This is a genomic window from Micromonospora sp. MGP-C2, from assembly GCF_057766525.1.
The window spans coordinates 3,862,247-3,918,006 of record NZ_JBYMEN010000002.1; the positions used below are offsets into that span (position 1 = coordinate 3,862,247).

Genomic DNA, 55,760 nt, shown 5'->3' on the forward strand with positions numbered 1-55,760 from the left:
CTGGAGCCCGCGCGGGTCCCACACGGGGGCCGCCCAGGTACGTCGCACCACCGCCGTGCCTGCGGCCGGCTTCGGACCGTCGGCCTTCCAGAGCACCCCGCCGGTCCGCGCGTCGAGGGCGACGAGTTGGCCGTCGGACCAGCGGCTGACCACCGTGCTGCCGCTGGCGACGATCCCGGTCAGCTCGGCGGGCCAGCGCCGGTACGACCAGTACGGGCTGGTCCGGTACCGCCCGTCGACCGGCCGGTCGGCGTAGACCTGACGGTGTGCGGCGTACACCCGCAGTCGCCCGTCCACGATCAACGGGGCGACCGGCAACCGACCGATCACTCCGGCAGCCGGTCGGGCCGGGGGCGGGTAGTCACCCCGCGCCAGCGTGCTCACCTCCGCCGGTGCGAGCACCCGGTGGACGATGACCGCGACAGCTGCGATCGCGAGCAGCGCCGCGACCGCCATCACGAGCCGTCGTCGACCCCTCGGGAACCCCATGCCGCACCTCCGACCGGCACCCTACCCAGCGGAACCGGCCGCACCCCGCTCAGGTCACGGCGACGACGGTCGCGCGGAGGGCGGATCTGACGGGTCGGCGCTCAGGCGGCTTCGACCGAGCCGAGGACGCCGGCCGCGACGGTCAGGTCGGCGAGATCACGCCGCAACGCCACCTCGACCGCCCGCGCGGCGAGACCGCCGAGCAGCAGCGCCACCACCCGACCGTACGGGTCGGTCGGCGCCGCCTCCTGGCTGACGGTGATCGCCGTGCAACCCCGGCGGCGACGACGGACCGGACGCAGGCTCCAGGTGATGCGGTAATCCACGCCGGCGCCCGAGGAACAGAGCACCAGCCGATGGGGAGCGACTGCCTCCACCACCAGGAACTCCTCGCTCAGCGTGCCGCCGCCCGGCTGGGCGCGCTCCTCACGCCAGGCGGTGCCCGGGCCGAACGGCCCCGGGGTGAGGATCTCGATCGGGCCGGCGGCGGTCAGCCGGGCCGCACGGCCGGGCAGGTCGGTCAGCAGACGCCAGACATCGACAGCGTGCGCCTCGATGAACCCGGTAACCGCGACCGTCGACATGCCACCCTCCCGTGTCCCCGACGGTACGCGGCGTGAGGGCCGGACGGGGCCCCCGGGACGGAATTTCCACCACCCGGAGGCCACGCTGTCCGTTTGGACCGTTGCTCGGCACCGGACGTCGTCGACCGGTGCCGATGCTCCGGTCAGTGCTCGAATCGACCGGCCCGGATCGCTCCGATGAAGGCTGTCCACCCCGGCGGGCTGACCGCGAGCGTGGGGCCGGCCTGGTCCTTGGAGTCGCGGACCGCGACCAGACCGTGGACGTCAACCAGGTTGTCGGCGACCTCCACGCAGAGCCCCTGGTCGTTCGAACGGCTGCTGGTACGCCAGATCGCGCCCGTAAGATCGTGCATCGTCGTTACCTCCGTGTGCAATGGAAGCCCCACCGCTGAGAGCCGGGCGGAGCCCGGCCCGGATCGCGCGGCGAGGCAACGGGATCCGGACGATCAACGGGTCAACCGGGGCCGGTTATCGCACGGGCTGTGCGATGACCGGTCCCGTGCACGAGACGGATGGAATGCGACCGTTCAGTTGGCCGGACGAATGGTGCCGCTGACCTCGCCGAGGGCGATGGTGGTGCCGTCCGGGCCGGGCGCGGTGGCGGTGATGGTCACCGTGTCGCCGTCGGCGAGGAAGGTGCGGCTCTCGTCGCCCACCTTCACCGGCTCCGCCCCACCCCAGGTCAGTTCCAGGAACGAGCCGACCTGCGATCGGTCCGGGCCGGAGACGGTGCCCGAGGCGTACAGGTCGCCGGTGCGCAGTGACGCGCCGTTGACGGTGAGGTGCGCCAACTGCTGAGCCGGCGTCCAGTACATGGTGGCGAACGGCGGCTCGCTGACCTGCTCGCCGTTCCACTCGACCGCCAGTCGGAGGTCCAGGCCCAGGTGCGGCACGTCACGCAGGTAGTCGACCACCGGCGGGTCCTGGTCGGGGGCGGGCACGAACGCGTCGCCGAGCGCGTCCAGCGGCGTCACCCAGGCCGAGACCGAGGTGGCGAACGACTTGCCGAGGAACGGCCCGAGCGGCTGGTACTCCCAGGCCTGGATGTCCCGGGCCGACCAGTCGTTGACCAGCACCACCCCGAAGACGTGGTCGGCGAAGTCGTCGACCGATACCCGACGCCCCAACGGGCTGGGCACGCCCACCACGAAGCCGACCTCGGCCTCGATGTCGAGGCGTACGGACGGGCCCGTGACCGGGCCCTCGGCGGAGGCGCGCTGCCCGGTCGGTCGGATCACCGGCGTGCCGGAGACGACCACGGTGCCGGCCCGCCCGTGGTAGCCGATCGGCAGGTGCTTCCAGTTCGGCAGCAGCGGCGGCTGGCCGGGGCGGAAGATCTGCCCGACGTTCGACGCGTGGTGCTCGGACGAGTAGAAGTCGACGTAGTCGGCCACCTCGATCGGGAGCAGCATCTCCACGTCGTCGAGGGGCACCAGCAGCGGCTCCACCGCGGGTCGGTGCGCCGGGTCGGTCAGCAGCTCGGTGATGCGCTGCCGCACCGCCGTCCACTGCGGACGGCCCAGCGCCATGAACTCGTTGAGGGTGGGCCGGCACAGCGCACCGGCGGCCAGCACCAGGTCGGCTGCCTCCGCGGCGGCCAGGTCGAACACCCAGGACCCGATCCGTACGCCGATGCGCGGCTGACCCTCGTCGGACCGGAACACCCCGTACGGCAGGTTCGTCACCCCGTACGGCGATCCGTCAGCGCCGATCACCCAGGTCATGCGTCGTAGCCCCCGTTCACCAGCCCCAGCCGGATCAGATCGGTCAGTGGTTCCAGGATGCTGCACGAGCCGAAGCCCACCCACAGTGGGCGCGGTAGGTCTAGTCGTGTCGTCGCCCGCTCCACCAGTGGGCGCGGGTCGACCACGGTCAGCAACTCGGCGACCGCCTCCACACCGTCGCCCTCGGCGGCGGCCAGGGTGGCGGCCAGCACGTTGGCGTAGCCGTGGTGGGTGAACCCGGTCTCCGAATCCAGGTGCCGGACCGCCTGGTGCAGCCCGGCGGTGAGCTTGAAGGGCAGGCCCCGGTCGCGGCAGGCGCAGATCACGGCGGCCAGCTCGGCTGGCGTGGGAAAGAGTTCGGCGGCCAGGCCACCGGTGCGGAACTTGGCCGCGACGGGCACCCCGTCGTTCCGGGCCGCGGCGAGTGCGTCCAGCGCGCCCATCAGCCCGAAGGTCAGCGGCAGCTCGGCGTAGACGGCCTCGACGTCCGGCAGCGCACCGGTCAGGCGCAGCAGCTCGGCGATGCCGGGCAGCGGGTCCTCGCCGCGCTTGGCGACAGCCACCTCGACCTGGCGGGTGGTGACGCCGTCCGGGGCGAGAAACGAGAGCGCGTACGGCAGGTTCCCGATCCCGGTGTCACCGATCAGCCCGATCACCAGGCCCTCACCCGGGTCGACCAGGCCAGTCAGCCCGCCCGCCGAGACTGTCGAGGCGGGGATCAGCAGCGGGCCGACCAGGTCGGCGTACCAGGCTGCGCGGTGCCGGCGGTGGGCGGTCAGCGCGTCGGGCAGCGTGGCGCTGCCCGGGGGGAAGACGGCGGCGTCGTCCACCAGGCCTTCGAGGAGTGCGGGCACCTGCGTTGACACGGAACAAGAATGTACGGGACGCTACGAGGAACGGACAACAGCGTCCGATTATCGGACGCGGTTGATCGGTGAACGGAACATATCGGGAGGCGAGATGCCGTATTACCGCAGCGTCGGCGATGTGCCGCGCAAGCGCCACACCCAGTTCCGCCAGCCCGACGGCACCCTCTACGCCGAGGAGCTGATGGGCCAGGAGGGCTTCTCCTCCGACTCGTCCCTGCTCTACCACCGGCACGCGCCCACCGCGATCCTGGCCGCCGACGAGTTCGCCCCGCCCGCCTTCACCAGGGCACCGAACCTGCCGCTCAAGCCCCGCCACCTGCGCACCCACAAACTGGACACCGGCGGCTCCGACCCCGTCCTCGGCCGGCAGTACCTGCTCGCCAACGACGACGTACGGATCGGCTACGTGCTCGCCGACCGGCCCTCACCGCTGTTCCGCGACGCCACCGGTGACCACTGCCTCTACGTGGAGTCGGGCACCCTGCGGGTCGAGTCCCCGTTCGGGGTGCTGGACGCCGTGGCCGGTGACTACGTCATCATCCCCACCTCGACCATCCACCGGCTGGTGCCCACCGGTGACCAGCCCGTCCGCCTGCTCACCGTCGAGGCGTCCGGGCACATCGGCCCGCCCAAGCGCTACCTCTCCGTCCGCGGCCAGTTCCTGGAGCACTCGCCGTACTGCGAGCGCGACGTCCGCGGCCCCGACTCGCCGCTGCTCGTCGATGGTGAGGAGGTCGAGGTGCTGGTCCGCCACCGCCGTGGTTGGACCCGCTACGTCTACGCGAACCACCCGTTCGACGTGGTCGGCTGGGATGGGCACCTCTACCCGTGGGCGTTCTCCATCCACGACTTCGAGCCGATCACCGGGCGCATCCACCAGCCCCCGCCGGTGCACCAGACCTTCCAGGGCCCCAACTTCGTCATCTGCTCGTTCGTGCCCCGCAAGGTCGACTACCACCCGGACGCGATCCCGGTGCCGTACAACCACCACAACGTCGACTCTGACGAGATGCTCTTCTACACGGGCGGCAACTACGAGGCCCGGCGCGGTTCCGGCATCGAGCAGGGCTCCATCTCCCTACACCCGTCCGGGTTCACCCACGGCCCCCAGCCGGGTGCCGCCGAGCGTTCCATCGGTGCGGACTACTTCGACGAGCTGGCCGTCATGGTCGACACGTTCCGCCCCCTGGATCTCTGCGACGCCGCCACCGGCTGCGAGGACGAGGGATACGCCTGGACCTGGGCGCGGCGCGGCTAGCGGATCGCGGTACGGGTGAATACGGCGAACTCGGCGATCGCCGTGGCGGCGATGGCCAGCACCAGCGGCCATGGCGAGCCGATCACCGCGTACACCAGCAGCAGCACCGGCGCGGCGGCCGCGGCGTAGACCGCCAGGGCCATCGCGCGGTCCGAGCGCAGCATGGCGGGCAGGACGGTCCGGGCCAGCCCGGGCAACCGGGCGGCGAGCTGCCAGACGACGATCCCGCCGGTGAGCGCGGCGAGCACCGCCAGCATGCGGGAGAATCCGTCGCTCGCCGACGCCGCGACCGCGACCAGCACCGCCGCCACCAGCGACCACCCTGCCCCGTAGAGCACCAGGCGGTGCAGGCCGGACGCGAGGGTTCGCGGCGAGTCGACTCGGCTCGGGCTGATCGACACCGCGTCCGCCACGTGCGCCAACGCCTCCGACCAGCGGCGCTGCTCCAGACGCATGACACCGACCTCGTGCCCGGCCTCGGCGAGGCGCGGGTCGAGCCGCAACGCCTCCCGGTAGGCCCGCTCGGCCAGGTCGAACAGGTCCAGCCGGGCGGCGACCAGGCTGAGCACCAGATGGGCCTGCGGCTCCTCCGGGGCAAGCTCGACCCCGCGCCAGGCCGAGTTCAGCGCCGGCTGGCCGTTGCGGGCACCGGCCAGGATCGCCGCCGCGCTGCGCTGGGCGTACGCGTCGGCCGGGCCGAGGGCGAGGATCCGGTCTGCGGTGGCAGCCGACTCGGCGTAGCGCTCCAGATCGGCCAGGGCCATGCCCCGGGCGACCAGCGGCGGGAGGGCCTCCGGTGCGGCGGCCACGGCCGTGTCCGCGGCGGTGAGCGCCTCGGCCGGACGGTCGGCGGCCAGGTGCACCCTGGCCAGCATGGTGAGGGCATCCACGTCGTCCGGCTGGAGGGCCAGCCCGTAGGTCAGTTCGCCGGCCGCCTCGTCGTGGCGGCCGAGCTCGGCGAGGAGTTGGGCGCGCTGGACGTAGCCGTCGGCGGCGGACTGGTCGGGAGCGGGGTCGCTGGACATCGCGGCGAGCTTAGGCGGCCGGCGCGTCGTACACCAGAGCCACCGCGATGCCGGTGAGCCCTTCCTCGCGGCCGGTGAAACCGAGCCCGTCGGTGGTCGCGGCGGACAGCGTGACCGGGGCGCCGACGGCGGAGGAGAGCACCTCCTGCGCCTCCGCACGACGCTTGCCGATCTTGGGGCGGTTGCCGATGACCTGCACGGACACGTTGCCGATCTCCAGGCCGGCGGCCCGCACCCGGCGGGCCGTTTCGGTCAGCAGCGCCACACCGGACGCGCCGGCCCACTCCGGTTGACCCACCCCGAAGACGGCGCCGAGATCACCGAGGCCGGCGGCGGAGAGCAGCGCGTTGCAGGCGGCGTGCGCGACCACGTCGGCGTCCGAGTGCCCGGCGAGACCGTCCTGGTCGGGCCAGAGCAGCCCGGCCACCCAGCAGGGCCGGCCCGGCTCGAACGCGTGCACGTCGATGCCGATGGCCACCCGGGGAACGATCATGATCAGAGCGTACGCGTCAACCGCCGGCGGCAAGCAGATGCTCTGCCAGAGCCAGGTCGAACGGTCGGGTGATTTTCACTGCGTACTCCGAGCCCGGCACGCAGGTCACCGTCACGCCCTGCTTCTCGACGAGACCGGCGTCGTCGGTGAGGGAGTCACCGGCTGCGGCGTGCGCGGCGCTGAGCACCGCCCGGCGGAAACCCTGCGGGGTCTGCACCGCACGCAGGGCGGAACGGTCGACGGTGCCGAGCACCACCTCGCCGGCGCCGACCTCCTTGATCGTGTCGACGACCGGCAGGACCGGGATCACCGCGTCACGCCCGCCACGGACTGCCGCGGCGACGGATTCGACCAGCTCGGGCGGCGTGAGCGCGCGGGCGGCGTCGTGCACCAGGATGATCGTCGGGCCAGCGGGCACCGCGGCCAGCGCGGCGGCCACCGACGCCTGTCGCTCCGCGCCGCCGGCCACCACGATCACCGGCGCGACCGGGGCCAGCAGCTCACGGACGGCCGCCACCTCGGCGACCGGCGCGGCCACCACGATCGTGTGCACCGACGGTGCGGCGGCCAGCCGTCGCACGGCGTGCACGAGGAGCGGCTCGCCGCCGAGCAGGCGCAGCGCCTTGGGTCGGCCGGGGCCGAGACGTACGCCCGCACCCGCCGCAGGCACGAGGACCGCGACGTCACCGCGCGGATTGAGCTGCGCGGTCACGTCACGGTCCTCGGTGGTTGCTTTGCTACGAAGTGGGTACGACGATGCTGTGCGGACTAGGCCTCGGTGAGGACCTTGTCGAGCAGCGTCTCCGCCTCGTCCTTGGTGCTCTTCTCAGCCAGCGCGACCTCACCGACGAGAATGTCGCGGGCCTTGGCCAGCATCCGCTTCTCACCAGCGGAAAGGCCCCGCTCCCGCTCCCGGCGCCACAGGTCGCGAACGACCTCGGCGACCTTCAGCGGGTTGCCGGAGGCCAGCTTTTCCAGGTTGGCCTTGTAACGCCGCGACCAGTTGGTCGGCTCCTCGGTGTGCGGAGCCCGGAGAACGTCGAAGACCTTGCCCAGGCCTTCTTCGCCGACCACCTCGCGCACACCCACGATCTCGGCATTCTCGGCGGGCACCCGGACCGTCAGGTCACCCTGCGCGACCCTCAGGACGAGGTATTTCTTAGGCTCGCCCTTGATGATCCGAGTCTCGATTGCCTCGATGAGTGCGGCCCCGTGGTGGGGGTAAACAACGGTCTCGCCGACACTGAAAACCATAGGTTCGAAACCCCTTTCGCTGTGTCTAGGGTAACACGGTCAGGCACTGATGTCTCTCCGATGTCCTGACCATTGGCGCAGCTCAGGGGCCCTGTGAGAGGTCTTGCTTCAGCTTGACAGGCGGTCAAACCAATGGTTCGAACACGCTCCGTAACGAACGAATGACTGCCCGGTACGGGTGAACGGAACGTCGAGATCAAGGGCTACGCGCTCCTCCCATGGTAGCCCGGCCAGCGGGACTGCGCCCAGGTGTAGCGGGAGGAGCCCCTGGTGCGCGACCCTGGAGACCGAGCCGCACTCCGCTCTCGAGACGCTTCCAGGAGGTCCGATGGGCAAGCCGGACGCAGAGGGCCACGGGCCGACCGACGGCCTGCCCGGCCTGCCGCCCGAGTGGGGCCGTGTCGTGGTTCCCGACGACGCCTCCGCGCTCGCCGCCGAGGCCGCCCAGATCCGCCGTGAGCTCCGTAGGGCCACCGGCCTGCCCCGCAGCCGCGCTCTGGGCCTACCGCTGCTGGTCCTGCTGGTGGCCGTCCTCACCACGCTGACCGGCCTGGTCGCGGTCACCTGGCCACGCGCCAGCCGCAGCGACCGGCCGACCCCGGCGCCCTACTCGCCACCCGCGACCCTCGCCGGGCGGGCACTGCCCGCACTGGACCTGGTCGACGCGGGCCAGGCGCCGGTGCCACTGCGCGGCCTGCTGCCCGCCATGATCATCCTGCTGGACGGCTGCCCCTGCCCGGACCGCGTCGCCGACGCCCTGACAGCTGCGCCCGCCGGGGTCTCCGTGGTGACCGTCAGCGGCGGCCGGACGGCGCCAGCTCCACCGACCAACCGGCCGCAGGTCCGGGCGCTGGCCGACCCAGCCGGAGGGCTGCGCTCGTTCCTGGGCCAACCGGCCCGCCCCGGCGTCGCCACCGCCCTGCTGGTCGACCGCGCCGGCACGGTGACCCTGGTGCTGCCCGACCTGGGGCCGGTAGACACCTACCGAGGTGAGCTGACCGCCCTCGGCGCCTGAGCGCGGCTCACCGCCTGAGCGGCCTGGTCGCGGCTCGGCGCCTGAGCGGCCTGGTCGCGGCTCGGCGCCTGAGCGGCCTGGTCGCGGCTCGGCGCCTGGGCGGCCTGGTCGCGGCTCGGCGCCTGAGCGGCCTGGTCGCGGCTCAGCACATGAGGGCCGGCGCGACGCGTCCGGACGCAGCCTGGCGGCCTAGCCGGGCAGGAGGACGAGCTGCGCCTGCACGTCGATCTCCCGCTCACCCGTCGCCGACAGCGACACCCGGAACGGCCTGCCGTGCGCCAGCACCTCGGCGCTGGCGACCGTGCCGTCGCAGTCGATCTGGGACGGCCCGGCAAGCCCTGCCCCGGAGACGCTCACCAGCATGGCGCCCGGCCTGGTGCACCGGTATTGCAGGAGGTGACGCCCACTGTCGCCCGGTGCCTGCCGGACCACGCTCTGCCCCGGAGCGAGTGCCGCCCGCTCCCGCCACACGGTGTCGCGGAACGAGGGCAGATCGCCCTCGAAGAAGAACCCAGCGAGATTACCGTCGATGTCGACGATCTTGCCGGTCTCCGGGTCGATCTCCGTCCGTACGCCGTCCGGAATGCTGACGACCTCACCGCTCTCGTCCACCCGCATCGTCAGCCGTTCACCGGGCACCCCGGTGACCAGGGCGCGTTCCAGCGCCGTGCTCACACTCGGCCCGGTGGACGGCGCGGTCTTCGAAGGAGCAGCCGACCTGGCCGTCGAGGCGGGCGCGGCGGCCTGCCACCACCAGCCACCAACGGCCAGCACGGCCACCGCGGCACCCACCAGGACGGCCGAGTGCAGTCGGTCGTCCGCCGTCGTATCCATCCAGCGAGCGTACCGGCCGGAGGATGAGGTATCAGTCCTGTCGATCGAGCAGAGCGGCGTACAGGGTGAGGCCGGGACCGAACGCCAACATGACGACACGTCGAGCCGCAGGAGTCGCACGGCCCAGCCGGTCCAGGATCAGCAGCACGGTCGGGGACGAGCAGTTGCCGTGCTCGTCGAGAGTCGCCCGGGACGCCGCCAGACCCTGCGGCGGCAACGCCAACTCACGCTCCACCACGTTGAGGATCCGCGGCCCGCCCGGATGCACCGCCCAGCCGTCCACCTCGGAACTGGTGAGACCGTGCCGGGCCAGCAGATCGTCGACCAGCGCACGGACGTGCCTCGACAGCACCTGCGGCACCTTCGGTGACAGCCCCATCCGGAAACCGGCGTCGGTGACGTCCCACGTCATGTGGTCCGCTGTCGAGGTGTCGGTGACGGACGTGACCTCGCGCAACGCGTACCCCGGGCCGCTCGGCGTGACCACGGCGGCGACCGCCGCATCCGAGAAGAGCGCGTGGGAGACGATCTGCTGGGTGTCCACCCTGGCACTCGACGGTTGGATGTGCAGGCTGGTCAGCTCCGCGCAGAGCAGCAGCGCCGGTCGTCCTCGCGCGGTGACGAAGTCACTCGCCGCACCGAGGCCCGGCATCGCCGCGTAACAGCCCATGTGGCCGATGAACATCCGCTGGGTGTCCGCAGCCATGCCGAGGTCCCGGGCGAGCAGGATGTCCAGCCCCGGGGTGGCGTAGCCCGTGCACGAGCAGACGATGAACAGCCCGATGTCGCCGGCGTCCAACCCGGCTGCGGTCAACGCGCGGCCCACCGCCTCCTTGCCCAACGGCAGCGCCTCGACCTGATAGCGACGCATCCGGCGCTCGGTCGGCCAGTCCGACACGTCCTCCAACAGCGGGTTGACCGCAGCCTGACGCCGGGTCACCCCGGAGTGCGCGAAGATCCGCTGGGCCAACGACCTGGTGGTGCCGGTGAAGTGCCGGGAGAAGTAGCCCTCCCACAACTCGTCCTGCGAAGCGGACGGCGGCTGTGCAATCCCGAGCCCCGCGATCACTGGTACGGACACGATCCCCACCTCTCGTCAAATGCTGTCCTCCCCCTGGCCGTCCCACCAGCCGCCTCGGCTGGCCGATCTTGCGTGCGAGCCCCGCAGGGCCGGCTCACCAACGCGGTGCCGATCCGTCGCGGTCCGGGTCGCCGCCCAGGGCGGCGATGCCCAGCCAGTCGGCGCAGACATCCGAGGTGGCCGGGTGCAGCGAGCCGCAGCGGGCATCCCGGTAGAGCCGCTCCAACGGATGACCACGTCGGGTCGCCGAGGTGCCCGCCGCCTCCAACACCGACGCCGCCACCTCGGCGGCCGTGGTGCCGGCGAGCAGCTTCGCCCGCCACACCCAACGGTTGGTCTCCTCGTCGCCCGGCGCCTCGTCCACCCGACGGGCCGCCTCGGCGACCACCAGCTGGGCGGCCGCCGTGGCTGCGTCCGCCCGGCCCAGTCGGGCCCGCACCGCCGGCAGACCGGCCAGGTTGCGGGCGTTGAGGTGCTCGGCCGCCGCGTCGATCGCCGCCCGGGCCACCCCCACGTACACCGCCGCGTAGCTGGCCACCAGCCAGTGCGGCATCAGTTGGGCGACCACCAGCGCCAGCCCCTCCACACCGCCGAGCAGCCGGTCCGCCGGAACCGTCACGTCCAGGTGCAGGTCGTGTGAGGAGGTGGCGCGCATGCCAAGCGCATCCCAGGTCGGCTCCACTGTCAACCCGTCACCGGTCGGCACCAGGAACTGCGAGACCACCGACTGGTCGGCCGCGCTGCGCGCCGCCACCAGGTAACCGTCGGCATGCCCGGCGCCGGAGCAGAAGGTCTTGCTGCCCTTGAGATGCCAACCCTCGTCGGTCGTCTCGTACGCCGTGGTCAGCTGGGACAGCCGGGCACCGGCGCCACGCTCGCTCATCGCGACCGCGTACCAGGAGCCCTGAGCCGCAGCGGTGAGCAGCCGGTCCCGGGCGACCAGCGCCTCGTCCGGCACACCCAACGCCTCGGCCAACTCCTCGGTGACCGCGCCCAGGGCACCGGTCACCGAGGCGTGCATGTTGAACACCAGGGCCGTCGCGCCGTTGCCTCGGGCAAGCTCAGTGGCCACCGCGGCGTACTCGGCGAAGCTGGCCTCCATGCCGCCCAGTGCCCGGGGCACCATCAACCCGAAAAGGCCAGCCTCCCGCAGGTCACGGAAGTCCTCGACGGGGAAGGAACCGTCCCGGTCGTGGTCCGCCGCACGCGCGGCGAACCGCGGCGCCAACCGGCGGGCCGCCTCAAGCGCCTGCACCGTCATATCGTCTCCTCCTCGGCGTCCCATACCCCCGCCAGGCCCGGACTATCCTTTGCGGACCCCCCGGCCCTGATAGAGCACGGCGGTGGACCGGGTCGGCACGATGCGTGGCGCGCGGCCCGTGGACGTCGCACCGGACGTCCGGGACGCGCGGGCCCGGCGCAGCAACCAGGCAAGCATGCCCCCGACCTGCGGACGGATGCCTCGCAGCCGCAGGTCGACACCGTGCCGGGCACACTCGGCCACCAGTGCCCGGGCGTCCACGAACAACCGTGGATCGTGGATGCCGCGTGGCACGGTCGGCAGCCGCTCGGCGATCCGTACCGCGACGAGCCGGGCCAGCGCCGTGTCGTTCAGGGTGTCCAACACCAGCAGACCGCCCGGACGCAGCAGACGGCACGCCTCGGCCACCGCACGCGGCCAGGCCGGCACATGCTCCAGCAGCTCACCTGCGGAGACCACGTCGGCACAACCGCTCGGCAGCGGGACGGCGGTGACGTCGCCCTGGACCACGCGCACCCCGTGCTCGGCCGCCTGGACCAGCGCCGAGCGGGTCAGATCCACCCCGACGTGGCGGTAACCCTTGCCGGCCAGGTGCGGCGCGAGCAGACCGGCGCCGCAACCCAGATCGACCAGCAGCGCGCCCGGACGGGTGGCCGGCGGCACCAGCGCCGCGCGTGCCTCCGCCAGCCAGTGCAGCATCGCGAACGCGCCATCGGGCCGCCACCACTCACCGGCCAGGTCGTCGTACTGGCGCGGATCGTTACGCGGCAGCACCCGGGGGCCGGTGGACGCCGCGGACGCAGCCACGTCTCGCATGGCACCGAGCGTGGCACGACTGCTCGGTAACGACCAGACTTCCCTTATGTCGTCGAGGGTGTTAGGGCTGGTCAGAGCGAGCCATCCGGAACCGGCCGCAGCGGTGACCGCGGTTTCCGGCCTGCTGGCCTGGGGAGTGGGTCACCGGCCGACCGGAATCGTGTCCGTCGTGCTCGCCGTTCTGGCCAGCCAGCTCGCCGTCGGCTGGACCAACGACGCGCTGGACGCCGAGCGGGACGCCACTGTGGGGCGTACCGACAAACCGGTCGCCGCCGGCGCTGTCGGTCGGCGCACCACGGCCTGGGCCGCGGCGGTGGCCGCGGTGGCCTGTCCGTTGCTGGCGCTGACCACGAACCCCACCGCGGCGTTCTGGTTGACCGTCGCACTGGTCTCGGCGCTGCTCTACGACTGGCCGCTCAAGGCCACCGCGTTCTCGGTGCTGCCGTACGCCGTCTCGTTCGGCGCGCTGCCCGCCTTCGTGGTGCTGGCGCTGCCCGGGCAGCCGACCCCACCCGCCTGGCTGCTGGTCGCGGCGGCATGCCTGGGGGCCGGGGCGCACTTCGCCAACGTGCTGCCCGACCTGGCCGACGACGCACGGACCGGGGTGCGCGGCCTGCCGCACCGGCTGGGCGCCGCCGGCAGCCGGATCGCGGCGGCCGGCCTGCTCCTCGCGGCGACCGCGGCCCTGGTCCTCGGGCCACCCGGGCCGCCGTCGGCGATCGGGGTGGCGGCGGTCGTCACGGCCGCCGTGGTGCCACCGCTGAGCTGGTACGCCGGGCGCTCGGCGGTCCGGGCCGGCCGGCGGCCGGTGTCGGCCTTCCGGGCGGTGATGCTGGTGGCCCTCATCGACGTGGTCCTGCTGGTCGCGAGCGGTCGGGTGGTGTGAACGGCACCCGGGCAGGTGGCATTGCCGGGTCCGCGTGCGGGCCTCGATCAGTCCCAACTACCCTGGAGCGCGGTCTGCGCGGGTATGGCCACCGTGCCCGGCGTGCGGCCCGGGTGGGGATTGTGACGAGGAGGACCGACGTGACGCGCTCGATCAGGGGATCCCGGCGTGCGGCCCTGTTGCTGTCCGGAATTGCGACGGCCAGTCTGCTGACGTCCGGCTGCGGCACCGGACAGATCGCCGAGACCGCCACCAAGGAGGCGTCGGTCCAGGGCGTCAGCCTCACCACCAACAACGGTTCCTTCTCCGTGCGTGGCCTGCTCGTGGACTACCCGGGCACCGAGGGCTACAAGGCCGGCCAGGACGCTGGGCTCAGCGCCGTGATCTACAACGACTCGAAGGAGACGGTGACGGTCACCGTCACCACCGAGAGCGCCCGTGAGCTGGTGATCAGCGGCGGCTCGGCGAGCCCGTCGCCGTCCGCCTCGGAGTCCGCCTCCACGAGCCCGTCTCCCTCCGGCTCGGCCAGCCCGTCGACCTCCGGGTCCGGCTCGGCCAGCCCGTCGGCGACCCCGTCCGAGACCGGGTCGTCCTCGGCCACCCCGTCCGCCCCGGAGTCGGCGCGGGCGTCCGGTTCGGCCAGCCCTTCCGCTCCGGGCACGCCGGCCCGGATCGAGCTGGCCCCGCTGAGCTACGTGCAGTTCAACTCCGAGGCCACCACCCAGCTCCGGCTGGTCGGTCTGACCGAGGCGCTGCGCTCCGGGCAGAACGTCCTGGTGACCTTCGACTTCGGCAACGGCAACACGGTCACCGGCCAGGCGCCGATCGCGGTGCCGCTCACTCCGGCCGCACCCCCCTCGCCGATCATCGAGCGCGAGGGCGGCTACGAGGGCGACGAGGGTGGCACCACCCACCAGTGACCCGAGCCCACATCGACGAACACCCCGGCGTGGTGACCACCACGCCGGGGTGTTTTCGTCGTACGCGAGGGCTAGCGTCCTGATGTGACCACCTCCCGATCGACCCCTTCGCGCGGCGGCACCGCCGGCGCCGCCCGTGGCCGGTCCGCCGCCCGCGAGCCGCGTCCGGCCTACCAGTGCGACGCCTGCGGGCACCAGCCGCCCAAGTGGGTGGGGCGCTGCCCGGAGTGCGGCGAGTGGGGCGCGGTGGTCGAGAGCACGGTGACCGGCCCGACCGTCTCCGGTCGCGTGGTCAGCTCCCGGATGCCGACCGAGCCGGCCCGGCCGATCGCCACCATCAGCGCCGCTCCGGCCCGCGCCGTGCCCACCGGGGTGAGCGAGCTCGACCGGGTGCTCGGCGGCGGCCTGGTCCCCGGTGCCGTGGTGCTGCTCGCCGGCGAGCCCGGTGTCGGCAAGTCGACCCTCCTGCTCGATGTGGCGCAGCATTGGGCGGTCGGTGCCGGCAGCCCCTCACTGGTGGTCAGTGGCGAAGAGTCGGTCAGCCAGGTGCGCCTGCGCGCCGAACGGATGGGCACCCTGCACGAGCAGCTCTACCTCGCTGCGGAGAGCGACCTGGCGTCGGTGCTCGGTCACCTCGACGCGGTCAAGCCGGGCCTGTTGGTGCTCGACTCGGTGCAGACCATCTCGACCACCGGCACCGAGGGCGTGCCCGGTGGGGTGACCCAGGTGCGCGCGGTGACCGCCGCGCTGGTCTCGGTCGCCAAGGAGCGGGGCATCGCCACCGTGCTGGTCGGGCACGTCACCAAGGACGGCCAGGTGGCCGGGCCCCGGGTGCTGGAGCACCTGGTCGACGTCGTGCTGCACTTCGAGGGCGACAAGCACTCGTCGCTCCGCCTGGTGCGCGGCGTGAAGAACCGGTTCGGCGCGGCCGACGAGGTCGGCTGCTTCGAGATGCACGAGGGTGGCATCAGCAGCCTGGCCGACCCGTCCGGGCTGTTCCTGACCCGCTACGCGGAGCCGGTCCCGGGCACCTGTGTGACAGTGGCCATGGAGGGGCGGCGGGCCCTGGTCACCGAGGTCCAGGCCCTGATCGGCGCGACGGTCGCCGGCTCACCCCGACGCACCGTCTCCGGCCTCGACTCGGCGCGTCTGGCGATGGTGCTCGCGGTGCTGCAACGACGCACCGAGCGGCTGACCCTGCACGACCGGGAGGTCTTCGCCGCCACTGTGGGCGGGATCCGGGTGGTGGAGCCGGCCGCCGACCTGGCGGTCGCGTTGGCGGTCGCCTCCGGCGGGCTCAACCTCGCCATCGCGCCGCACCTGGTGGCGATCGGTGAGGTGGGGCTGACCGGCGAGGTGCGCCGGGTCGGGGCGGTGCCGCGTCGGCTGGCCGAAGCGGCCCGGCTGGGGTTCAAGGTGGCCCTGGTGCCGACCGGTTGCGGGCCGGCCAGCACCGGCGCCGGCCCCGAGCACATGCGGGTGACCGAGGTCACGGACGTCCGTTCGGCACTGCACCATGCGGCCCGCGCGTCCGCCGAGTGACGCACCGTGCCGACGGAGACGGCGATACCGGACAGCACGTCGCAAGCGGGAATCGGTTGGAAGGGCCGCATCGTGACACATCACAGTAACCACGACAGCACCCACCGCACGGCAGTCCGTAGACTGTGCCCGTGCCGATCGACCGCGAAACCACCAAGCCAGCCGGCGCGCCGCCCCAGGCCCGCACCGGCGCCGTGGGCTCGCCCGCCCGCCCGATCAGCGTGAGCGTGACCGCGGGAGCCGCCGGGAGCGCCGGGGACCCGTTGCGGGCCAACCTCGCCCTGATGGCTCCGGGCACCGCCCTGCGCGACGGTCTGGAGCGCATCCTGCGTGGCCGCACGGGCGCGCTCATCGTGCTCGGCTACGACAAGGTCGTCGAGGGCCTGTGCACCGGCGGTTTCCCGCTGGACGTGGAGTTCTCCGCGACGCGGGTCCGGGAGCTGTGCAAGATGGACGGCGCCGTCGTGCTCTCCAGCGACGGCACCAGGATCGTCCGGGCCGCCGTGCACCTGATGCCCGACCCGTCCATCCCCACCGAGGAGTCCGGCACCCGACACCGCACCGCCGAGCGGGTGGGCCGGCAGACCGGCTATCCGGTCATCTCGGTCAGCCAGTCCATGCGGATCATCAGCCTCTACGTCAACGGCCAACGGCACGTGCTCGACGACTCGGCCGCCATCCTCTCCCGGGCCAACCAGGCGCTCGCCACCCTGGAGCGCTACAAGCTCCGGCTGGACGAGGTCTCCGGCACGCTCTCCGCACTGGAGATCGAGGACCTGGTCACCGTACGGGACGCGGTGGCCGTGGTGCAGCGCCTGGAGATGGTTCGCCGGATCGCCGACGAGATCGCCGGCTATGTGGTCGAGCTGGGCACCGACGGCCGCCTGCTCGCCCTGCAACTCGATGAGCTGATGGCCGGCGTGGACGCCGACCGCACGCTGGTCATCCGGGACTACCTCCCGATCGGCCGCAAGTCGCGCACCCTGGACGAGGCACTCGTCGAGCTGGACCTGCTCGGCGCCACCGAGCTGATCGACCTGGTGGCGGTGGCCAAGGCGATCGGCTACCCGGCCGCCTCCGACGCGCTGGACGCCGCGGTCAGCCCTCGCGGCTTCCGGCTGCTGGCCAAGGTGCCCCGGCTGCCGGTCGCGGTGGTCGACCGCCTGGTCGTGCACTTCGGCAGCCTCCAGCGACTGCTGGGCGCGACAGTGGAGGACCTGCAGGCCGTCGAGGGCGTCGGCGACGCTCGGGCCCGAGGCGTCCGTGAGGGGCTGTCCCGGCTCGCCGAGGCATCCATCCTGGAACGGTACGTCTGACGCCCGCTCAGCCGGTGATGGTGAGCTTCACGGGTGAGCTGAGCTTCGTGCCCACCCGGGCGAACACCTGGTACGACCCGAGCGGCGGGAACGGTCCGCCGGCCAGCGCACCGTCGCACCGGCTGGTGTCCCGCCCGTTCCACGGCACCTGGTAGGCGCGCTCGAAGTTCGGCGTGAACGTCTGCACGTCCGAACCCTGGACCTTGCCGCAGGTGTCCGACGACCAGATCTTCTCCGCACCGGACTTGATGAAGATCTCCTGTAGGTCGGCGCCGACGTTCCGACTGCACGTGCGGTCCGACGTGTTCTTGATCTTGAGTTGCAGCTCGACCACCGCCCCACGCTGGACCGAGGTCGGGCTCGCCGACGAGACCACGCTGATCTCCGCGTCGGTGCAGGTGCCGTCGTCCTCCGAACCGGCCGCCGCGCCCAGCGGAGGTGTGTTGCTGGTGATCGCGGGGCTCGGACTCGTCACAGCCGGATCGGCGGACGCGGGCGGCGGCGGAGCCCCGGTCTCCGGGGTCAGCACCGGGCCCTCAGGAGCGGGAGTGCCGGCGGAGGTCGGCGTCGAAGTCGCCCCCGCTGTCGGCTTCTCGCCGGAACGACCCGACTGGGTGCACGAGTAGAGCAGGACAATCAGGAAAAGTAGCCCCGCTCCGAGTACGACGACGCGACGCCGCCAGTACACGGCGGGTGGCAGGGGGCCGACCGTCAGACGCATGATGCCTCCCACCGTAGCCGCGCTCCCCCGGCCAGTACGGCGCGACGCGCCGGGGCCGCCCGCGGGCACCCGATCCACTCTCCACTCAGGACAAAACTGCCGACCGTCCGGCGACCGATCAGAGGTAGACCTTGCGCTGGTAGACGGCGTGCGCACCGGCCACCCGATCCAGGAAGAGCAACCCCGCGCAGTGGTCAATCTCGTGCTGCAACGCCCGAGCCTCGAAGCCGTCGGTCACCAATCGGACCGGCTCACCGGTGCCCGGCAGGTCACCCTCCACCACCAGCCGGCTGGCCCGCTTCACATCCCCGGTCAGGTCCGGCACCGACATGCACCCCTCCCGGCCGGGCTTCCACCGCGTCGCCTCGACCACCCGGGCGTTGCAGAGCACGAAGGTGCCGTGCACCGTGACCGCCTTCGGGTGCCCGGTCACATCGACGGCGAAGACGCGCGCACCCACCCCGACCTGCGGCGCGGCCAGCCCGACGCAGCCCGGCGACACCCGCATCGTCGCCACCAGGTCGGCCGCGAGCTGGACGGTCTCCTTCGCGGTCGGATCGACCCCCTCGGCGGCCCGACTCAACACCGGATGGGGGGCCGACACAACCGGCCGCACCTCACCGGGCACGACCAGCGACTCGGGTGTCCAGTCGCCCAGACCGACGTACGCCTCGACGTCCGGCCCGTTCTCCTCGCCGCTCACAACAGATCCGGGTCCGCCGGCCGGAGGGTGACCTCAACGCCCAGCTCGGCAGCCGTCCGGTGCAACCGGTCGATCAGTGTGTCGGCCACACCAGCCGGCAACTCGACCTCGGCCAGCACCACGTAGAGCGACCCGGCCAACCGCGTACTCAGGTCGGTGACGTTTCCGCCGGCGTCGACCAGCACCCGGGTCATCGCCGCGACGATGCCCATCCGGTCCGAACCGTGCACCGCCATCACGTACGGCTCACCCGCCGCAGGCACCTCGCCGTCCGGCGTGACCGCGCGTACCGTCGCCAGCAGTTGCCCCTCGGCGGCCAGCGGCGCCAACGCGGCCTCGACCTCGGCGGAGGCCGGCCCGGTGCAGATCAGGGTCATCGCGAAATGCCCCCGCAGGCGCGTCATCGTGCTGTCGGTGAGGTTCGCACCCAGTCGGGCGAGGACCTCGGCGACGTCGGCCACGATGCCCGGCCGGTCCCGACCGATGACGGTGATCGCGAGCTCGTTCATCCGGGCATTCTCTCCGATCCGTCGGGCGCAGCCGTGGCACCCCGCCCGAGCCGCCCATCCAGCGGGATCGCCAGGCGTGACATCATCGACGGCGCCATGACTCAACCCGATTTCGCCACCCTGGTCAGCCGGTGGTTCCAGCAACACGCCCGTGACCTGCCGTGGCGTGCACCCGGGGTCACCCCCTGGGCCATCCTGGTCAGCGAGGTCATGCTCCAGCAGACCCCCGTGGTCCGGGTGGTGCCGGCCTGGCAGGCATGGCTGGCCCGCTGGCCGGACCCGGCGGCGCTGGCCGCGGACACCCCGGCCGAGGCGATCCGGATGTGGGGACGTCTCGGCTACCCCCGTCGGGCAGTGCGGCTGCGGGAGTGCGCGGTCGCGATCGTGGACCGGCACGGCGGCCAGGTGCCGGACCGACTGGAGCAACTGCTGGCACTGCCCGGGGTCGGCACCTACACGGCGCGGGCCGTGGCCACCTTCGCGTACGGGCAGCGGCACCCGGTGGTCGACACCAACGTGCGGCGGGTGGTCTGCCGGGCGGTGGCCGGCGAGCCGGACGCCGGACCGGTCACCCGGCCAGCCGACCTCGTCGCCACCGAAGAGCTGCTCCCGGTGGAACCGGCCGCCGCGGCACTCGCCAGCGCCGCGTTCATGGAACTGGGCGCGGTGATCTGCACAGCCCGGTCACCGCGCTGTACCGCCTGCCCGGTCGAGTCGGTCTGCGCCTGGCGGGCCTCCGGCCAGGAGGCGCCAGCAGGGCCGACCCGGCGACCCCAGCGGTACGCGGGCACCGACCGACAGGTACGCGGCCTCCTGCTCGGGGTGCTCCGGGAGACCACCGGGCCGGTCCCACACCAGCGCTTGGATCAGGTCTGGACCGATGACGTCCAACGTGCCCGAGCCCTGGCCGGCCTGGTGCAGGACGGGCTGGTCGAAGCGGCCGGAGCCGACAGCTTCCGCCTCGTCGGCGACGGCCCGTCCCACCCGACAGCCGACCTGACCACCTGACCCACCCCGCCCTGCCCTGTCTTGTCCTGCCCCCCGCCCGCCGCGCGGGCCACGCCCCGCCGCGCGGACGGCCCCGCGCCACGCCGGGCCGGGCCGGGCCGGGCCGGGCCGGGCCGGGCCGCCACGGGACGTCGAAGCCACCCCCAGGCCCACCACTCCACGCCGCCAGCCGCACTCCGCCCACAACATCAGGGAAGTTGCTGCCTCCGGACGCCGTGAGGCAGCACTTTCCCTGATGTTGCGCGGATCTTGCGTAGCGCGGCGGGCTCGGGCGGGCTCGGGCGGGCTCGGGCGGGCTCGGGCGGGCTCGGGCGGGCTCGGGCGGGCGCGGGCGGGCTCGGGTGACCTGTGGGGGGTAGCGCAGAAAAGGCGGGGCCCCGGTGGCTCACGCCACCGGGGCCCCGCCCTCTTACTGCTGGTTACGCCACCTCGTCCGTCGCCGCTGCCGCGGTGCCGGCGGCCGTGCCACCGAGGTCGGCCGGAACGGCGTCCGGAACCTCGACCGGCTTCTCGGCACCCCGGAAGACGAGCTTGGACTTGTCGATGTCGTTCGGGTCGCCCTCGCAGTCCACCACGACGATCTGACCCGGGGTCAGCTCGTTGAACAGGATCCGCTCGGAGAGGTTGTCCTCGATGTCGCGCTGGATCGTGCGACGAAGCGGACGTGCACCGAGCACCGGGTCGAAGCCCTTCGCCGCCAGGTACTTCTTGGCGTTGTCGGTCAGCTCCAGACCCATGTCCTTGTTGCGCAGCTGGCCCTCGATCCGCTGGATCATGATGTCCACGATCGAGAGGATCTCGGTCTGACGCAGCTGGTGGAAGACGATGGTGTCGTCGATCCGGTTGAGGAACTCAGGCCGGAAGTGCTGCTTGAGCTCGTCGTTGACCTTCTGCTTCATCCGGTCGTAGTTGGACTCGGAGTCCTCCGACTGCTGGAAGCCCAGCGACACCGCCTTGGCGACGTCACGGGTGCCCAGGTTGGTGGTCAGGATGATGACCGTGTTCTTGAAGTCCACGATCCGACCCTGACCGTCGGTGAGCCGACCGTCCTCCAGGATCTGGAGCAGCGTGTTGAACACGTCCGGGTGGGCCTTCTCGATCTCGTCGAAGAGGACCACCGAGAACGGCCGACGCCGCACCTTCTCGGTCAGCTGCCCGCCCTCGTCGTAACCGACGTAGCCGGGAGGGGCACCCACGAGCCGGGAGACCGTGTAGCGGTCGTGGAACTCGGACATGTCCAGCTGGATGAGGGAATCCTCGCTGCCGAAGAGGAACTCGGCGAGCGCCTTGGACAGCTCGGTCTTACCGACACCGGACGGACCGGCGAAGATGAACGAGCCCGACGGGCGCTTCGGGTCCTTCAGGCCGGCCCGGGTACGCCGGATCGCCTTCGAGACCGCCTTGACCGCGTCCTCCTGGCCGATGACGCGCTTGTGCAGCTCGTCCTCCATGCGCAGCAGGCGTGAGGTCTCCTCCTCGGTCAGCTTGTAGACCGGGATGCCGGTCCAGTTGCCGAGAACCTCGGCGATCTGCTCGTCGTCAACCTCGCTGACGACGTCCAGGTCACCGGCCTTCCACTCCTTCTCCCGCTGAGCCTTCTGACCAAGGAGCTGCTTCTCCTTGTCACGCAGCTGAGCGGCGCGCTCGAAGTCCTGAGCGTCGATCGCGGACTCCTTGTCGCGGCGCACCTGGGCGATGCGCTCGTCGAAGTCACGCAGGTCTGGCGGCGCGGTCATCCGACGGATCCGCATCCGGGCACCGGCCTCGTCGATCAGGTCGATCGCCTTGTCCGGCAGGAAGCGGTCGGAGATGTACCGGTCGGCCAGCGTCGCCGCAGCCACGAGAGCGGCGTCGGTGATGCTCACCCGGTGGTGCGCCTCGTAGCGGTCACGCAGGCCCTTGAGGATCTCGATGGTGTGCGCCAGCGACGGCTCACCCACCTGGATCGGCTGGAAGCGGCGCTCGAGAGCGGCGTCCTTCTCCAGGTGCTTGCGGTATTCGTCGAGGGTGGTGGCACCGATGGTCTGCAGCTCGCCACGGGCCAGCATCGGCTTGAGGATGCTCGCGGCGTCGATCGCGCCCTCGGCGGCACCCGCACCCACCAGGGTGTGGATCTCGTCGATGAACAGGATGATGTCGCCGCGGGTGCGGATCTCCTTGAGCACCTTCTTGAGGCGCTCCTCGAAGTCACCGCGGTAGCGGGAACCGGCGACGAGCGCACCCAGGTCGAGCGTGTAGAGCTGCTTGTCCTTCAGAGTCTCGGGCACCTCGCCCTTGATGATCTTCTGGGAAAGCCCCTCCACCACGGCGGTCTTACCGACGCCGGGCTCACCGATCAGGACCGGGTTGTTCTTGGTACGGCGGGAGAGCACCTGCATGACCCGCTCGATTTCCTTCTCGCGCCCGATGACCGGGTCGAGCTTGCCCTCGCGGGCGGCCTGAGTCAGGTTGCGGCCGAACTGGTCCAGCACGAGGCTGGTCGACGGCGCGGCCTCACCCGGCGTGGCGCCCGCCGCGGCAGGCTCCTTGCCCTGGTAGCCGGAAAGCAGCTGGATCACCTGCTGGCGGACCCGGTTGAGGTCGGCGCCGAGCTTGACCAGCACCTGGGCGGCAACGCCCTCGCCCTCACGGATCAGCCCGAGCAGGATGTGCTCCGTGCCGATGTAGTTGTGGCCGAGCTGCAGCGCCTCGCGCAGCGACAGCTCCAGCACCTTCTTGGCCCGCGGCGTGAACGGGATGTGCCCGCTCGGCGCCTGCTGGCCCTGGCCGATGATCTCCTCGACCTGCTGGCGGACGCCCTCCAGGGAGATGCCGAGGCTCTCCAGGGCCTTTGCCGCGACGCCTTCACCTTCGTGGATCAGGCCCAGCAGGATGTGTTCCGTACCGATGTAGTTGTGGTTGAGCATCCGGGCCTCTTCTTGGGCCAGGACGACAACCCGTCGCGCTCGGTCGGTGAACCGCTCGAACATGCCCTCGTGCTCCTCACGTGCCGTGCGCCTTGATGGTCAAGATCTTGGCGGGGCCGGTGCACGAACGTCCGGGACGGGCGTCCGTGCCTCCTTACTCTATCGTCGTTGACCGACTCAGCTGAGGTCGTGTGTCTCTGCTCTGGGTCGGTTCCACGTCGTTTTGGACAACCGTCCGCGCTCAGGAGGTGTTCCGGTAGCCCTGTCGCTACGCGCAGAGCGAAATCCGACTGGCATGACAGAAGCCCGATCCGGGCTCCGGAAGCGCCGTGGAGGCGCTCCGAGGGGCTCGGAGGGGGTGGGCCGGAGGTCGCGACGAACGCCGCGCCGGGCCCTGAGGAAGGTTGTCCACAGGTTGTGGACAGCTGTTCCACTGGTTGTGGACAACGCCGCCAGGTGCCGAATGCTTCCCGGCCCCCGGACGGGCGTCGGCGGATATGGCGACGCCGGCCCGGAGAGGTGCTCCGGCCCGGCGTCGGTGTCGCCTGCGGTGGCGGAAGAGCCACCAGGTCGCTGACGGATCAGCGCTTCGCGTGGTACTCGTCGACGATCTCCTGCGGGATACGACCCCGGTCCGAGATGTCCTTGCCGGACTTCTTGGCCCACTCCCGGATCGCCTTGTTCTGCTCCCGATCGGCGGTCGCGCCACCCCGACCGCGGGCGGCACGCCCACCGATCACGACGCCGCCGCGACCGACCTTGGTGCCAGCGCCCACGTACGCGGCAAAAGCGTCGCGCAATTTAGCGGCGTTGGCCTTCGACAGGTCGATCTCGTACTGAACGCCGTCGAGGGCGAACTTGACGGTCTCGTCAGCGTCCCCGCCGTCCAGGTCATCGACCAGCTTGTGAATGATCTGCTTGGCCACGTCCCACATTCCTTTCGAGCAGGGCGCTCCTGCTTAACGAGAGCACAATAACCCGCGCGCCGCTCGCCCCGTCAATAGGATGCCGTTCCGGCCCGGCGTGAGCCGGGCCCGACTACTCGGGGCGGACCAACGGGAAGAGGATCGTTTCCCGAATTCCGAGCCCCGTCAGGGCCATCAACATCCGGTCGATTCCCATTCCCATGCCGCCGGCCGGCGGCATTCCATACTCCATCGCCCGGAGAAAGTCCTCGTCGAGACGCATCGCCTCGTCGTCGCCCCGCGCGGCCAGCTGCGCCTGGGCCACCAGCCGCTCGCGCTGCACCACCGGGTCGACCAGCTCGGAGTACGCGGTGCCCAGCTCGAAGCCGAGCACGTAGAGGTCCCACTTCTCGGCCAGACCCGGCTCGCTGCGGTGGGCCCGGGTGAGCGGGCTGGTCTCCTCCGGGTAGTCGCGCACGAAGGTGGGCGCCACAAGGCCGGGGACGACCAGCTCCTCGAACAGTTCCTCGGCCAGCTTGCCCGGCCCCCACTTGGGGTCCACGGCCAATCCCACCTTGTCCGCGTACTCGACCAGGCGGGAACGATCGGTGCGGACCGTGACCTCCTCGCCCAGCGCTTCGGAAAGCACGCCGAACAGCGTCACGGATCGCCACTCGCCGCCCAGGTCGAACTCCCGACCGTCGGCGTGGGTCACCACCATCGAGCCGCTGACCGCGATCGCCGCCTGTTGCACGAGATTGCGGGTCAACTCGGCCATCGTGTTGTAGTCGCCGTAGGCCTGGTACGTCTCCAGCATCGCGAACTCCGGCGAGTGCGAAGAGTCGACACCCTCATTACGGAAGTTGCGGTTGATCTCGAAGACGCGGTCGACGCCACCGACCACAGCGCGCTTGAGAAACAGTTCCGGCGCGATTCGCAGATACAGATCGGTGTTCAACGCATTGCTGTGGGTCACGAACGGTCGGGCCGCCGCGCCACCATGCAGCAGTTGCAACATCGGTGTTTCCACCTCGATGAAGCCCTGCCCGTGCAGTGAATCGCGCAGACTACGTACGGCGGCAGCCCGGGTGCGAACCATCTCCCGCGCCTGCGGCCGGACGATCAGGTCGACGTAACGCTGCCGGACGCGCGCCTCCTCGGAGAGCGGCTTGTGCGCCACCGGCAGCGGACGCAGCGCCTTCGCGGTCATCTCCCATTCCTGCGCCAGCACCGACAGCTCACCCCGGCGGCTGGTGATCACCTCACCGGTGACGCCGACGTGGTCGCCGAGGTCGACCAGGCGCTTCCAGGCCTCCAGTCGCTCCGGGCCGACCCGGTCCAGCGAGAGCATCGCCTGCAACTCGGTGCCGTCGCCGTCCCGGAGGGTCGCGAAGCAGAGCTTGCCCGTGTTGCGTACGAAGATCACCCGGCCGGTGACCGCGACCTGGTCACCGGTCGCGGTGTCGGTCGGCAGGTCGGCGTAGCGTGCCCGGACCTGCGCCAGGGTGGTCGTGCGGGAGAAACCGACCGGGTAGGGCTCGACGCCCTCGGCGAGCATCCGGTCCCGCTTCTCCCGGCGGACCTTCATCTGCTCGGGAAGGTCGTCTGCGGGGTCCACTGGCACGGGGTTCTGCTCGCTCACGGCACGCTTCCTCGTCACGGGAGATACAGGGGTCAGGCCCGAGCGTACTCAAGCCCTCAGGGGGTCGTTACCGGATAACCTGCCCGGCATGGCGGATCACACCCAGGCTCTCTCATTCGGTGCGGCGGCAGCCGACTACGACCGGTTTCGCCCCCGTTATCCGGAACCGGCGGTGCGGTGGGCGCTGGACGGGTTGAGGAGTTCCGCCCGCATCGTCGACCTGGGCGCGGGCACCGGCATCCTCACCCGCGGCGTGCTCGCCCTGGGCCACGAGGTGACGCCCGTGGAGCCGGACCCCGCCATGCGCGCCCAACTGGCAGCCGCCACCCCCGGACTCACGGCGCTGGCAGGTGGCGCGGAGTCCGTGCCCCTGCCCGACGAGGTCGCGGACGCCGTGGTGGTGGGGCAGGCGTACCACTGGTTCGACCGGGAGTTGGCGCACATCGAGATCGCCCGGGTGCTGCGGCCCGGCGGGACGTTCGCCCCGATCTGGAACATGCGCGACGATCGGGTGGACTGGGTCGCCGAGCTGGGCCGGATCGCACACCTGGGGGACAACGCCGGCAACGTGATCGAGAGGTACACCGACTTCGGCCCCGCGTTCGAGCCGATCGAGCTGGGCGAGTTCAACCACCACACCACGCTCACGCCGGATGACATCGTCGCGATGCTGCACACCCGCTCGTACTGGCTCACCGCCCCGGCCGAGCGGCGGGCGACGATCGACCAGGAGCTGCGGGAGCTCCTGGCCACCCACCCCCAACTGGCCGGTAGGGAGACCGTCGAGCTGCCGTACCGCACGATGGTCCTGCGGGCCCGGCGGCGCTGACACCACCGCGACCACCGACTCCGCGTGGGCCGGTCAGAGGTTGCGCTCGTAGACCATCCGCAGGCCGATCAGCGTGATCATCGGCTCGTGGTGGGTGATGGTGTGACACTCGTTGATCACCAGGGAGGCCAGGCCGCCGGTGGCGATCACCGCCCGCACCTCGCCCAACTCCTCGGTCATCCGCTCGACGATCCGGTCCACCTGACCGGCGAAGCCGAAGTACAGGCCGGCCTGAAGGCACTCCACGGTGTTCTTGCCGATCACCGAACGAGGCTTGGTGGCCTCGACCTTGCGCAGCTGCGCGGCCCGGGCGGCCAGCGCGTCGAAGGAGATCTCGATGCCCGGGGCGAACGCACCGCCGAGGAACTCGCCCCGACCGCTGATCACGTCGAAGTTGGTGGTGGTGCCGAAGTCCACCACGATCGACGGCCCGCCGTAGAGGGTGTACGCGGCCAGGGTGTTCACCACCCGGTCGGCGCCCACCTCCTTCGGGTTGTCGATCGCCAACTGCACCCCGGTCCGCACCCCGGGCTCGACGACGACACTCGGCAGGTCGGCGTAGTAACGGCCGAGCATGGTGCGCAGCGACCGCAGCGCCGCCGGCACCGTGGAGCAGGCGGCCACGCCGGTGATCTCGACGTTGTCGCCGGCGAGCAGGCCCCGGAACATCAGGCCCAACTCGTCCGCCGTCGAGCGGGCATCGGTCTTGATCCGCCAGGAGTGCACCAGCTTGTCGCCGTCGAAGGTCGCCAGCACGGTGTTGGTGTTTCCGATGTCGATGCAGAGCAGCACGCACGCAGCCTAGACAACTAGTCGGTGCGCAGGTCCAGCGCGATGTCCAGGATCGGCGAGGAGTGGGTCAACGCGCCCACCGAGAGGAAGTCGACGCCGGTCGCCGCGTAGCGGCCCGCGACCTCCAGGGTCAGCCCGCCGGTCGCCTCCAGCTCGGCCCGGTCACCCACCGCGGCCACCGCCTCGGCCAGCAGCTCGGGCGTCATGTTGTCGCAGAGCAGGAAGTCCGCCCCGGCCTCCACCGCTTCCACCGCCTCGTCGACGGTAGTCACCTCGACCTGCACCGGCACCTCCGGGAAAGCCTCCCGGACCCGCCGGTACGCCGCCGTGATGCCCCCGGCCGCCAGCTTGTGGTTGTCCTTGATCATGGCCACGTCGTAGAGGCCCATCCGCTTGTTGGTGCCCCCGCCGGCGCGCACCGCATACTTCTCCAGCGCCCGCAGGCCCGGCGTCGTCTTGCGGGTGTCCAGCACCATCGCCTTCGTGCCGGCCAGGGCGTCGGCCCAGGCGCGGGTGTGGGTGGCCACCCCGGACATCCGGCAGAGCAGGTTGAGCGCCGTCCGCTCGGCCGTGAGCAGCAGCCGGGTCGGGCCGGTCACCGTGGCCAGCACGTCGCCGCGGGCCACCCGTTCGCCGTCGCGGGCCAGCACCGACACCTCGACGGTACGACCGAAGCCCGTCACCTCGCCCACCAGCTCGAACACGGCGGCGGCCACGGCCAGCCCGGCCAACACTCCGTCCGCGCGGGCCACCAGGTCGGCGGTGTCGGTCTGCTCCGCCGGGATGGTGGCCACGCTGGTGACGTCCAGGAAATCCGGGCCCAGGTCCTCGACCAGCGCACCCTCGATCACCTGTCGTACGTGCGCCGGGTCCAACCCAGCCGCCCGCAACGCCGTCTCCGTCGACTCGATCACGAGTTCCCCTCCCACTGTTGCGTCACCCGGCCCTGCGCCCCGACCGACCCGACCAGGTGGCCCAGCCACCGCTCGTCGGCCGTCGGGAAGTCCTCCCGCCAGTGGCAGCCCCGGGTCTCACCACGGGCGTACGCGGCAGCGACCAACGTCGACGCCACTGTGAGCAGGTTCGTCGCCTCCCAGTCGGCGGTCCGCGGCCGGCCCCGGGCCACGCCCAGCTCGGTCAGCGTCGCGGCCGTCTCCGCCAGCGTCGCCGCGGACCGGAGCACCCCGGCCCCCCGGGTCATCGCCCGTTGCAGGGTGGGAGTCACCTCCGCGGGCAGCACCCAGCCCGCACCACCACGCCAGGCGCCTGTGTCGGCCGGCTGAACCTGCTCGGGCAGGCCGGCCGCGATGTCCTCGGCGATCCGCCGGGAGAAGACCAGACCCTCCAGCAGTGAGTTGCTGGCCAGCCGGTTCGCGCCGTGCACACCCGTGCAGGCCACCTCGCCGCACGCGTACAGGCCCGGGATGGAGGTGCGGCCACGCAGGTCGGTGCGGACACCGCCGGAGGCGTAGTGGGCGGCCGGTGCCACCGGGATCAGGTCGGTCGCCGGGTCCACGCCGATCGCCAGGCAGGACGCCACGATGGTGGGGAACCGCCCGGCCAGGAAGTCCCCGCCCAGGTGCCGCGCGTCGAGGAAGACGTGGTCCGCCCCGGAGGCCAGCAGCACCCGGTGGATGCCCTTGGCCACCACGTCCCGGGGGGCCAGCTCGGCCAGCTCGTGCTGACCCACCATGAACCGCTTGCCGTCCGCGTCCACCAGGTACGCGCCCTCGCCGCGCAGCGCCTCGGAGACCAGCGGCTGCTGCGCGTGCCCGGCACCGGGCACCCCCGCGCCGGGCGGGGTGATCAGCGCGGTCGGGTGGAACTGGACGAACTCCACGTCGGTCACCGCCGCGCCGGCCCGCAGCGCCAGCGCCACCCCGTCCCCGGTGGAGACCGCCGGGTTGGTGGTGGCCGAGAAGATCTGCCCCATGCCGCCGGTGGCGAGCACCACCGCGCGGGCCAGCAGCGCGCCGACGCCGTCCTCGCTGCCCTCGCCGAGCACGTGCAGGGTGATCCCGCAGGCCGGGCCGAGCCCGTCCGGGCCGTCGCCCGGGGCTCGCAGCAGGTCCAGGACCAGGGCGTGCTCGAACAGCCGGATCCACGGGTCGCGCTGCACGGCGGCGTGCAGGGCCCGCTGCACCTCGGCGCCGGTGGCGTCCCCGCCCGCGTGCACGATCCGGTCCGCCCGGTGGCCGCCCTCACGGGTCAGCATCAGCGAGCCGTCGGGGTGACGATCGAACTCGGCGCCGATCCGGATCAGTTCCCGCAGCCGGGTCGGGCCCTCGTCGACCAGCACCCCGACCGCCGCCGGGTCGCAGAGACCGACTCCCGCGATCTCGGTGTCCCGGGCATGGGCCGCCGGGGTGTCCGTCGGGTCGAGCACGGCGGCGATGCCGCCCTGCGCCCACCTGGTCGAGCCGTCATCGATGTTGACCTTGGTGACCACCGTGACGTGCAGACCCGCCTCACGCAGGTGCAACGCCGCGGTCAAGCCGGCCACCCCGGAGCCCACCACGATCACGTCGGTGGTCTCGACCCAGCCGGGCGCGGGCGCGGCCAGTAACGCGGGCAGGGCCGGCAGGTCGACGGTCGGAACGTCCATCCCCCCAGTCAACCCGAACGGTCCTCGCTCGGGGCGGCGGGGGCGGGACGAGTGTTTTCGGCTACCCCGTCCGGCGCCGTCCGCGTCACGCCAGCCGGGGCCCTGCGGTCACTTCGTCCGGACCGGAAGACCGGCCGGGCCCGCGCCCTTCAGCGAGGCGGTCACCGTACGGTCGCTGAGCCACAGGTAGCAGCGGACGCCCCGGTCACCGACCCGCCAACGCCCCGCACCCGGCGGACGGACCACCACGCCGCTGCGGAAGCTCAGGTCGGCGTCGTCCGGCACGCCCACGTACCGGCCGAGGACGCTGCGACAGCCGTCGTACAGCGGGGACCAGTCGCTGTCCCTGGTCGGGTACGCCGTGTCCGGCGCGCGCCACACCCCGACGAACTCGGCGTCGTGCTGCTTGCCGCACTCCACCGGCGCCAGCGTCTGCACCCGGCTGGCGGTGCGGCCGGTCTGCTGGCACCCCAGCCGCAGCCCCGAGGCCCCCTTCAACGTGTCCCGCAGGCTGCCCGACCGGACGACCACGGTGGGCACCGCCTCCACGGTGGTCAGCTCCGTCAGATCGCACCGGAACCAGCGGGAGCCAGCCGCCCAGCCCGGCCCGGAGGGCAACGCCACGGACAGCCGGAGCCGACCAACCCGCCATTCGTCGCCCACGTAACCGGTCGCGCGGGTGTCGCACTCGGCGAACGCGCCCCGCAGCTCGGCCGAGCCACCTGCCGGGGCACTCGCCCGCTCGACGGGGAACGCCCCCACGTGCACGGTCTCCACCCGGTGCGGGCCGGCGCAGTCCACCGGCTCATAGGCGGCGAGGGTGACCACATCGGTGAAATCGGCGGCCTGACACACACCGGCGGTCGGGGTGAACGCCGACGGTGGCGGCAGGGCCGCCCAGTCGTCGGTCAGATCACCATCCAGGCCGCCGGAGCCGGCACAGCCGACCAGCAACGTTGCCGTCACGGCAGCGGCGAACAGAGTCGTCATGGCACTGCGCATATAGCGGCCTCCCCCAGCCACCCGCCGGCTTACGCCAGCGCGCCCAGGGTAACCGCAAATGACCTTCCGGTGACAGAGCGGAATCGGACCGCTCGGGGTCAGACGGCGGACACGGCCAACGGGCTGGGCACCGGGTCACCGGCCATGCCGGGTGCCACGCCGGCCGGGTCCGCACCCAACTCGATCACCCGGTTGTCGACGTCCACGTGCACCACCCGTGGCCGGTACGACCGGGCCTCGGCGTCGTCCATCTGCCCGTACGAGATCAGGATGACCAGGTCACCGGGGTGCACCAGGTGCGCGGCCGCACCGTTGATGCCGATCACGCCGCTACCCCGCTCACCCGGGATCACGTACGTCTCCAGTCGGGCACCGTTGGTGATGTCCACGATCGCCACCTGCTCGCCGGGGAGCAGGTCGGCGGCGTCGAGCAGATCCTCGTCCACCGTCACGGAACCGACGTAGTGCAGATCGGCCTGGGTCACGGTGGCTCGGTGGATCTTCGACTTGAGCATGGTCCGGAACATCGGGGTGGCCTTTCGCGGATTGGTGGAGGGGTGGCGGCCGGGTCAGTGACGCGGGGCGAGGTGGATGGCCGCGTTGTCGATCAACCGGGTGGCGCCCACCCAGGCGGCGATCACCAGCCGGGCCGGCCCGGAAACCGGCCCCGGCTCCAGCTCTGGGTCGGTGAGCACCAGGTAGTCGAGGCGGGCGCCGGGCGTACCGGCTCCGAACGCGGCGTGCGCGGCGGTCAGCACCGCCCCCGCGTCGCGGCCGTCGTCGGCGGCCCGCGCACCGGCCCGCAGCGCGGCGGACAGGCTCAGCGCTGCGGCCCGCTCCGACTCGCTCAGGTAGCGGTTGCGGCTCGACAACGCCAACCCGTCCGACTCCCGGACGGTCGGCACGCCGACCACCTCGACCGGCACGTCCAGGTCCCGGGTCATCCGCCGGACCAGGGTCAGTTGCTGGTAGTCCTTCTCGCCGAAGAACGCCAGGTCCGGCCGGGTGAGCTGGAGCAGCTTCAACACCACGGTGAGTACGCCGTGGAAGAAGCCGGGACGGCTCGCACCCTCCAGCTCCGCGCCGAGCGGGCCCGGGTCGAGGCGTACGCGGGGCTGGCCGTCCGGATACATGTCGGCGACCGACGGGGCGAAGACCAGGTCGGCGCCCGCCCGGCGGCACACCTCCAGGTCCGCGTCGAGGGTGCGCGGGTAGCGGTCGAAGTCCTCGTTCGGCCCGAACTGCAACGGGTTCACGAAGATCGTCACCAGCACGTGGTCGGCCTGTTCCCGGGCCGCGCGCAGCAACGTCTCGTGCCCGGAGTGCAGCGCGCCCATGGTCATCACCACCCCGACCGTGCCCTTCAGCGCGGCCCGAGCCTCGGCCAACTCGGCGCGCGTGTGCACGAGTTGCGTCATCGCTGCACCTCGGTTCGCGACTGCGGGGCTCGCAAGATCGGCTCACTCCTCGCGCTCACGCGGCCACCTCCCTACCGTTGTCGGCCAGCACGCCGAGCAGCGACTGCGCGTCCACCGGCTGGAGCCGGCCGGCGGCGATCGCCCGGTCGGCGGTACGTCGGGCCAACGCCAGGTACGCGGGGACGGATTCCGGCGCGGTGGAGGCCAACCGGGCCAGGTGCCGCGCAACGGTGCCCGCGTCGCCCCGGGAGACCGGGCCGGTCAGGGCGTCGTCGCCGAGCCGCAGGGCGTTTTCCAGGGCGGCGCGCAGCAGCGGGGCCAGCACCTTCTCCGGCCGGTCCACCCCGGCGTCGCGCAGCCGGTCGGCCGCCTCGTTCACCAGGGTCACCAGGTGGTTCGCGCCGTGGGCCAGCGCGGCGTGGTACAGCGGGCGGTCCGACTCGGCCACCCACTCGGGCACGCCACCCAGGTCGGCGACCAGCCGGGCGGCCAGTGGACGCAGCTCGGCCGGGGCGGTCACCCCGTACGAAATGCCAGCCAGCCGGGTCAGGTCGTCCGGCGTACCGGTGAAGGTCATCGCGGGGTGCAGGGCCAGCGGCCGGGCACCGACCTCGGCGGCCGGCGCCAGCACGGCGAGGCCGTGCGCGCCGGAGGTGTGCGCGACCACCTGGCCGGGGCGCAGCGCACCCCGGTCGGCGAGGTCGGCCACCACACCGGCCAGGGCATCGTCGGGCACCGCGATCAGCAGCAGGTCGGCGGCGGCGTGGGCCACGGCGGCGACCGGGCGGCGCGGCACCTCGGGCAGCAGCAGCGCCAACCGGGCGCGGCTGGCGCTGGAGCCGCCGGCGACGGCGACCACCCGATGCCCGGCGGCGGTGAGTGCGGCGCCCAGCACGGCTCCGACGCGGCCGGCACCGATGACACCGACGGTCAGCAGACGGGGGGCGACAGGGGCGCCGGGAACGGCGCGATCCCGCGATGCGGCGGGCCCGTGAGGGGCTACCGGACGCGGGCGCAGCGGTGCGCTCATGACGATGATCCAGTCCTCGAGAAGGGGTACCGGTCGATCGCAAGTATGCGCCCGCCCCGCCGAAGCAGGACAAGCATGTGTGAAAACCTTCACCACCGAAACAAGGGTCCCCCGCCGACCCATCCGATTGCACAGGAGACCCCTACTAGCAGGCGGAATGCACCTATTTGGGGCCTAAGGGGTGTTCGATCCCCGTCGTAACCGCTGACCGTAGGGTCGGCACCGTGACCCACGCTCAACCAGAGGTGATCTGATGTCGATCCGGTGGCGGGACGCGATGAGCCGAGCCCTCTACGGTCCGAGCGGCTTCTTCGTCGCCGGCACCGGACCGGCCGACCACTTCCGGACCAGCGTGCACGCCTCCCCCGCCTTCGCCACGGCGCTGCTGCGGTTGATCTACGACGTCGATGCTGGTCTCGGCCACCCGTCCCGGCTCGATGTGGTCGACGTGGGGGCTGGGCGCGGGGAGCTGCTCCGCACTCTGCTGCTGACTGTCGGAGACGCCGCCGGGCTCGCGGTGGGGGTTTCCGGGGAGCCCACCCGCTCCGGGCGGTCAGGCTTGATCCCTGCGCGGGCGGGCTCCCCGGAAACCCTGACTCCCACGGCCTCCGCCCGTTCCTTGCGGGACGAGCCGTCGTCCGGCACGGCTCGACCGTCGCTTGCGGAACGCGTCCACTTCACAGCAGTGGAGTACGCGAGTCGCCCCGAGAATCTGCCCGAAGAGATCACCTGGACCTCTGAGATACCCGCCGAGATCAACGGGGTGTTGCTGGCAACCGAGTGGTTGGACAACGTCCCACTCGACGTGGCGGTGCACACCGCCGACGGCTGGAGGTACGTGCTGGTCGACCCCGAGAGCGGCGCAGAGACGCTCGGGGAGTCGGTCAGCCCCGCCGATCTCGACTGGCTCAGCAAGTGGTGGCCCACGGGCCCAAGCGAGTCGGGTTTCCGCGCAGAGATCGGAAGGACCCGGGATGAGGCGTGGGCCAACGCGGTACGACAGATCAGCCGAGGGGTCGCGGTGGCCGTGGACTACGGGCACCTGAGCGGCGACCGGCCTGTCGACGGGACGTTGACCGGGTATCGGGGTGGGCGGCAGGTGCCTCCGGTGCCGGACGGGTCGAGTGATGTGACAGGGCACGTGGCCATGGACTCGGTCGCCTCCGCTGGTGCTGAGGTCGCCCGGTGCGCGTACTCCCTGGTCCTTCAGCGGGAGGCGCTGCGGGCGCTCGGGGCCGACGGCGGCCGACCGCCGCTCAGCCTGGCCGGCGCCGACCCGGCCGGGTATGTGCGGGCGTTGGCCGCGGCGTCGGCGGTGACCGAGCTGACCGACCCGGCCGGGCTCGGCGGGCACTGGTGGCTGCGCCAACCGGTCGGCATCCCGCACGAGCCGGCCGTGGCACGATGACGGGCATGACCACCGACGCCGGGGACCTTCGCGAACTGACCGTCGGCACCGGGGCCGGGCTGGTCGCCGGCACCGGCGACCAGCAGCTCGGCACCGACATGGTGTTGAACATCGGCCCGCAGCACCCGTCCACGCACGGTGTGCTGCGGCTGAAGCTGGTGCTCGACGGCGAGCGGGTGGTCGCCTGCGAACCGATCATCGGTTACATGCACCGGGGCGCTGAGAAGCTGTTCGAGGTGCGTGACTACCGGCAGATCATCGTGCTGGCCAACCGGCACGACTGGCTCTCGGCGTTCTCCAACGAGCTGGGTGTGGTGCTCGCTGTGGAACGCCTGATGGGCATGGAGGTGCCGGAGCGGGCCACATGGCTGCGGATGGCCCTCGCGGAGCTGAACCGGGTGCTCAACCACCTGATGTTCCTCGGCTCGTACCCGTTGGAGATCGGGGCGATCACCCCGATCTTCTACGCCTTCCGGGAGCGGGAGACGATCCAGGCGGTGATGGAAGAGGTCTCCGGCGGCCGGATCCACTACATGTTCAACCGGGTGGGCGGCCTCAAGGAAGAGGTGCCGTACGGCTGGACCGGTCGGGCCCGCGCGTCGATCGGTGAGGTACGCCGGCGGCTGCCCGACCTGGACCACCTCATCCGGCGCAACGAGATCTTCCTGGCCCGGACGGTGGGCGTGGGCGTGCTGTCCGCCGCCGACGCCGCCGCGTTCGGGGCGTCCGGGCCGGTGGCCCGCGCCTCCGGGCTCGACCTGGACCTGCGCCGCGACGACCCCTACCTGGCGTACGACGAGTTGGACGTGCCGGTGGTCACCCGCACCGCGGGCGACTGCCACGCTCGCTTCGAGGTGCTGCTGGACCAGGTGTACGCGTCGCTCGACCTCGCCGAGCAGTGCCTGAACCGGGTGGACCAGCTGACCGGGCCGATCAACACCCGGCTACCGAAGGTGCTCAAGGCGCCGGAGGGGCACACGTACGCCTGGACGGAGAACCCGCTCGGCATCAACGGCTACTACCTGGTGTCCCGGGGTGAGAAGACGCCGTGGCGGTTGAAGTTGCGCACCGCCTCGTACGCGAACGTGCAGGCGCTGGCGACCCTGCTCCCCGGCTGCCTGGTGCCGGATCTGATCGCGATCCTCGGCTCGATGTTCTTCGTGGTCGGCGACATCGACAAGTGAGCCGGGCGGTCTGACCGGTCAGCGCCAGCGGTCGCCGGGCGGGGTGCCACCGGCACGCGGTACGTCGTCCTGCGGCGGGTAGCCGTAGCGCTCGTCGACCCGGCGTCGGCCGGCCCGTTCCGGGGCGGGTTCGGCCTGGTGGCCGCGCTGGCGCGGTGGACGCCACTCGTCCGGCACCGGGACGCCACCCGTCGGCAGCGCCGGCCGGTCCGTCGGCTCGGCCCGGTGGTACGACTCGCGCTCCTCGTGCCGGCGCGGCTCGTCATAACGGTGCGCATCCTCGTGCCGGCGCGGCTCCTCGTAGCGGCGCGGCTCCTCGTGTTGACGTGGCCCGTCGTAACGGCGCGGGTCCTCGTGCCGGCGTGGGTCCTCGTGCCGGCGCGGGTCCTCGTGCCGGCGTGGGTCCTCGTGCCGGCGTGGGTCCTCGTGGCGGACCTCGGCCCAGCGGTCGGCCACCCGGTATTCGGTGCCGGTGGCGTCGGCGTGCACTTCGGCCCGGCGCTCGCCGACCCGCAGCTCACGGCCGTTTTCGTCGTCGCGGACGGCGGCCCAACGGTCACCGGCCCGCAACTGCGACCAGTACTCGCCGGTGTCGTCGGCTCGCAGAGGTGGCCCGGGCTGCGGTGCGGCACCCACCCGGTCGCGCTGCTCGGACCAGCCACGATCGTCCGGGTTGTCCCAGGAGTGCGCGTCGGGCCTCTCCGGTGTGCGGTGCGACCGCGCCGCCGGGGTGGGCTCGTCGGGCTGGGCGTACGCGTCGCGCCGATCGGTCCACTCCTGCGCTGGCGGGGTCCACTGGCCCGCGTATCCACCGTCGTAGCGCCCAGCCGGCTCGGCCGGCCCACCATCCACCACCGTGTGCCTTGTGGTGACGTGCACGGTTTCGGTGTGCCGGACCACGCCCGGCCGGTGCCCCGGCTCGGGGCGGTCGTGCTCCCGGGGGCGGGCTGAGCCGTACGCGGCGGCGGCCGGTCGTTCCGCGCCGTACATCCCGGAGGCAGCCGGCGGCGTCGCGGCCTCCCGTGGGTACGCCGGCTCGTCGTCCTCCCTGTGCGCGGAGCGAGCCCGCCGGGGTGCGTCGGCCGGGCCCGTGACCCGGGCGCGGCCCGCGGGGGCCTCACCCGGTGCCTGGACCCGGCTGCGGGCCACCGGCACGTCGTCCACTGGTGGCTCGACGGCTGGCACCCGCGCCCGCCCGGCGCCGGCCGGGTCGGCGGCGGGGGCGGCGCCAGCGAGGGCAGCGCCGCTGGCGTCGAGACGGCGACGGACCGCGACGATCCCCTCCTGGGCCCGCTGGGCCTGGTCGAGTGCCTGGTTGCCGCGTTGCGCGGCGGCCACGATCTCGGCGCGCAACTCCCGGCGGAGTTCCTCGATCTCGTCCAGCAGCTCGTCGGCTCGTGCCGAGGCGCCCTCCGCGTCGGGACGCAACGCGATGGAGAGACCGATCAGCACCACCGCGAGGATCGCGAGCACCGCGGCGAAGCGCAGCGGGCCGTTGCCGTCGGCGACCAGCAGGATCAGCGCCGCCACCGGCGCCAGAGCGACGCCCGCCCAGAAGAGCATGGTCAACAGCGGCGGTTGACGTCGGGCTTCAGAGGTGGCCGGGGCTGGCATGGATGTGCAGCCTACCGAGGAGATTCGCCGGAGGGAACGGGGTCCCCGGACGCGCGGACGCCCCCGCCCGGGTCGGGGCGGGGGCGTCCTCAGCGCCTGGGGGAGAGGTCAGCTCGTGGCGAAGGCGCCGTCCGAGGAAAAGATCAGGCCCACGCTGATCGAACCGTCACGCAGGCCGCTCTTGGTCAGCGGTCCGCCCTGGTCCAGCGAGGAGAACTTGCCCACCGACAGCCCGTAGGTCTTCTCCAGACCCGGCTTGCAGAACGGACGCTGCTCGCACTCCGGCGGCCCGCCCAGCACGGTCGCGCTGCCGGAGCACTTCGCGGCCAACTCGGACAGGGTCCGAACGCCGTACTTGTCGGCGAAGGCCTGGGTCACCGCGAAGGCGTTCTGGTCCTGAGCGGCGGCCGGGGTGCCGAAGGTGAGGCCGGCCTTGTCGCCCTCGGTCTTCAGCGCGGTCACCGTCGTGTTGATGTCGGGCGAGGAGATCGGCTGGGCGTTGGCGCCGTTGGCCTTGGTGTTGAGGAACTCGGCCATGGTCGCCGCGTACTCCGGGACGACCTGGATCTCGCCCTTCTCCAGCGCCGGCGCGTACAGCTCACGGTTGCCGATCTGCTGCACCTTGACCTGGTAGCCCGCCGCGGTGAGCGCGATCCGGTACAGCTCGCCCAGGATCTGGCTCTCGGCGAAGTTGCCGGCACCCACCGTGATGTCGCCGCCCGGGCCCTTGGCGATGCCCGCGGTGAGGTTATTGGCGCTGGCGAACTCCTCGGCCGCCACCTTGGGGGTCTTGCGGTCCTCGTTGACGGCCTTGTTGAGCTGGATCAGCTTCGGGGTGTCGAGCGCGGTGGACACCTTGTCCAGTGCGGCGATCAGCTGCGGGTTGGCCGCCTTGCTGTTGACCGCGGGAATGACGTTGTCGGAGTTCTGGAGCTTCTTGTCGTCCTGCAGAGCGATGAGCTGCTGACCGGCGACCGGGGCGCACCCGGCGCCGGAGGCGCTCGTCTGGGGTGCGTCGGTGCCGGACGAGCCGGCGCCACCGCATCCGGTGAGGAGTGCTGCCCCGGCGACGATGCCGACAGCACCGATCGCCAGACGTGAACCTGCGCGCATGTGCCCGCCTTCCGTGTCCCGGCGCGGCCCGTTCCGGGCCGGCCGCGTGTCCGACGGGCGATCCTGACTGTCGGTCGCCCGCGAATATCCACCCAACATGCTCCGGAACCGACCGACAACCTGAGGTGGACTTCGTCACCGCATCGTCACCGATCGGATGGATGCGGGTCGTCGGCTCGACGCAGGGCTCACCCGGACGGGTCAGGCGTTCCCGGTGGCGTCGGCGGGCCGGGGCCGTCCGAGGCGCTGCCGGCCGCGCCGCAGTGGCCGGGGGGTGACCAGTCGTTCGACGCCGCCGAGGACCACCTCGGCCAGCAGCGCGAGCCCGGCCACCAGCACACCGCCGGCGACGATCTGACCCCCGCCGACCGCGACACCCAGGCCGAACCCGGTGCGGATGATCTGGCCCAGGCCACCGCCGTTGACGAACGAGGCCAGCGCCGCGGTCGCGATCACCTGGACCGCCGCGGTCCGGAAACCGGCCGCCAGGTAGGGCACCGCGAGCGGCAACTCGACCCGGCGCAGCAGCTGCCCGCCGGACAGGCCCATCCCCCGGGCCGCGTCGCGGGCCTCCGGGTCCACCTGCCGCACCCCGGTGTACGCGTTGGCCAGCAGCGGTGGCACGGCGAAGACGGCCAACGCCACCACGACCGGCGTACGCCCGAAGCCGCTGGCGAAGACCACCGGCAGGATGGTCAGCAGCGCCAGGGTGGGGATGGCCAGGGTGGCGTTGGACACCAGCACCACAAGGCCACCGCCCCGGCCGAGGTGCCCCAGCCAGAGCCCGACCGGCCAGGCCACCAGGCAGCCGAGCGCCACCGCCATCGCCGAGATCGTCAGGTGCTCACCAAGGCGGTCCAGCATGCCGCCGGGGTTGGTCCAGTTGAGTGGGTCGTTGATCCAGACGATCGCCTGGCTGATCGGGTTGTCCGCGACGCTCACCGTGCCCTCCGGGCGGACCAGGGGGTCACCAGCCGGGCGACCAGGACGAGCAGCAGGTCGAGCACGAGCGCGAGCGCCACGCAGAGCAGCGCGGCGGTCATGATCTCAGCCTTGTAGAGGTTGTTCTGGAAACCCGCAAAGATCAACTGCCCGAGACCGCCGTGCCCGACCAGCACCCCGACTGTGACCAACGCCACGGTCGAGACGGTCGCCAACCGTACGCCGGTGACGATGCCCGGCAGCGCCAACGGCAGATCGATCCGGAACAGCCGCCCCCACCGGCCGTAGCCCATGCCCTCGGCGGCCTCACCGACCTCCGGAGGCACCTGGTTGAGCCCGGCCACCACATTGCGCACGATCAGCAGCAACGCGTAGAGGACCAGCCCGACCAGCACCGTGGTCGTCCCGGTGCCCAGGTACGGGGCGATGAACGCGAAGAGCGCCAGCGACGGGATGGTGTAGACGACCCCGCTGACGGCGAGGATCGGGCCGGCGAGTGGGCGGAACCAGTACGCCAGAACGGACAACGGCAGGGCGATCAACACCGCGAACAGCACCGCTCGCCCGGTGAGGGAGGCGTGTTCGCGCACCGCGGCGAGGATCGTGTCAGAGTTGTCCCGCACGTACTGCCAGGAGAACCAGGGGTTACCCGGGTCGGCCCGGTAGCTCAGGCGGAAGGACATACGTGGACGTTACCCCGGAGGCCGCCGACGTGGCCGAATCCCCTCGCGCGGCGCCGATCCGCCTACAGGGCATCCAGAAGCGCTACCCGAACGGCACCGAGGCCGTCCGGGACCTCAGCCTGGACGTCCGGGCCGGCGAGCTGGTCGTGCTGATCGGCCCCTCCGGCTGCGGCAAGTCGACAGTGCTGCGCATGATCAATCGCCTGATCGAGCCGACCGCCGGCCGGATCCTGCTGGGCGACGAGGACGTCACCGACGTCGACCCGGTCCGACTGCGCCGCCGAATCGGTTACGTGATCCAGAACGTCGGCCTCTTTCCACACCAGACGGTCCGGGCCAACGTGGCCACAGTGCCGGGCCTGCTGCGATGGCCAAAGGGCCAGACCCGGGCACGGGTCGACGAGTTGCTCGACCTCGTCGGGCTGGACCCGGCCGAGTTCGGCGGTCGCTACCCGCACGAGCTGTCCGGCGGCCAGCGGCAGCGGGTCGGGGTGGCGCGGGCACTCGCCGCCGACCCGGTGGTGCTGCTGATGGACGAGCCGTTCTCGGCCGTCGACCCGATCGTGCGGGCGCGCCTCCAGGAGGAGTTCCTGCGCCTCCAGGCCGAGGTCCGCAAGACGATCGTGCTGGTCACCCACGACCTCGACGAGGCCGTCCGGCTCGGCGACCGGATCGCGGTGCTCTCCGAGGGCGGGCACCTGGAGCAGTACGACACGCCTGCCGCGTTGCTCGGCGCACCCGCCACCGCGTTCGTGCGTGAGTTCGTCGGCGCCGACCGGGGCATCCGCCGGCTGGCGGTCACTCCACTGGACCGGGAGTCGCTCGAACCCGTACCCGGGGACGCCGCGGCGGACCTGCCGACCGTCGCGCTGGACGGCTCCGCGTACGACGCGCTGGCGGTGCTGCTCACCTCGGGACGGGACCAGCTCGTGGTGACCGACGGCGGCCGACCGGTGGGCACGCTCAGCCGACAGCGGCTGCTCGACCTCGGCCGCCCGGCACACTGACCCGACGACGACCGGGCTGCCGCAGTCGGCGGCCCGGTCCCGCTGCCGGAGGCGGTCACGTCCAGGTGGCCGCCCGGGCGACCGTGCCGACCGGCTCAGGCGCGACCGCCGAGGCTGGCGGTGCCGATGATCCACCCGGTCAGGAAGCCGTAGCCGGCGCCCGTGCTGGCATCCTGCAGAGCGCCCAGCATCGACGGGTTCGGCCCGAGCAGCGCCGCGAGCACGGCGGCGAGCCCACCGGCCAACACGTACGCGGCCCAGCCCGAGAAGAACTGGCTGACCGAGCCGGGCACCCGGGCGACCTGGGCGGCGGGCAACAGGTAGAGCAGGCCCACCGCGAGAACCAGCAGCAGCACAGCCCGTACGTCAGCGGCGAACAACCCGCCGGCCTGCCCGTCCGCGTCGAGCCGCCAGGCCGGCCACGCGAGCAGGCGCACGTAGAAGGCGGCGGCCGAGTCCGGGTCGGTCTGCGTACCGGCCCAGCTGGTGAAGGCCGGGCTGCCACAGATGCCGACCAGCAGCAACACGGCGAGAGCACCGGTGCCGGCCGCCGTGCCGTAGCGCCCGACCGGGCCGGATCGGTGCATGAGCGACGTGATCCGCCCAGGCCCCGAACCGGTCGTTCGGGCGGACCTGGGCTGCCCCGAGCGGCTCAGTGCTTCATCAGGTAGTCGATGAAGGCGGCCCGCAGCAGTGGCGCGGACTCCTCATAACCGTGACCGGTCAGCTCCCGCCACAGCGCGTTGGCCTCGTCGATCGTCGGGCCGATCGAGTTCGGTGCGCCGTCCAGCACGGTGGCCTCGTCCGCGTTCGGCAGGTGCCGCAGCACCGACCAGTAGAACTTGACGTCGCGACGCTCCCGGGCCAGGGCGAACGCCCGCTCCCGCAGCTCCTCGGTGGACAACGCGTCGAGTTCCTCGAACGAGGTTCCGCCGGGGGCGGCGGCAGGTGTGTCGGTCATGTCGCCGAGCCTAACGGTCGAGATCAGCCCCGGCCCGGCGGACGCGACGCGGCTCACCGCTCGTCGGTGTCCCACCGGCGTGGGCTGTCCTCCCAGCGCGGATCCCGCCACGGGTCGGCCGGTTGGGGCGCGGCGGGAGTAGGCAGCGTCGGGGGCCAGTTGTCGACCGAGCGGGACTGGGGCATGGTCCAACCCGTGCTGATCGTGCCGTCGCCGACCGGCTCGGGTCGGTCGGTGCTGCCCGGTCGGGGCCGCCCGAACGTCTCGACCAGCCTGGTGACCAGCAGGCCAACGCCGAGCGCCACCCCGCCGACCGCCCAGTTGCTCAACGTCCAGCCACGCTCCGGCGCGTACGTCTGGAAGAGGGTGACCACGCCGACCGCCAGCACCGTGCCGAACACACCACCCCGACGGCCGTACCCGCTGGTGCCAGCGAGCATGGCCACCCCCACCGCCAGCACCGTCCAGTCCAGGCCCGAGGTGGGCGCGACCGCTTCGAGGCCGTTGGCGGCGAACAGCACGCCGGCGAGGGCGGCCAGCACGCTGGAACCGACCAACGCGACAGCGGTGACCACGGCGGCCAACGTGCCCCGCCGACGGGCCGGATCGGCGATCGGCCGGTACCGGCCGGCCAGCCGGCGAACAGCCCGGGTGGCGCCGAACAACCCGCCGAGGATGGCCACCGCGGCGAAGCCGGCGATGAGATACCCGGCGTTGCGCCCCGGGTCGTAGTCGCCCTGCACCAGCACGGGCGCCGACCGACGTTCGATGTACACCACCACACCGGCAGCACCGGCCAGGCTGGCAGCCCAACCGGGCACGTGCAGCACCACCACGACCAGCGCCAGCGCCAGCCCACCCAGCGCGGCGACGCCCACGGCCGGGCCGACCGACGCCGGCAGGCCCCGATCGCCCTGCTCGGCGTAGTGCAGGGCGGCGGCGAGCGCGATCGGCCCGACGGCCAGGTTCGGTGCCGCCGTTCGCAGGCTCAGCCCGGCAGCCAGGGCGAGCAGCCCCAGCCCGACCGCGGCGACCAGCAGCGTCCGCAGGTTGTCGCCGCGCAGGGCGGCCGAGTCTTCCTGCCAGAGCAGCCAGCCCAGGGCCGCCAGCCCTGCCAGCAGCAGGAACTCCCAGCCCAGGTGCACGCCGATCCGATCCCGGCCGGGCTCTCCGTGGGTGGGGTCGTCGAAGACGTTCTCCAGAACGGCGGCAGGCACCCCCGACGAGGGTTCCGCCGACCGGTCCCGGCCAGCTTCTTCGTACCCCATACGCCGCCTCCCCAGTGGCCGGCCGTCCCCGGTCCGGCGCGCGGACGAACAGGGGGCGGCCCTTGCTCCCCGATCGCAGGCACCGTACCCGCGCCCGCAGCCGGGCGTAACCCCCTGCTCAGCGCTGGCCGGGGCGGCTCTCCCGTGGGTCCTGCTCGCGCTCGTCGTCGGGGCGTTCCGGCACCCGGCATGAGCGCTCCAGCCACAACGCGGCACCGACCAGAGCCAGCGAGGCGAGCAGGCCCCCGGCCGCCGCCGGACGGTCGTCGAGGGCGGCGCGGGTGGTCTCCACGAAGAGCCAGCCGGTGAGCCCCGCGTAGAACCCCGCGAAGATGGCCGCGGCCAGTGCCGACGCCTTGGCCAGCACCACGAAACGGGCGACCATCAGCGGGTTGACCGGCTCCCGGCCGGGCTTGCGCTCGATCCGGCCCCGGGTGTTGATCGCGGCGTACGCCTCGAGCACGGCGAGCCCGGCCAGCGTCACCACCGGCAGCCAGGGCAGCCGGGGGATGCCGCTGTAGTAGAGAGTGCTGATCAGCAGCCAGGCCACCGCCGCGGCGGCCAGGGCGGCCACGACCAGGGTCGAGATCCGGGTGGGACCCATCCTGGACCGGTCCGGGCCCGACCCGCCCGGTGGTGGGGACTTCGCCTGCGTCATGCCGGCCGGCTCCGCTCGGTCATGCCGTCGACTCTAACGCCAACTCCGGCCGAGGACGCAGTTCCAGCGCCTCGTCCGCAGCGGGGCCGGTGGTCAGCAGGTCGGTCAGCCAGCCGTGACCGGGCAGCCGACCGTACGGCTGGATGTCGATCCACGGTCGCAGCACGAAGGCGCGCAGGTGCGCCCGTGGGTGCGGCAGGGTCAGCTCCGGGTCGTCGCTGAGCACCGGCTCGTCGTCGTCGCCCCAGACGGCGATCACGTCCACGTCCAGGGTGCGCGGCCCGAACCGCCGCTGTGGGTCACGCACGCGACCGGCCGCGCGCTCCGCGTCGCGGGCCCGCTCCAGCCAGTCGCGCGGTGTCGCGCTCTCGTCCTGGACCAGCAGCACCGCATTGAGGTACGCGGGCTGGTCGGCGTCGCCCCACGGTGGAGTCTCGTACACCCCTGAGAGCACGAGCACGGCGTCGCCGAGCGTGGCGACAGCCGTGCGCAGGTGCTCCAGACGGTCGCCCAGGTTGCTGCCGAGCGACAGCACCGCCCGGGTCACCGGGCACGCGCCCGGGTCATGGTGACGGCCACGTCGCTGAAGGTGTGCGGCACCGGGGCCTCCGGTTTGTGCACGGTGATCGTGGCAACGCCGACCCGCTCGTCGGCCAGGCAGACCGCGAGGAGCCGGTCCGCGAGGGTCTCGATCAGGTTGACCGGCTCGCCGGTCACCACGGCGACCAGGCGTTCGGCCAACTCGCCGTAGTGGACGGTGTCGGTGACGTCGTCGCTGGCAGCGGCCGGGGCGAGGTCCAGTTCGAGGACGGCGTCGACCACGAAGTCCTGCCCCTGCGCCCGCTCGAAGTCGTACACCCCGTGCCGGCCGTGGGCCCGCAGGCCGGTCAGCTGGATCCGGTCCGTCGTCATCGTTGCACCTCTTGCCGGTGGTGGTGGCTGCGCGCGCCCTGCTGGCGATCGTGGTGCACGCCGGCCAGGCGCGGGCTGCCGGTCGCAGCCCAGACGGCGAGCGCGTCGGCGGTGGCCCGCACGTCGTGCACGCGTACGCCCCAGGCGCCCGCGGCCACCGCCAGCACGCTGGTCGCCACTGTGGCCGCCTCCCGCTCGGCGGTCGGCCGTGGGGTGCCGTCGGGGGCAGCCAGCAGCCCACCGAGGTAGGACTTGCGGCTGGCCCCGAAGAGCAGCGGGTAGCCGAGGTCCAGCAGCTCCGGCAGTCGGGCGCTGAGCTCCCAGTTGTGCACGGCCGTCTTGGCGAAGCCGAGGCCGGGGTCCACGACGAGACGGTCGGCGGCCACCCCGGCGGCGAGCGCCGCGTCGATGCGTTGGGCCAGCTCGGCTCGGACGTCGGCGACCACGTCGGTGTAGGTGGCCAGCTCGCGCATCGTGCGGGAGTGTCCCCGCCAGTGCATCAGCACCCAGGGGCAGTGCGCGTCGCGGACCACGCGGGCCATGTCCGGGTCGGCCAGCCCGCCGGAGACGTCGTTGACCACCGCCGCACCGGCGGCCAGGGCGGCTTCCGCCACCCGCGCTCGGCTGGTGTCGATGCTGACCGCGACGCCCGCAGCGGTCAGCTCGCGGATGACCGGCAGGACCCTGTCGACCTCGGTCGCGGAGTCGATCCGCTCGGCGCCCGGACGGGTCGACTCGCCGCCGATGTCGACCAGGTGCGCGCCAGCGTCGCGCAGACGGACGCCGTGTCCGACGGCCGCTTCGAGGTCGGCGTACCGTCCGCCGTCGGAGAAGGAGTCCGGTGTGACGTTGAGGACGCCCATCACCACCGGGCCCGGAGCCCGCACCAGATCGGTCACGACTAGACGGTACCGGTCGCGGCAGCGGCGTTCGCCGGCCCGGGTCGGGCTCCCATCACCACCCCTGACGTGCTCGTTAGAACAGGTGTACGATCGGTCATTCGGGCAGCACCGGGCAGGCCCTTCGCGGCTTGTCGCAATCCGGGGCGGCCCGTACGCTTTGGAATTGGCCAGCATCGAGATGGCGAAGCTTGGAGGGAGGGCCGAAGCGGGGGAAAACCGCCCAAACCTCGCCACCCTCCGTGGTGAGTAACGAACGCAGGGTCAAGAACGCTGCGCCCTGTGGAGCACATTTCCCGCCAGGTTCGTCCATTGCACCGCCGCGGCACCGCCGGCCGCGCTATGGGGAGGTTCCAGTGATCGCCTTCGAGCTCATGGAGACGGCGTCTTCGGGCGTCGCCCACGCGCTCTCCACTCTGGCGTCGACTCCACTCGCGGAGCCGGCACCGAAGGGGATCGACACCAACAGTGTCGTCACCTTCTTCGCCAGCAAGATCGCGCCGATCCTGCTCGCCGTCCTGGGCGTCATCTTCATCGGTCGCGCCAGCCGGGGCGAGATCTCCAAGGTGCTGACCAGCTCCGCGATCGCCATCGTCGGGCTCGCGTTCATCGCTGGCGCGGCAACACTCTTCTTCGTCGGCGATTACCTGATCGACCTGATCTTCGAATAGGCGCGTTCACCAGATGCGGCTGCGCACCGACGACGACATCTACCGGGCCCGCCTGGTCTACCTCGGGCCGCCCGGTTACACCCTTCCGGTCCACCTGCCCTACGCCCAGTACGGGCTCTTCATGCTGCTGGTCCCCCTCTACATGTTCATCCACTGGCTGTTCACGTTGACGGTCGAGCTCTTCCCGGCCTGGGAGATCGCGCTCGCCATCGTGACCACGTCGTTCATCTTCCGGCACGTCGACCCCGATCGGCCGGCGCGGGTGGTCATCCGCACCGCGCTGACCGACTGGCGACGCACCCGGGAGCCGGCGATCGAGCAGCGCGATCCGCGTCTGGTCGGCAGCCGGATCAGGATTCGGGAGGAGCTGGCATGACCGGGCGTACACCGATCGGTCCGTCGCACGACGCGGGCGACACTGTGCCCACAGTCGCTGAGGCGGTCGCATGAGCCGCTCTTCCACGCCGGGTTCTCCGGCCGGCCGCCCGGCCGGGCCGGCAGGTAACCGTGCGCACTCGTTCGACTACACCGAGGATGAGGACGAGGTGGCGCTCGACCCCGCGCTGGTGACGTCACCCGGCCACGGCGCGGTCGGCGTGTTCCAGGCGCCCCGGCCGATTCCGCGCCGGACGCCCCCGGCCGAGCCCAGCGCGGTCTCGGCCGGCGAGAACGCCGACATCGACTCCCCTTTCCTGGACCTCTTCGGCGGCGCTCGGCCCGGCGGGGCGCGAGCCGTCACGGCCGGCCCGAGCACCCGGGAGCAGCCGGCGATCCCGCAGCAGCAGCTCCCCGCACCAGCTCGACCGGCTCCCGAGCTGGAGCCACCGTGGACGCCCGACGACCAGGCCGGCGGCCGCAGTGTCGAGCCCCGACACGGCGGCGCGCACCCGGGCGGCGAGTCGCGGGTGCCGCATCAGGCCGGCGACCGGCTGCCGATGGTCCGTCCGCCGCGCGAGCCCGACGTCACCGCCGACGGCACATCCGGGTCGCGGGCCAACGGCCCGACGACCCGGCAACTTGACACCGCACCCACCGCACGGCCGACGACAACGCCGTCGGGTCGACCAACGGCACCGGTGGACCAGCCAGTGTCGCCGGTTGGCGGACCAACCGCCCCGGTGGATCGCCCGGCAGTCCGCGCGAGAGCGGCCCGGCCAGCTCTGGAGGGGGCCCAGCGCCGCCCCGCCGACTCGGAGCGACCCAAGGGTGCCGGGAAAGAGGTCGCCCCACCCCGCGAACGTGGTGCGAGCCGCCAGGACCGACCGACCAAGCCGACCCGGATCCGCGCCCCGAAGATCAAGTTCGGTGACCGGGACCCGTCGGTCGAGCTGGCCATCACCGAGATTGCCGGTCACCTGACCTTCACTCCCAACACGGTCACCGCCTGGTACTGGCTGCCCGAGGTTCGCTGGGCGTTCCGCCCGGACGCCGAACGCGAAGCGTTGTTGTCGGCGATCTCCGAGCAGTACGCAGGCCTGGCCGGCTTCCGGCTGCACCTGCGCCGCACCACCCGGCCGTTCCCCGCCGACGAGTGGGCGCGCACCATCGACGCCCACACGGCCGCACCGCTCGCCGACGTTCCCGGCACCACCGGCTGGGCCGACCACCTGGTCGCCGCGCAGCGGCACCTGATGGCGGTCAACCACGCCGAAGGCCAGACCTACCTGGGTGTCACCTTCGCCCGCCGATCCCTCGGCGACTCACTCACCGAACGCCTGCTGCGCACCTTCGGTCGGGGCACCGCTGACGGCGAACGCCGCAAGCTGGGCCGCACCGTGGAGCAGTTCGACGAGGTGCTCGGCGCGTTCGGCATGCGCGGTCGACGGGTCACCGCACAGGAGCTCGAATGGCTGCTCTACCGCTCGGTGGCGCTGTGCATGGCACCCCCCGGGCGGCTCTCCCCGGTGACCAACGGGCAATGGGAGCGCGGTGACCTGCTCGCCCTGACCGAGCAGGTCGAGCGCTACCGCACCCCGTACGGCTCCACGGTGAAGCTGGTCAACCGGATGACCGGCGAGGAACGGCACGTGGCCGTGCTCGCGGTCGGCCGGATGGAGCCGCTGGAGATCCCGGAACGGCACGAGCCCTGGCTGCACTTCCACGAGCGGCTGCCCTGGCCGATGGAAATCTCCACCCGCGTCGACATCCTCGGCTCCGGCGACTCCTTCCGTAACCTGGAACACCGGCTACGGATGATCCGCTCCCAGCAGCTCGACTACGCCGAGCACGGCATCGACGCACCGCCGGAGCTGGAGCGACTGGCCAAGCGGGCGCTGGTGATCGGCGACGAGATGACGACCGGCCTGCCGGTCGACTCGGCCCGCGCGCACGGCTGGCACCGGATCGCCGTCGGCGGCCGGACCAGGGAGGAGTGCATGGAGCGGGCCCGCAGGCTCATCCAGCTCTACTCCCGGGAGCTGCGCATCTCGCTGCAACACCCGAAGAACCAGGACTGGCTGGCCCGCGAGTTCATCCCCGGTGAGCCGATCGCCAACACCGGCTACGTTCGCCGCATGCCGGTGCCGCTGCTGGCCGCGGCACTCCCCCAGGCCGCATCGAACGTGGGCGACCGGCGGGGCGACCTCATCGGCCGGACCGCTGGCACCTGCCGCCGCCCGGTCTTCCTCGACCTGCACTTCCCCATGGAGGTCCGGGAACGCTCCGGGCTCGCTGTCTTCGTCGCCGAACCGGGCGGTGGAAAGTCCACCCTGCTCGGCGCGCTGGGCTACCTGGCCGCCCGCAGAGGTGTCCAGGTGACCCTGCTCGACCCGTCCGGGCCGCTGGCCCGACTCTGCGCCATGCCCGAGCTGCGGCCGTACTCCCGGGTGTTGAACCTGACCGGCTCGGAGCACGGCACCCTGGCGCCCTACTCGCTCATCCCGACGCCACTGCGCAGCGAGTTCGGCGCCGGTGCCGCCGGTGACCGGGAGTTCGAGATCGCGGTCTCCAACGCCCGGGCCGAGCGGCGGATGCTGGTCCAGGACATCTGCATGATGCTCGTCCCGCCGCAGGTCGCCCGGGAGGCGTCGACCGCCACCCTGTTCCGACACGCGGTCCGTCAGGTCCCCGCCGAGGAGACGTCCACCCTGGACGACGTCGTGAGCTGCCTCGGGCGCCTCGACGACGACGCCGGCAAGGAGCTGGCCAACCTCCTGCTGGACACCGCCGAGATGCCCCTGGCCATGCTCTTCTTCGGCCGGCCACCGGAGGGGCTGCTCGGCGCCGACGCCGCACTCACCGTGATCACCATGGCCGGGCTGCGGTTGCCCGACCTCAAGATCGAACGGGAGTACTGGTCAGCTGAGGAGGCACTGGCCCTGCCGATGCTGCACACCGCGCACCGGCTCGCCGTACGCCGCTGCTACGGCGGCTCGATGTCGTCGCGCAAGCTCGTCGGCCTGGACGAGGCGCACTTCATGGAGGGCTGGCGATCCGGGCGTTCATTCCTGGTCCGGCTCGCCCGCGACTCCCGCAAGTGGAACCTCGCCGCGCTGGTCGCCTCGCAGAACCCCAAGGACATCCTCGGCCTCGACGTGCAGAACCTCGTCTCCACCGTCTTCGTCGGCCGGATCGCCGAGGACGCCGAGATCGCCTCCGAAGCGCTACGACTGCTGCGGGTGCCCGTCAACGACGGGTACGAAGCCACCCTGGCCTCACTCTCCGCCGCCGACACCAGCTCGTCCAACCGACTCGGCTTCCGCGAGTTCGTGATGCGCGACGTCGACGGGCGGGTGCAGAAGGTCCGCGTCGACGTCTCGTACGTCGAAGGGCTCCTGGACCACCTCGACACGACGCCCGCCGCGATCGCCGCGGCGGCCGGAGTGCTGCCGAGCATCCCCCTGCCGGATCTGGAGGCGTGACATGGCGAGGGCCCGAGCGAGGATCGTGTCGTTCCTGCTCGCCCTCGGCGTACTGGCCGGGGCCTCACTCAGCTGGCCGCTGATCGGAGCGGAAGCCGCAGCCGCCGCACCGCCCGTGGCCCAGGCCCGCGCCGACCTCTGCACCACGGCCGAGTGGCAGGCCGACTTCCGGGCCTGCGTGGGGAAGCTCCAAGCGGTCAGTGAGGACGAGGTCAAGTGTCGTAACGCGCCGACCCCCGGCACGCCGGACTCTGGACTCGCCGGCTGGTTCGCCGGCCGGCCAGACTCCGCCAAGGAACTCGGACCGAAGGGGCTTTACAGCGACTACGGCTACGCCGGCTACAGCTACCCGACCTACGACATCCCGGGCGGTTGCGCGTCGTCGGTCCTGCATCCGGACTACAAGTTCACCACCACCGTGGCGAACGGGGAGTTCATGATCGCCACCGCGATCGTCGGCGCTTCGAACGCGCTGCGGGAGCGGGCCTGGGATCCGCGTTCGATGTGGGGTTGGGCCGATCCGCTGGTCGAGCAGGCAACCAAGGCCGTGTACCAGAAGGTCTTCAGCGTCTTCGGCATCGTCACCCTCTGCGTCGTGGGGCTTTATCTGCTCTGGCGGTCCCGCCAGTCGGACATGAGTAACGCGATGACCACCGCGGGCTGGGCCCTGCTGGTGATGGTCGCGGTCACGGCACTGGCAGCCTGGCCGGTCAAGTCGGCGAACATCGCGGACGGCACGCTGGTCACCACGTTGGGTGTGGTGCATGACGCCGTGGGTCCTGCGGCCCGAGACACCCCACCGGACCGTTGCGTCGTCCCCAACCCAGACGCTTGTGTGGACAAGCGGCCACCCGCTGTGCGAGCCAGTGACACCGCCACCGAGGCGATGCTCTACCGGAACTGGCTGCGTGGAGTACTCGGCTCCGCCGACAGCGAGACCGCTCGCAAGTACGGCCCAGCCTTGTACGACGCGAAGGCGCTTTCCTGGGACGAGGCAGAGAAGCTGCGCGCCAACCCGGCTACCCGGGAGGCGACGATCAAGGCGAAGCAGCAGCAGTGGGCGCGGGTGGCCCAGCAGATCCAGACCGAGGACCCGGAGGCGTACGAGTATCTCCAGGGTGTGCGGGACATGGATCGGGTGGGCGCGGGATTCATCGCGGTGCTGGCCGCGTTTCTGTTCGCGATGTTCGACCTGACTGCGTCGTTGCTGGTTCTGCTGGGCTTCCTCATCTTCCGGTGGGCGGTGATCGCGGCACCCATCCTCGGCACGGTCGGTCTGCTCCGGCCGGCCAGCGCTGGGCTGCGCCGGCTGGCGAACGCGGTCGTGGCCGCGGTCTTCAACATCGCCATCTTCGGCACCGGTGCTGCCATCTATCTGTTCGCTGTCGACCTGATCATGAGCACCCCCACCCTGCCGGGCTGGCTCCAGGTGGTGCTGGTCTGGCTCTGCGGCGTGGTCGGCTGGCTGCTGCTGCGGCCGTACCGGCGAATCACCCAACTCGGCGGCAAGGACAGCAGCGAAGCGGTCAGCTCGGCCGGGTCCTGGCACCGCCGGTTCTTCCGGGACATGCGGACAGCCGCGCGACTCGACGTGGCCGAGCCGGGTGGCACGGCCGAACCGGTGGGTGGGCGTCGACGGTCGCCGAACGCGGAGCAAACCCGGCTGCGCCCGGAGGCCCGCCGGGAGGACCCGGTCTCCACGCCGACGGTTGTTGCCGAGGGCCAGCGTGCTGGCGCGGGGCGACCCGACGGTCGGGAACGGCCCGACGAGGCACCGGCGGAGGAGACCAGAGGCCGGGGTCGCCCTGTCGCCCCCCAACCTCGCCGCCGGCAGCCGGCGACGTGGACCGAGCCGGACGTGCCGGCCGAGAACCCGTCGTTCGTGGTCTACCGTCCGGGCTCCTCTGAGCGCACACCGGACCGGACCGGACCACGGGTGCGCTCAGAGGCACGGTGACGGCGATGCGACGGGCCCTGGAGTTTCTCTTCACCCGAGCGCTGCGGTCCCGGCTGGGCGTGGCACTGGTCATCGCGGTGATCGTCCTCGGTGTGCTCGGGGCGGCACGGCTGGTCTCCGACCCGGCCGATCCGGCGGACGGGTTGAGTAACCGGCCGAACCGGCCGATCACCACCGTGGACCCGACGGCTGGCGACGACGGCGTGCTCACCAGCGCGGTGCCACCGTCACCCGTGACGTCGCCCGGCGCCGGCACGCCGGAGCAGACCTCCGACCGTTTTGCCGCAGCCTGGCTCGGCCGACCTGGAATGACCGCTGAGCAGTGGCAGGACGGCCTCAAGCCGTTGTCCACACCGGCACTGACCGAGAAGCTCGCCGGTGTTGATCCCGAAGGGGTCCCGGCCGAGAAGGTCAGCGGCACACCGTCGGTGCGGGCGCGCACCGAGACGTTCGTCGAGGTACTACTGCCGCTCGACAACGGCCAGCTGCGGCTGGAGCTGGTGGCTGCGGATGGCGGCTGGCTGGTCGACGTGGTGGATTGGGAACGGCCATGACCGCCACCAGCCGGCGGTCGGTGCGGATCGGCGTGATCGCCAGCATCCTCACCGGTGTGCTTCTCCTCCTCTGCTGCACCGGGGGTACTGCGGCGTTCTTCCTCAGTGGGCTCGGCGGCGACGGTGAGGACGGGGACTCCTTGGCGGGCTTCGGCTGCGGCCCGATCCGCCCGGTGGACATCGTGGGCGAGCTGCCGCGGTTCACCGAGTACGGCGACGCGCAGGTCCGCAACGCCGCCATCATCATCAAGGTCGGCCAGGACCTGGGGGTGCCCTCCCGGGGCTGGGTGATCGCGCTGGCGACCGCGATGCAGGAGTCCGCGCTGCGCAACCTGGCGAACAGTGACGTGCCCGAGTCCCTGGCCCTGCCACACGAGGGCGTCGGAGCGGACCACGACTCGCTGGGCCTGTTCCAGCAGCGGCCGGGGTGGGGCTCGGTCGCCGAGCGGATGACCCCCTCGTACACGGCTCGCAAGTTCTACGAGAAGCTCGTCAAGGTCCGGAGCTGGCAACGCCGACCGCTGACGGTGGTGGCGCAGCAGGTTCAGGTCAGCGCCTATCCGGACGCGTACGCCAAACACGAGGAGTTGTCCAGCAAGATCGTGGATGCGCTGGCCGGTGGGGCGGCCCGCACCGTCGAGATCAACGGCAAGGCGGTGTGCGACGCGGCCGAGCGTGGCGAGATTGCTGCCTCCGGCTGGACGGCACCGATCCCGGGCGACGTCGGTTCCGGCTTTCGCACCGCCAGCCGGCCCAGCCACAACGGGGTGGACATCGGCGCGGCCAAGGGCACCGAGATTCGCGCCGCCGCAGCCGGTCGTGTGCTGGTCGCCCGCTGCGACCCGGACAACAGGGGCCGGCGGGACTGCGACGTGGACGGATACCCCGGCAAGGGCGGCTGCGGCTGGTACGTCGACCTGCTGCACGCTGGCGGTTACATCACCCGGTACTGCCACATGGTGGTTCAGCCGCGCGTCAGACTGCATCAGATCGTCCCGGCCGGTGAGGTCATCGGGCAGGTTGGCAGCAGCGGCAACTCGTCCGGGCCGCACCTGCACTTCGAGGTGCACCTGCGCAACGACCGGTCCAGCCGGGGCGCGGTCGATCCGGTCCCGTTCATGCGCGCGCGGGGTGCCCCGCTGCGCGCCGCCGAGTGAGACCGCCACGGGGATGACCGGACCGCTGCCGGACCCGTTCGCCGACCAGCCCGACTGGGCACCACGGCCACCCCGTCCGCTGACCATCGTCCCTGCTACTGAGCGGGTGGAGCTCCGCGGACGCCGGGTTCTCGTTGGGCTGCCGGGGCTGGGCTGGCGCGGCGACCTGCGTGCGGACGACAGGGTGGTGCAGAGCGCCAGGACCTACGTACCGGTGATCCCCGAGCACGAGTGGTACCGCGCCGAGGCCGACCAGGTCGAGGTGTTCGCGCCGCTGGTGCCGGTGGAGCGGGTCTGGGTAGAGACGGTCGGCAGGCAGGTTGACTCGGAAGGTGGTCGGGACACCGGAATCCGGCTGGTCTCGCTGGACGGTCCGGCACACCGGACCCCCACACCGGTCTTCGAGGCTGACGCCGTCACCGGGCGCCGGGTCGTGCACGTCGAGGGCGGTCTGGAGCACCGCGACCTGCGAGCGGTCACCGAAACCTACTCCGGTGCCGAAGGGGACATCTGCGTCCGGATCACGCCCGAGGTGGAGTGGTACCGCTGGGCCTGGCGCGGTCAGTCACCCACCACGCTGGAGGTCCCGGTCCATCTGTTGTGGATCGAATGAGAGTCAGCTGGCGCGTCTGCCGCCGCAGACTCGCCACCCATCATCGTTCTTTGTTTCGAACCGCCAGGGCTGACGATCGCTTTGATTTATACCGTCCACACGAGCGGAAATGATCAATGTGACCTCGACAGAAGCGTTGTCGCCCTGCTTCTGGTCGTTGAGGCTCGCCCAGCTGACAGATATCGCTACGGCAAAACGCTTCTCACGCTCGAGAAGGTCGGCCCGCAGGGCGTCCAGTGCCTCCAACTGCGACCCGCGCTCGCAGGTGTAGAGAGCGGCCCTTGCGTCGTTGCGATCCACGAGGAATGCGCGCAGGTAGTTGTCCACCGCCACGTCGGGTGCGCTGCGATCCGGGGCTGCCGCGCGGTTGTACAGCACATATCCCGCAATGATCCCGCCCAGGCAGAGCAGCGCCAGCACCCCAGCCATGACCGTGAGCACCGTCCGCATTCGGCGGCGCGGCGGCTGCGGCGCCGGCGTCGGTGGGGCCGGCGGCAGTTGCTCGGACGGTGTCCGTTGGGCCGGTACGCGGGAGACCTGGGAACCGGCGGGGGGCTGCACTGATTCCACCTCCTGAAGTTATCGGCTGGACGCCCCGGAGCCAATAGCCTCAGATCCAGCGGATCGTGACGGACCCCTCCCCACCGGTGAGATCCACGACATCCCTGGCGCATCGCCGGGGCACCTCCCGGAGGAGCGGACCCGGCTGGGATACCGTCTCTGCTCGGGAGGGGTTGCCAACCTCGGGCAGAGGGGGTGGACGCGGTGGCCGGTCCGAAGGCACGTACGAACCGCGCCGCAGCTCTGCACCGCCGGGCGGCGGCCGTCGCCACCGCCGCTGCCGGGATCCTGGACGAGACCC

57 protein-coding genes (2 of these 57 running past the window's edge) are annotated in these 55,760 nt (G+C 71.9%); 19 read left to right on the plus strand and 38 right to left on the minus strand.

Annotated features, from left to right (window positions below):
* The 5 genes from AC3CF1_RS17645 to AC3CF1_RS17665 all read right to left on the minus strand — a co-directional run.
* Positions 1-489, minus strand: the 5' portion of a protein-coding gene (locus AC3CF1_RS17645; protein ID WP_354981804.1) for an outer membrane protein assembly factor BamB family protein. 768 nt of this gene lie to the left of the window's left edge; the window shows 489 of its 1,257 coding nt (coding positions 1-489); the start codon lies at positions 487-489; its stop codon lies beyond the left edge, outside the window.
* A 101-nt stretch (positions 490-590) separates the two neighbouring features.
* A complete protein-coding gene (locus tag AC3CF1_RS17650; protein ID WP_088950493.1) occupies positions 591-1,073 on the minus strand; it encodes an SRPBCC family protein in 483 nt (160 codons plus the stop codon).
* Between the two features lie 143 nt (positions 1,074-1,216).
* Positions 1,217-1,426, minus strand: coding sequence for a DUF397 domain-containing protein (locus tag AC3CF1_RS17655; protein WP_088950494.1), 210 nt, complete (start codon positions 1,424-1,426; stop codon positions 1,217-1,219).
* 174 nt (positions 1,427-1,600) lie between these two features.
* On the minus strand, positions 1,601-2,797 hold the full coding sequence (gene fahA, locus AC3CF1_RS17660) for a fumarylacetoacetase (RefSeq protein WP_328849026.1): 1,197 nt from the start codon (positions 2,795-2,797) through the stop codon (positions 1,601-1,603).
* Positions 2,794-3,663, minus strand: a complete 870-nt coding sequence (locus tag AC3CF1_RS17665) for a hypothetical protein (protein ID WP_488450870.1) — start codon at positions 3,661-3,663, stop codon at positions 2,794-2,796. Before AC3CF1_RS17665 ends, fahA begins: the two co-directional genes overlap by 4 nt.
* A gap of 94 nt (positions 3,664-3,757) precedes the next feature.
* Here AC3CF1_RS17665 and AC3CF1_RS17670 point away from each other — a divergent pair, with 94 nt between their 5' ends.
* A complete protein-coding gene (locus AC3CF1_RS17670; protein WP_354981806.1) occupies positions 3,758-4,924 on the plus strand; it encodes a homogentisate 1,2-dioxygenase in 1,167 nt (388 codons plus the stop codon).
* Here the strand turns inward: AC3CF1_RS17670 and AC3CF1_RS17675 are convergent.
* Genes AC3CF1_RS17675 through AC3CF1_RS17690 form a run of 4 tightly spaced genes read right to left on the minus strand, consistent with a single transcriptional unit; the run spans position 4,921 to position 7,696 of the window.
* Complete coding sequence (locus tag AC3CF1_RS17675) at positions 4,921-5,949, minus strand: tetratricopeptide repeat protein (protein ID WP_328381166.1); 1,029 nt, start codon at positions 5,947-5,949, stop codon at positions 4,921-4,923. The genes AC3CF1_RS17670 and AC3CF1_RS17675 overlap by 4 nt on opposite strands.
* 10 nt (positions 5,950-5,959) lie before the next feature.
* Entirely contained in the window at positions 5,960-6,445 is a 486-nt protein-coding gene (gene ispF, locus AC3CF1_RS17680) for a 2-C-methyl-D-erythritol 2,4-cyclodiphosphate synthase (RefSeq protein ID WP_328384122.1), read from the minus strand.
* Between the two features lie 13 nt (positions 6,446-6,458).
* Positions 6,459-7,154: a 2-C-methyl-D-erythritol 4-phosphate cytidylyltransferase gene (gene ispD, locus AC3CF1_RS17685; protein ID WP_327647230.1), complete on the minus strand. Its 696-nt coding sequence runs from the start codon at positions 7,152-7,154 to the stop codon at positions 6,459-6,461.
* Positions 7,155-7,210: 56 nt separating this feature from the next.
* Positions 7,211-7,696 (minus strand): CarD family transcriptional regulator, encoded by a 486-nt coding sequence (locus tag AC3CF1_RS17690; RefSeq protein ID WP_088950500.1) that lies wholly within the window; start codon positions 7,694-7,696, stop codon positions 7,211-7,213.
* 328 nt (positions 7,697-8,024) lie between these two features.
* Between AC3CF1_RS17690 and AC3CF1_RS17695 the strand changes: the two genes are divergently transcribed.
* Positions 8,025-8,711 carry a hypothetical protein gene (locus tag AC3CF1_RS17695; protein ID WP_210791268.1) on the plus strand — a complete coding sequence of 229 codons (687 nt, stop codon included), beginning with the start codon at positions 8,025-8,027 and terminating at the stop codon, positions 8,709-8,711.
* A 189-nt stretch (positions 8,712-8,900) separates the two neighbouring features.
* On the opposite strand, the gene AC3CF1_RS17700 is transcribed toward AC3CF1_RS17695, so the two are convergent.
* From AC3CF1_RS17700 to AC3CF1_RS17715, 4 genes are all read right to left on the minus strand, one after another.
* The gene (locus tag AC3CF1_RS17700) at positions 8,901-9,545 is read right to left on the minus strand and encodes a hypothetical protein (protein ID WP_355163095.1); all 645 of its coding nucleotides are present in this window, start codon (positions 9,543-9,545) and stop codon (positions 8,901-8,903) included.
* Between the two features lie 31 nt (positions 9,546-9,576).
* Positions 9,577-10,626: a type III polyketide synthase gene (locus tag AC3CF1_RS17705; RefSeq protein WP_210791279.1), complete on the minus strand. Its 1,050-nt coding sequence runs from the start codon at positions 10,624-10,626 to the stop codon at positions 9,577-9,579.
* A 94-nt stretch (positions 10,627-10,720) separates the two neighbouring features.
* Positions 10,721-11,887: an acyl-CoA dehydrogenase family protein gene (locus AC3CF1_RS17710; RefSeq protein WP_488450871.1), complete on the minus strand. Its 1,167-nt coding sequence runs from the start codon at positions 11,885-11,887 to the stop codon at positions 10,721-10,723.
* A gap of 42 nt (positions 11,888-11,929) precedes the next feature.
* On the minus strand, positions 11,930-12,703 hold the full coding sequence (locus tag AC3CF1_RS17715) for a class I SAM-dependent methyltransferase (protein ID WP_354981809.1): 774 nt from the start codon (positions 12,701-12,703) through the stop codon (positions 11,930-11,932).
* A gap of 46 nt (positions 12,704-12,749) precedes the next feature.
* Between AC3CF1_RS17715 and AC3CF1_RS17720 the strand changes: the two genes are divergently transcribed.
* From AC3CF1_RS17720 to disA, 4 genes are all read left to right on the plus strand, one after another.
* Positions 12,750-13,589, plus strand: a complete 840-nt coding sequence (locus AC3CF1_RS17720) for a UbiA family prenyltransferase (protein ID WP_088950505.1) — start codon at positions 12,750-12,752, stop codon at positions 13,587-13,589.
* 140 nt (positions 13,590-13,729) lie between these two features.
* Positions 13,730-14,509 (plus strand): hypothetical protein, encoded by a 780-nt coding sequence (locus AC3CF1_RS17725; protein ID WP_488450872.1) that lies wholly within the window; start codon positions 13,730-13,732, stop codon positions 14,507-14,509.
* Between the two features lie 84 nt (positions 14,510-14,593).
* Entirely contained in the window at positions 14,594-16,051 is a 1,458-nt protein-coding gene (radA, locus tag AC3CF1_RS17730) for a DNA repair protein RadA (protein WP_088950507.1), read from the plus strand.
* 131 nt (positions 16,052-16,182) lie between these two features.
* Complete coding sequence (gene disA, locus AC3CF1_RS17735) at positions 16,183-17,367, plus strand: DNA integrity scanning diadenylate cyclase DisA (RefSeq protein WP_354981811.1); 1,185 nt, start codon at positions 16,183-16,185, stop codon at positions 17,365-17,367.
* A 7-nt stretch (positions 17,368-17,374) separates the two neighbouring features.
* On the opposite strand, the gene AC3CF1_RS17740 is transcribed toward disA, so the two are convergent.
* From AC3CF1_RS17740 to AC3CF1_RS17750, 3 genes are all read right to left on the minus strand, one after another.
* Entirely contained in the window at positions 17,375-18,088 is a 714-nt protein-coding gene (locus AC3CF1_RS17740; RefSeq protein ID WP_210791295.1) for a hypothetical protein, read from the minus strand.
* Positions 18,089-18,206: 118 nt separating this feature from the next.
* Entirely contained in the window at positions 18,207-18,791 is a 585-nt protein-coding gene (locus AC3CF1_RS17745; protein WP_099849097.1) for a peptide deformylase, read from the minus strand.
* Positions 18,788-19,300: a glycine cleavage system transcriptional repressor gene (locus tag AC3CF1_RS17750; protein ID WP_088950510.1), complete on the minus strand. Its 513-nt coding sequence runs from the start codon at positions 19,298-19,300 to the stop codon at positions 18,788-18,790. The genes AC3CF1_RS17745 and AC3CF1_RS17750 overlap by 4 nt, the downstream gene beginning before the upstream one ends.
* A gap of 96 nt (positions 19,301-19,396) precedes the next feature.
* Between AC3CF1_RS17750 and AC3CF1_RS17755 the strand changes: the two genes are divergently transcribed.
* Positions 19,397-20,308: an HhH-GPD family protein gene (locus tag AC3CF1_RS17755; protein ID WP_141911555.1), complete on the plus strand. Its 912-nt coding sequence runs from the start codon at positions 19,397-19,399 to the stop codon at positions 20,306-20,308.
* Positions 20,309-20,727: 419 nt separating this feature from the next.
* Here the strand turns inward: AC3CF1_RS17755 and AC3CF1_RS17760 are convergent, their stop codons facing one another.
* The 3 genes from AC3CF1_RS17760 to lysS form a co-directional block, all read right to left on the minus strand.
* On the minus strand, positions 20,728-23,277 hold the full coding sequence (locus tag AC3CF1_RS17760) for an ATP-dependent Clp protease ATP-binding subunit (protein WP_088950512.1): 2,550 nt from the start codon (positions 23,275-23,277) through the stop codon (positions 20,728-20,730).
* 518 nt (positions 23,278-23,795) lie between these two features.
* Positions 23,796-24,140: a histone-like nucleoid-structuring protein Lsr2 gene (locus tag AC3CF1_RS17765; RefSeq protein WP_088952068.1), complete on the minus strand. Its 345-nt coding sequence runs from the start codon at positions 24,138-24,140 to the stop codon at positions 23,796-23,798.
* 112 nt (positions 24,141-24,252) lie between these two features.
* Positions 24,253-25,761 carry a lysine--tRNA ligase gene (gene lysS, locus AC3CF1_RS17770; protein WP_141911558.1) on the minus strand — a complete coding sequence of 503 codons (1,509 nt, stop codon included), beginning with the start codon at positions 25,759-25,761 and terminating at the stop codon, positions 24,253-24,255.
* A gap of 88 nt (positions 25,762-25,849) precedes the next feature.
* On the opposite strand from lysS, the gene AC3CF1_RS17775 reads away from it, so the two are divergent.
* Positions 25,850-26,590: a class I SAM-dependent methyltransferase gene (locus AC3CF1_RS17775; RefSeq protein WP_488450873.1), complete on the plus strand. Its 741-nt coding sequence runs from the start codon at positions 25,850-25,852 to the stop codon at positions 26,588-26,590.
* 33 nt (positions 26,591-26,623) lie between these two features.
* Here AC3CF1_RS17775 and AC3CF1_RS17780 read toward each other — a convergent pair whose 3' ends face one another.
* The 7 genes from AC3CF1_RS17780 to AC3CF1_RS17810 form a co-directional block, all read right to left on the minus strand.
* Positions 26,624-27,382 (minus strand): type III pantothenate kinase, encoded by a 759-nt coding sequence (locus AC3CF1_RS17780; protein WP_088950515.1) that lies wholly within the window; start codon positions 27,380-27,382, stop codon positions 26,624-26,626.
* Positions 27,383-27,399: 17 nt separating this feature from the next.
* Positions 27,400-28,296, minus strand: coding sequence for a carboxylating nicotinate-nucleotide diphosphorylase (gene nadC, locus AC3CF1_RS17785; RefSeq protein WP_488450874.1), 897 nt, complete (start codon positions 28,294-28,296; stop codon positions 27,400-27,402).
* A complete protein-coding gene (locus AC3CF1_RS17790) occupies positions 28,293-29,987 on the minus strand; it encodes an L-aspartate oxidase (RefSeq protein ID WP_354981815.1) in 1,695 nt (564 codons plus the stop codon). Before AC3CF1_RS17790 ends, nadC begins: the two co-directional genes overlap by 4 nt.
* A gap of 108 nt (positions 29,988-30,095) precedes the next feature.
* Positions 30,096-30,989: a septum formation family protein gene (locus tag AC3CF1_RS17795; protein ID WP_488450875.1), complete on the minus strand. Its 894-nt coding sequence runs from the start codon at positions 30,987-30,989 to the stop codon at positions 30,096-30,098.
* Positions 30,990-31,087: 98 nt separating this feature from the next.
* Positions 31,088-31,516: an aspartate 1-decarboxylase gene (gene panD, locus AC3CF1_RS17800; protein ID WP_488450876.1), complete on the minus strand. Its 429-nt coding sequence runs from the start codon at positions 31,514-31,516 to the stop codon at positions 31,088-31,090.
* Between the two features lie 42 nt (positions 31,517-31,558).
* A complete protein-coding gene (gene panC / locus AC3CF1_RS17805; RefSeq protein WP_328381163.1) occupies positions 31,559-32,407 on the minus strand; it encodes a pantoate--beta-alanine ligase in 849 nt (282 codons plus the stop codon).
* A 55-nt stretch (positions 32,408-32,462) separates the two neighbouring features.
* Positions 32,463-33,437, minus strand: a complete 975-nt coding sequence (locus AC3CF1_RS17810) for a Rossmann-like and DUF2520 domain-containing protein (protein WP_488450877.1) — start codon at positions 33,435-33,437, stop codon at positions 32,463-32,465.
* Between the two features lie 253 nt (positions 33,438-33,690).
* Between AC3CF1_RS17810 and AC3CF1_RS17815 the strand changes: the two genes are divergently transcribed.
* Positions 33,691-34,845 (plus strand): SAM-dependent methyltransferase, encoded by a 1,155-nt coding sequence (locus AC3CF1_RS17815; protein WP_488450878.1) that lies wholly within the window; start codon positions 33,691-33,693, stop codon positions 34,843-34,845.
* The gene (locus tag AC3CF1_RS17820) at positions 34,842-36,029 is read left to right on the plus strand and encodes an NADH-quinone oxidoreductase subunit D (protein ID WP_488450879.1); all 1,188 of its coding nucleotides are present in this window, start codon (positions 34,842-34,844) and stop codon (positions 36,027-36,029) included. The genes AC3CF1_RS17815 and AC3CF1_RS17820 overlap by 4 nt, the downstream gene beginning before the upstream one ends.
* An 18-nt stretch (positions 36,030-36,047) precedes the next feature.
* On the opposite strand, the gene AC3CF1_RS17825 is transcribed toward AC3CF1_RS17820, so the two are convergent.
* The 4 genes from AC3CF1_RS17825 to AC3CF1_RS17840 all read right to left on the minus strand — a co-directional run bounded on the left by AC3CF1_RS17825 (position 36,048) and on the right by AC3CF1_RS17840 (position 40,381).
* A complete protein-coding gene (locus tag AC3CF1_RS17825) occupies positions 36,048-37,643 on the minus strand; it encodes a hypothetical protein (RefSeq protein WP_488450880.1) in 1,596 nt (531 codons plus the stop codon).
* Positions 37,644-37,751: 108 nt separating this feature from the next.
* Positions 37,752-38,756, minus strand: a complete 1,005-nt coding sequence (locus tag AC3CF1_RS17830) for a glycine betaine ABC transporter substrate-binding protein (RefSeq protein ID WP_371409807.1) — start codon at positions 38,754-38,756, stop codon at positions 37,752-37,754.
* A 201-nt stretch (positions 38,757-38,957) separates the two neighbouring features.
* Positions 38,958-39,698 (minus strand): ABC transporter permease, encoded by a 741-nt coding sequence (locus AC3CF1_RS17835; protein WP_371409808.1) that lies wholly within the window; start codon positions 39,696-39,698, stop codon positions 38,958-38,960.
* Positions 39,695-40,381, minus strand: coding sequence for an ABC transporter permease (locus tag AC3CF1_RS17840; RefSeq protein WP_355162594.1), 687 nt, complete (start codon positions 40,379-40,381; stop codon positions 39,695-39,697). The genes AC3CF1_RS17835 and AC3CF1_RS17840 overlap by 4 nt, the downstream gene beginning before the upstream one ends.
* Positions 40,382-40,383: 2 nt before the next feature.
* Here AC3CF1_RS17840 and AC3CF1_RS17845 point away from each other — a divergent pair, with 2 nt between their 5' ends.
* Positions 40,384-41,388 (plus strand): ABC transporter ATP-binding protein, encoded by a 1,005-nt coding sequence (locus tag AC3CF1_RS17845; RefSeq protein WP_371409809.1) that lies wholly within the window; start codon positions 40,384-40,386, stop codon positions 41,386-41,388.
* 95 nt (positions 41,389-41,483) lie between these two features.
* Here AC3CF1_RS17845 and AC3CF1_RS17850 read toward each other — a convergent pair whose 3' ends face one another.
* From AC3CF1_RS17850 to folP, 7 genes are all read right to left on the minus strand, one after another.
* Positions 41,484-41,975 (minus strand): hypothetical protein, encoded by a 492-nt coding sequence (locus AC3CF1_RS17850; protein WP_371409810.1) that lies wholly within the window; start codon positions 41,973-41,975, stop codon positions 41,484-41,486.
* Between the two features lie 65 nt (positions 41,976-42,040).
* Positions 42,041-42,349 carry a hypothetical protein gene (locus tag AC3CF1_RS17855; protein ID WP_088952069.1) on the minus strand — a complete coding sequence of 103 codons (309 nt, stop codon included), beginning with the start codon at positions 42,347-42,349 and terminating at the stop codon, positions 42,041-42,043.
* Between the two features lie 53 nt (positions 42,350-42,402).
* Positions 42,403-43,617, minus strand: coding sequence for an ABC transporter permease (locus AC3CF1_RS17860; RefSeq protein WP_354981820.1), 1,215 nt, complete (start codon positions 43,615-43,617; stop codon positions 42,403-42,405).
* A 118-nt stretch (positions 43,618-43,735) separates the two neighbouring features.
* Positions 43,736-44,275 carry a DUF3180 domain-containing protein gene (locus AC3CF1_RS17865; RefSeq protein ID WP_088950531.1) on the minus strand — a complete coding sequence of 180 codons (540 nt, stop codon included), beginning with the start codon at positions 44,273-44,275 and terminating at the stop codon, positions 43,736-43,738.
* A 19-nt stretch (positions 44,276-44,294) separates the two neighbouring features.
* Positions 44,295-44,822 carry a 2-amino-4-hydroxy-6-hydroxymethyldihydropteridine diphosphokinase gene (gene folK / locus AC3CF1_RS17870; protein WP_088950532.1) on the minus strand — a complete coding sequence of 176 codons (528 nt, stop codon included), beginning with the start codon at positions 44,820-44,822 and terminating at the stop codon, positions 44,295-44,297.
* Positions 44,819-45,187 carry a dihydroneopterin aldolase gene (folB, locus tag AC3CF1_RS17875; RefSeq protein WP_099849121.1) on the minus strand — a complete coding sequence of 123 codons (369 nt, stop codon included), beginning with the start codon at positions 45,185-45,187 and terminating at the stop codon, positions 44,819-44,821. The genes folK and folB overlap by 4 nt, the downstream gene beginning before the upstream one ends.
* Positions 45,184-46,086, minus strand: a complete 903-nt coding sequence (gene folP, locus AC3CF1_RS17880; protein WP_488450881.1) for a dihydropteroate synthase — start codon at positions 46,084-46,086, stop codon at positions 45,184-45,186. Before folP ends, folB begins: the two co-directional genes overlap by 4 nt.
* Before the next feature lie 356 nt (positions 46,087-46,442).
* Here folP and AC3CF1_RS17885 point away from each other — a divergent pair, with 356 nt between their 5' ends.
* The 7 genes from AC3CF1_RS17885 (at position 46,443) to AC3CF1_RS17915 (ending at position 54,898) form a co-directional block, all read left to right on the plus strand.
* A complete protein-coding gene (locus AC3CF1_RS17885) occupies positions 46,443-46,757 on the plus strand; it encodes a hypothetical protein (RefSeq protein WP_074315118.1) in 315 nt (104 codons plus the stop codon).
* A 13-nt stretch (positions 46,758-46,770) separates the two neighbouring features.
* Positions 46,771-47,133 carry a hypothetical protein gene (locus AC3CF1_RS17890; RefSeq protein WP_007466101.1) on the plus strand — a complete coding sequence of 121 codons (363 nt, stop codon included), beginning with the start codon at positions 46,771-46,773 and terminating at the stop codon, positions 47,131-47,133.
* A gap of 70 nt (positions 47,134-47,203) precedes the next feature.
* Positions 47,204-50,617, plus strand: coding sequence for an ATP-binding protein (locus AC3CF1_RS17895; RefSeq protein ID WP_488450882.1), 3,414 nt, complete (start codon positions 47,204-47,206; stop codon positions 50,615-50,617).
* Between the two features lies 1 nt (position 50,618).
* Positions 50,619-52,574, plus strand: a complete 1,956-nt coding sequence (locus tag AC3CF1_RS17900; protein WP_488450883.1) for an MFS transporter — start codon at positions 50,619-50,621, stop codon at positions 52,572-52,574.
* Positions 52,571-53,128: a hypothetical protein gene (locus AC3CF1_RS17905; protein WP_488450884.1), complete on the plus strand. Its 558-nt coding sequence runs from the start codon at positions 52,571-52,573 to the stop codon at positions 53,126-53,128. Before AC3CF1_RS17900 ends, AC3CF1_RS17905 begins: the two co-directional genes overlap by 4 nt.
* Complete coding sequence (locus tag AC3CF1_RS17910; protein ID WP_488450885.1) at positions 53,125-54,285, plus strand: M23 family metallopeptidase; 1,161 nt, start codon at positions 53,125-53,127, stop codon at positions 54,283-54,285. The genes AC3CF1_RS17905 and AC3CF1_RS17910 overlap by 4 nt, the downstream gene beginning before the upstream one ends.
* A 13-nt stretch (positions 54,286-54,298) precedes the next feature.
* Positions 54,299-54,898 carry a hypothetical protein gene (locus AC3CF1_RS17915; RefSeq protein ID WP_088952070.1) on the plus strand — a complete coding sequence of 200 codons (600 nt, stop codon included), beginning with the start codon at positions 54,299-54,301 and terminating at the stop codon, positions 54,896-54,898.
* A gap of 3 nt (positions 54,899-54,901) precedes the next feature.
* Here AC3CF1_RS17915 and AC3CF1_RS17920 read toward each other — a convergent pair whose 3' ends face one another.
* Positions 54,902-55,459 (minus strand): hypothetical protein, encoded by a 558-nt coding sequence (locus AC3CF1_RS17920; RefSeq protein WP_488452097.1) that lies wholly within the window; start codon positions 55,457-55,459, stop codon positions 54,902-54,904.
* A gap of 195 nt (positions 55,460-55,654) precedes the next feature.
* Between AC3CF1_RS17920 and AC3CF1_RS17925 the strand changes: the two genes are divergently transcribed.
* A protein-coding gene (locus AC3CF1_RS17925; RefSeq protein ID WP_355160241.1) for an FtsK/SpoIIIE domain-containing protein crosses the window boundary here: on the plus strand, positions 55,655-55,760 show its 5' end (the start). It continues 2,456 nt past the right edge of the window; the window shows 106 of its 2,562 coding nt (coding positions 1-106); it begins with the start codon at positions 55,655-55,657; the stop codon falls past the right edge of the window.

What these genes read in the sequence shown, in the direction of transcription:
- AC3CF1_RS17650 (WP_088950493.1), bottom strand. Translation starts at nt 1,073, where the DNA reads ATGTCGACGGTCGCGGTTACCGGGTTCATCGAGGCGCACGCTGTCGAT.
- AC3CF1_RS17655 (WP_088950494.1), bottom strand. Translation starts at nt 1,426, where the DNA reads ATGCACGATCTTACGGGCGCGATCTGGCGTACCAGCAGCCGTTCGAAC.
- fahA (WP_328849026.1), bottom strand. Translation starts at nt 2,797, where the DNA reads ATGACCTGGGTGATCGGCGCTGACGGATCGCCGTACGGGGTGACGAAC.
- AC3CF1_RS17670 (WP_354981806.1), top strand. Translation starts at nt 3,758, where the DNA reads ATGCCGTATTACCGCAGCGTCGGCGATGTGCCGCGCAAGCGCCACACC.
- AC3CF1_RS17675 (WP_328381166.1), bottom strand. Translation starts at nt 5,949, where the DNA reads ATGTCCAGCGACCCCGCTCCCGACCAGTCCGCCGCCGACGGCTACGTC.
- AC3CF1_RS17690 (WP_088950500.1), bottom strand. Translation starts at nt 7,696, where the DNA reads ATGGTTTTCAGTGTCGGCGAGACCGTTGTTTACCCCCACCACGGGGCC.
- AC3CF1_RS17695 (WP_210791268.1), top strand. Translation starts at nt 8,025, where the DNA reads ATGGGCAAGCCGGACGCAGAGGGCCACGGGCCGACCGACGGCCTGCCC.
- AC3CF1_RS17700 (WP_355163095.1), bottom strand. Translation starts at nt 9,545, where the DNA reads ATGGATACGACGGCGGACGACCGACTGCACTCGGCCGTCCTGGTGGGT.
- AC3CF1_RS17710 (WP_488450871.1), bottom strand. Translation starts at nt 11,887, where the DNA reads ATGACGGTGCAGGCGCTTGAGGCGGCCCGCCGGTTGGCGCCGCGGTTC.
- AC3CF1_RS17715 (WP_354981809.1), bottom strand. Translation starts at nt 12,703, where the DNA reads ATGCGAGACGTGGCTGCGTCCGCGGCGTCCACCGGCCCCCGGGTGCTG.
- AC3CF1_RS17720 (WP_088950505.1), top strand. Translation starts at nt 12,750, where the DNA reads ATGTCGTCGAGGGTGTTAGGGCTGGTCAGAGCGAGCCATCCGGAACCG.
- AC3CF1_RS17740 (WP_210791295.1), bottom strand. Translation starts at nt 18,088, where the DNA reads ATGCGTCTGACGGTCGGCCCCCTGCCACCCGCCGTGTACTGGCGGCGT.
- AC3CF1_RS17750 (WP_088950510.1), bottom strand. Translation starts at nt 19,300, where the DNA reads ATGAACGAGCTCGCGATCACCGTCATCGGTCGGGACCGGCCGGGCATC.
- AC3CF1_RS17755 (WP_141911555.1), top strand. Translation starts at nt 19,397, where the DNA reads ATGACTCAACCCGATTTCGCCACCCTGGTCAGCCGGTGGTTCCAGCAA.
- AC3CF1_RS17760 (WP_088950512.1), bottom strand. Translation starts at nt 23,277, where the DNA reads ATGTTCGAGCGGTTCACCGACCGAGCGCGACGGGTTGTCGTCCTGGCC.
- AC3CF1_RS17775 (WP_488450873.1), top strand. Translation starts at nt 25,850, where the DNA reads ATGGCGGATCACACCCAGGCTCTCTCATTCGGTGCGGCGGCAGCCGAC.
- AC3CF1_RS17790 (WP_354981815.1), bottom strand. Translation starts at nt 29,987, where the DNA reads ATGGACGTTCCGACCGTCGACCTGCCGGCCCTGCCCGCGTTACTGGCC.
- AC3CF1_RS17795 (WP_488450875.1), bottom strand. Translation starts at nt 30,989, where the DNA reads ATGCGCAGTGCCATGACGACTCTGTTCGCCGCTGCCGTGACGGCAACG.
- panD (WP_488450876.1), bottom strand. Translation starts at nt 31,516, where the DNA reads ATGTTCCGGACCATGCTCAAGTCGAAGATCCACCGAGCCACCGTGACC.
- panC (WP_328381163.1), bottom strand. Translation starts at nt 32,407, where the DNA reads ATGACGCAACTCGTGCACACGCGCGCCGAGTTGGCCGAGGCTCGGGCC.
- AC3CF1_RS17810 (WP_488450877.1), bottom strand. Translation starts at nt 33,437, where the DNA reads ATGAGCGCACCGCTGCGCCCGCGTCCGGTAGCCCCTCACGGGCCCGCC.
- AC3CF1_RS17815 (WP_488450878.1), top strand. Translation starts at nt 33,691, where the DNA reads ATGTCGATCCGGTGGCGGGACGCGATGAGCCGAGCCCTCTACGGTCCG.
- AC3CF1_RS17820 (WP_488450879.1), top strand. Translation starts at nt 34,842, where the DNA reads ATGACGGGCATGACCACCGACGCCGGGGACCTTCGCGAACTGACCGTC.
- AC3CF1_RS17825 (WP_488450880.1), bottom strand. Translation starts at nt 37,643, where the DNA reads ATGCCAGCCCCGGCCACCTCTGAAGCCCGACGTCAACCGCCGCTGTTG.
- AC3CF1_RS17830 (WP_371409807.1), bottom strand. Translation starts at nt 38,756, where the DNA reads ATGCGCGCAGGTTCACGTCTGGCGATCGGTGCTGTCGGCATCGTCGCC.
- AC3CF1_RS17840 (WP_355162594.1), bottom strand. Translation starts at nt 40,381, where the DNA reads ATGTCCTTCCGCCTGAGCTACCGGGCCGACCCGGGTAACCCCTGGTTC.
- AC3CF1_RS17850 (WP_371409810.1), bottom strand. Translation starts at nt 41,975, where the DNA reads ATGCACCGATCCGGCCCGGTCGGGCGCTACGGCACGGCGGCCGGCACC.
- AC3CF1_RS17855 (WP_088952069.1), bottom strand. Translation starts at nt 42,349, where the DNA reads ATGACCGACACACCTGCCGCCGCCCCCGGCGGAACCTCGTTCGAGGAA.
- AC3CF1_RS17860 (WP_354981820.1), bottom strand. Translation starts at nt 43,617, where the DNA reads ATGGGGTACGAAGAAGCTGGCCGGGACCGGTCGGCGGAACCCTCGTCG.
- AC3CF1_RS17865 (WP_088950531.1), bottom strand. Translation starts at nt 44,275, where the DNA reads ATGACGCAGGCGAAGTCCCCACCACCGGGCGGGTCGGGCCCGGACCGG.
- folB (WP_099849121.1), bottom strand. Translation starts at nt 45,187, where the DNA reads ATGACGACGGACCGGATCCAGCTGACCGGCCTGCGGGCCCACGGCCGG.
- AC3CF1_RS17890 (WP_007466101.1), top strand. Translation starts at nt 46,771, where the DNA reads ATGCGGCTGCGCACCGACGACGACATCTACCGGGCCCGCCTGGTCTAC.
- AC3CF1_RS17895 (WP_488450882.1), top strand. Translation starts at nt 47,204, where the DNA reads ATGAGCCGCTCTTCCACGCCGGGTTCTCCGGCCGGCCGCCCGGCCGGG.
- AC3CF1_RS17900 (WP_488450883.1), top strand. Translation starts at nt 50,619, where the DNA reads ATGGCGAGGGCCCGAGCGAGGATCGTGTCGTTCCTGCTCGCCCTCGGC.
- AC3CF1_RS17910 (WP_488450885.1), top strand. Translation starts at nt 53,125, where the DNA reads ATGACCGCCACCAGCCGGCGGTCGGTGCGGATCGGCGTGATCGCCAGC.
- AC3CF1_RS17915 (WP_088952070.1), top strand. Translation starts at nt 54,299, where the DNA reads ATGACCGGACCGCTGCCGGACCCGTTCGCCGACCAGCCCGACTGGGCA.